Annotated in this window: 51 protein-coding genes and 12 tRNA genes (1 of these 63 cut by a window edge); 51 read left to right on the forward strand and 12 right to left on the reverse strand. The window is 66.7% G+C overall.

The features are described from left to right. The 4 genes in view from surE to B1991_RS12350 are tightly spaced (at most 41 nt apart) and all read left to right on the forward strand, a layout consistent with a single transcriptional unit that may run on beyond the window. Window positions 1-747, forward strand: the 3' portion of a protein-coding gene (surE, locus tag B1991_RS12335) for a 5'/3'-nucleotidase SurE (RefSeq protein ID WP_136258988.1). It extends 48 nt beyond the left edge of the window; the window shows 747 of its 795 coding nt (coding positions 49-795); its start codon lies off the left edge, out of view; its stop codon occupies window positions 745-747. 3 nt (window positions 748-750) lie between these two features. Continuing rightward, entirely contained in the window at window positions 751-1,446 is a 696-nt protein-coding gene (locus B1991_RS12340) for a protein-L-isoaspartate(D-aspartate) O-methyltransferase (RefSeq protein WP_136258989.1), read from the forward strand. After that, window positions 1,446-2,051 carry a YqaA family protein gene (locus B1991_RS12345; RefSeq protein WP_136258990.1) on the forward strand — a complete coding sequence of 202 codons (606 nt, stop codon included), beginning with the start codon at window positions 1,446-1,448 and terminating at the stop codon, window positions 2,049-2,051. The genes B1991_RS12340 and B1991_RS12345 overlap by 1 nt, the downstream gene beginning before the upstream one ends. A gap of 41 nt (window positions 2,052-2,092) precedes the next feature. Continuing rightward, complete coding sequence (locus tag B1991_RS12350; protein WP_136259044.1) at window positions 2,093-3,055, forward strand: peptidoglycan DD-metalloendopeptidase family protein; 963 nt, start codon at window positions 2,093-2,095, stop codon at window positions 3,053-3,055. Between the two features lie 25 nt (window positions 3,056-3,080). Here the strand turns inward: B1991_RS12350 and B1991_RS12355 are convergent, their stop codons facing one another. Then, window positions 3,081-3,458, reverse strand: a complete 378-nt coding sequence (locus tag B1991_RS12355) for an Mth938-like domain-containing protein (RefSeq protein WP_136258991.1) — start codon at window positions 3,456-3,458, stop codon at window positions 3,081-3,083. After that, the gene (locus tag B1991_RS12360) at window positions 3,458-3,754 is read right to left on the reverse strand and encodes a YhbY family RNA-binding protein (protein ID WP_136258992.1); all 297 of its coding nucleotides are present in this window, start codon (window positions 3,752-3,754) and stop codon (window positions 3,458-3,460) included. Before B1991_RS12360 ends, B1991_RS12355 begins: the two co-directional genes overlap by 1 nt. Window positions 3,755-3,833: 79 nt before the next feature. Between B1991_RS12360 and rlmE the strand changes: the two genes are divergently transcribed. From rlmE to B1991_RS12440, 17 genes are all read left to right on the forward strand, one after another. After that, on the forward strand, window positions 3,834-4,487 hold the full coding sequence (rlmE, locus tag B1991_RS12365; protein ID WP_136258993.1) for a 23S rRNA (uridine(2552)-2'-O)-methyltransferase RlmE: 654 nt from the start codon (window positions 3,834-3,836) through the stop codon (window positions 4,485-4,487). Beyond that, window positions 4,480-6,438: an ATP-dependent zinc metalloprotease FtsH gene (ftsH, locus tag B1991_RS12370; RefSeq protein WP_210772126.1), complete on the forward strand. Its 1,959-nt coding sequence runs from the start codon at window positions 4,480-4,482 to the stop codon at window positions 6,436-6,438. Before rlmE ends, ftsH begins: the two co-directional genes overlap by 8 nt. Window positions 6,439-6,642: 204 nt before the next feature. Then, window positions 6,643-6,719, forward strand: a tRNA-Arg gene (locus B1991_RS12375). Between the two features lie 176 nt (window positions 6,720-6,895). Continuing rightward, window positions 6,896-6,972: transfer RNA gene (locus B1991_RS12380), tRNA-Pro, on the forward strand. Between the two features lie 25 nt (window positions 6,973-6,997). Continuing rightward, window positions 6,998-7,074, forward strand: a tRNA-Arg gene (locus B1991_RS12385). A gap of 13 nt (window positions 7,075-7,087) precedes the next feature. After that, window positions 7,088-7,164, forward strand: a tRNA-His gene (locus tag B1991_RS12390). A gap of 35 nt (window positions 7,165-7,199) precedes the next feature. Further along, window positions 7,200-7,275 (forward strand) — tRNA-Lys (locus B1991_RS12395). Between the two features lie 228 nt (window positions 7,276-7,503). Continuing rightward, window positions 7,504-7,588, forward strand: a tRNA-Leu gene (locus B1991_RS12400). An 84-nt stretch (window positions 7,589-7,672) separates the two neighbouring features. Continuing rightward, the gene (gene tig / locus B1991_RS12405; protein WP_136258994.1) at window positions 7,673-8,965 is read left to right on the forward strand and encodes a trigger factor; all 1,293 of its coding nucleotides are present in this window, start codon (window positions 7,673-7,675) and stop codon (window positions 8,963-8,965) included. A gap of 38 nt (window positions 8,966-9,003) precedes the next feature. Further along, window positions 9,004-9,633, forward strand: a complete 630-nt coding sequence (gene clpP / locus B1991_RS12410) for an ATP-dependent Clp endopeptidase proteolytic subunit ClpP (protein ID WP_136258995.1) — start codon at window positions 9,004-9,006, stop codon at window positions 9,631-9,633. Window positions 9,634-9,741: 108 nt separating this feature from the next. Further along, window positions 9,742-11,037: an ATP-dependent Clp protease ATP-binding subunit ClpX gene (clpX, locus tag B1991_RS12415; RefSeq protein ID WP_136258996.1), complete on the forward strand. Its 1,296-nt coding sequence runs from the start codon at window positions 9,742-9,744 to the stop codon at window positions 11,035-11,037. Between the two features lie 170 nt (window positions 11,038-11,207). Continuing rightward, a complete protein-coding gene (gene lon / locus B1991_RS12420) occupies window positions 11,208-13,694 on the forward strand; it encodes an endopeptidase La (RefSeq protein WP_136258997.1) in 2,487 nt (828 codons plus the stop codon). Window positions 13,695-13,752: 58 nt separating this feature from the next. Further along, window positions 13,753-13,914 carry a hypothetical protein gene (locus B1991_RS18670; RefSeq protein WP_168709636.1) on the forward strand — a complete coding sequence of 54 codons (162 nt, stop codon included), beginning with the start codon at window positions 13,753-13,755 and terminating at the stop codon, window positions 13,912-13,914. Window positions 13,915-14,028: 114 nt separating this feature from the next. Beyond that, a complete protein-coding gene (locus B1991_RS12425; protein ID WP_136258998.1) occupies window positions 14,029-14,301 on the forward strand; it encodes an HU family DNA-binding protein in 273 nt (90 codons plus the stop codon). Window positions 14,302-14,321: 20 nt separating this feature from the next. Further along, window positions 14,322-14,396, forward strand: a tRNA-Val gene (locus tag B1991_RS12430). Between the two features lie 8 nt (window positions 14,397-14,404). Further along, window positions 14,405-14,481: transfer RNA gene (locus B1991_RS12435), tRNA-Asp, on the forward strand. Window positions 14,482-14,637: 156 nt separating this feature from the next. Then, on the forward strand, window positions 14,638-16,548 hold the full coding sequence (locus B1991_RS12440; RefSeq protein WP_136258999.1) for a SurA N-terminal domain-containing protein: 1,911 nt from the start codon (window positions 14,638-14,640) through the stop codon (window positions 16,546-16,548). A 122-nt stretch (window positions 16,549-16,670) separates the two neighbouring features. On the opposite strand, the gene B1991_RS12445 is transcribed toward B1991_RS12440, so the two are convergent. Together B1991_RS12445 and gloB are read right to left on the reverse strand one after the other, a co-directional pair. Beyond that, entirely contained in the window at window positions 16,671-17,837 is a 1,167-nt protein-coding gene (locus B1991_RS12445; protein WP_342773775.1) for a transglycosylase SLT domain-containing protein, read from the reverse strand. Continuing rightward, complete coding sequence (gloB, locus tag B1991_RS12450; RefSeq protein WP_136259000.1) at window positions 17,834-18,598, reverse strand: hydroxyacylglutathione hydrolase; 765 nt, start codon at window positions 18,596-18,598, stop codon at window positions 17,834-17,836. The genes B1991_RS12445 and gloB overlap by 4 nt, the downstream gene beginning before the upstream one ends. A gap of 238 nt (window positions 18,599-18,836) precedes the next feature. Between gloB and B1991_RS12455 the strand changes: the two genes are divergently transcribed. Genes B1991_RS12455 through dnaQ form a run of 3 tightly spaced genes read left to right on the forward strand, consistent with a single transcriptional unit; the run spans window position 18,837 to window position 20,692 of the window. After that, entirely contained in the window at window positions 18,837-19,541 is a 705-nt protein-coding gene (locus tag B1991_RS12455; protein WP_136259001.1) for a methyltransferase domain-containing protein, read from the forward strand. Between the two features lie 6 nt (window positions 19,542-19,547). Next, window positions 19,548-19,991, forward strand: coding sequence for a ribonuclease HI (gene rnhA / locus B1991_RS12460; RefSeq protein WP_136259002.1), 444 nt, complete (start codon window positions 19,548-19,550; stop codon window positions 19,989-19,991). Then, window positions 19,988-20,692, forward strand: a complete 705-nt coding sequence (gene dnaQ, locus B1991_RS12465; protein ID WP_136259003.1) for a DNA polymerase III subunit epsilon — start codon at window positions 19,988-19,990, stop codon at window positions 20,690-20,692. The genes rnhA and dnaQ overlap by 4 nt, the downstream gene beginning before the upstream one ends. A gap of 15 nt (window positions 20,693-20,707) precedes the next feature. Here dnaQ and B1991_RS12470 read toward each other — a convergent pair whose 3' ends face one another. Continuing rightward, window positions 20,708-21,409, reverse strand: coding sequence for a PP2C family protein-serine/threonine phosphatase (locus B1991_RS12470; RefSeq protein WP_136259047.1), 702 nt, complete (start codon window positions 21,407-21,409; stop codon window positions 20,708-20,710). Between the two features lie 109 nt (window positions 21,410-21,518). Here B1991_RS12470 and B1991_RS12475 point away from each other — a divergent pair. After that, a tRNA-Ser gene (locus B1991_RS12475) sits at window positions 21,519-21,608 on the forward strand. Between the two features lie 176 nt (window positions 21,609-21,784). Here the strand turns inward: B1991_RS12475 and B1991_RS12480 are convergent. Together B1991_RS12480 and ppsA are read right to left on the reverse strand one after the other, a co-directional pair. Beyond that, window positions 21,785-22,591, reverse strand: coding sequence for a TetR/AcrR family transcriptional regulator (locus tag B1991_RS12480; protein ID WP_136259004.1), 807 nt, complete (start codon window positions 22,589-22,591; stop codon window positions 21,785-21,787). A 237-nt stretch (window positions 22,592-22,828) separates the two neighbouring features. Beyond that, window positions 22,829-25,201 carry a phosphoenolpyruvate synthase gene (ppsA, locus tag B1991_RS12485; protein WP_136259005.1) on the reverse strand — a complete coding sequence of 791 codons (2,373 nt, stop codon included), beginning with the start codon at window positions 25,199-25,201 and terminating at the stop codon, window positions 22,829-22,831. Window positions 25,202-25,429: 228 nt separating this feature from the next. On the opposite strand from ppsA, the gene ppsR reads away from it, so the two are divergent. After that, window positions 25,430-26,245, forward strand: coding sequence for a posphoenolpyruvate synthetase regulatory kinase/phosphorylase PpsR (gene ppsR, locus B1991_RS12490; protein WP_136259006.1), 816 nt, complete (start codon window positions 25,430-25,432; stop codon window positions 26,243-26,245). Between the two features lie 26 nt (window positions 26,246-26,271). Continuing rightward, on the forward strand, window positions 26,272-26,757 hold the full coding sequence (locus tag B1991_RS12495; protein WP_136259007.1) for a DUF1249 domain-containing protein: 486 nt from the start codon (window positions 26,272-26,274) through the stop codon (window positions 26,755-26,757). Window positions 26,758-26,844: 87 nt separating this feature from the next. On the opposite strand, the gene B1991_RS12500 is transcribed toward B1991_RS12495, so the two are convergent. From B1991_RS12500 to B1991_RS12510, 3 genes are all read right to left on the reverse strand, one after another. Continuing rightward, window positions 26,845-26,921: transfer RNA gene (locus B1991_RS12500), tRNA-Asp, on the reverse strand. A gap of 36 nt (window positions 26,922-26,957) precedes the next feature. Beyond that, window positions 26,958-27,033: transfer RNA gene (locus tag B1991_RS12505), tRNA-Glu, on the reverse strand. Window positions 27,034-27,101: 68 nt separating this feature from the next. Continuing rightward, window positions 27,102-27,177, reverse strand: a tRNA-Ala gene (locus B1991_RS12510). A 170-nt stretch (window positions 27,178-27,347) separates the two neighbouring features. Between B1991_RS12510 and B1991_RS12515 the strand changes: the two genes are divergently transcribed. The 5 genes from B1991_RS12515 (at window position 27,348) to B1991_RS12535 (ending at window position 32,326) form a co-directional block, all read left to right on the forward strand. After that, complete coding sequence (locus B1991_RS12515; RefSeq protein ID WP_136259008.1) at window positions 27,348-29,114, forward strand: cation:proton antiporter; 1,767 nt, start codon at window positions 27,348-27,350, stop codon at window positions 29,112-29,114. A gap of 174 nt (window positions 29,115-29,288) precedes the next feature. Further along, entirely contained in the window at window positions 29,289-30,047 is a 759-nt protein-coding gene (locus B1991_RS12520) for an FKBP-type peptidyl-prolyl cis-trans isomerase (RefSeq protein ID WP_136259009.1), read from the forward strand. Window positions 30,048-30,186: 139 nt separating this feature from the next. Further along, window positions 30,187-31,530: a UDP-glucose dehydrogenase family protein gene (locus B1991_RS12525; protein WP_136259048.1), complete on the forward strand. Its 1,344-nt coding sequence runs from the start codon at window positions 30,187-30,189 to the stop codon at window positions 31,528-31,530. A 20-nt stretch (window positions 31,531-31,550) separates the two neighbouring features. Continuing rightward, entirely contained in the window at window positions 31,551-31,751 is a 201-nt protein-coding gene (locus B1991_RS12530; RefSeq protein WP_425466686.1) for a SlyX family protein, read from the forward strand. Between the two features lie 38 nt (window positions 31,752-31,789). Further along, window positions 31,790-32,326 carry a DUF2058 domain-containing protein gene (locus B1991_RS12535; protein WP_136259011.1) on the forward strand — a complete coding sequence of 179 codons (537 nt, stop codon included), beginning with the start codon at window positions 31,790-31,792 and terminating at the stop codon, window positions 32,324-32,326. A 67-nt stretch (window positions 32,327-32,393) separates the two neighbouring features. Here the strand turns inward: B1991_RS12535 and B1991_RS12540 are convergent, their stop codons facing one another. Then, window positions 32,394-34,451 (reverse strand): 3-hydroxyacyl-CoA dehydrogenase NAD-binding domain-containing protein, encoded by a 2,058-nt coding sequence (locus tag B1991_RS12540; RefSeq protein ID WP_136259012.1) that lies wholly within the window; start codon window positions 34,449-34,451, stop codon window positions 32,394-32,396. Window positions 34,452-34,736: 285 nt separating this feature from the next. Here B1991_RS12540 and B1991_RS12545 point away from each other — a divergent pair, with 285 nt between their 5' ends. The 11 genes from B1991_RS12545 to recO all read left to right on the forward strand — a co-directional run bounded on the left by B1991_RS12545 (window position 34,737) and on the right by recO (window position 46,998). Continuing rightward, window positions 34,737-35,231, forward strand: a complete 495-nt coding sequence (locus B1991_RS12545; RefSeq protein WP_136259013.1) for a hypothetical protein — start codon at window positions 34,737-34,739, stop codon at window positions 35,229-35,231. A 10-nt stretch (window positions 35,232-35,241) separates the two neighbouring features. Continuing rightward, a complete protein-coding gene (locus B1991_RS12550; protein ID WP_136259014.1) occupies window positions 35,242-37,797 on the forward strand; it encodes a putative bifunctional diguanylate cyclase/phosphodiesterase in 2,556 nt (851 codons plus the stop codon). A 296-nt stretch (window positions 37,798-38,093) separates the two neighbouring features. Then, entirely contained in the window at window positions 38,094-38,687 is a 594-nt protein-coding gene (rpoE, locus tag B1991_RS12555; protein ID WP_210772127.1) for an RNA polymerase sigma factor RpoE, read from the forward strand. After that, on the forward strand, window positions 38,684-39,352 hold the full coding sequence (locus B1991_RS12560) for a sigma-E factor negative regulatory protein (RefSeq protein WP_136259015.1): 669 nt from the start codon (window positions 38,684-38,686) through the stop codon (window positions 39,350-39,352). Before rpoE ends, B1991_RS12560 begins: the two co-directional genes overlap by 4 nt. A 165-nt stretch (window positions 39,353-39,517) precedes the next feature. Then, the gene (locus B1991_RS12565) at window positions 39,518-40,981 is read left to right on the forward strand and encodes a Do family serine endopeptidase (RefSeq protein WP_136259016.1); all 1,464 of its coding nucleotides are present in this window, start codon (window positions 39,518-39,520) and stop codon (window positions 40,979-40,981) included. Between the two features lie 176 nt (window positions 40,982-41,157). Beyond that, window positions 41,158-42,951, forward strand: coding sequence for a translation elongation factor 4 (gene lepA / locus B1991_RS12570; protein WP_136259017.1), 1,794 nt, complete (start codon window positions 41,158-41,160; stop codon window positions 42,949-42,951). A 102-nt stretch (window positions 42,952-43,053) separates the two neighbouring features. Next, window positions 43,054-43,944: a signal peptidase I gene (lepB, locus tag B1991_RS12575; protein ID WP_136259018.1), complete on the forward strand. Its 891-nt coding sequence runs from the start codon at window positions 43,054-43,056 to the stop codon at window positions 43,942-43,944. 171 nt (window positions 43,945-44,115) lie between these two features. After that, on the forward strand, window positions 44,116-44,499 hold the full coding sequence (locus B1991_RS12580; protein WP_136259019.1) for a DUF4845 domain-containing protein: 384 nt from the start codon (window positions 44,116-44,118) through the stop codon (window positions 44,497-44,499). Between the two features lie 3 nt (window positions 44,500-44,502). Continuing rightward, window positions 44,503-45,162, forward strand: coding sequence for a ribonuclease III (rnc, locus tag B1991_RS12585; protein WP_136259020.1), 660 nt, complete (start codon window positions 44,503-44,505; stop codon window positions 45,160-45,162). Window positions 45,163-45,243: 81 nt separating this feature from the next. Further along, window positions 45,244-46,176 carry a GTPase Era gene (gene era / locus B1991_RS12590; RefSeq protein WP_136259021.1) on the forward strand — a complete coding sequence of 311 codons (933 nt, stop codon included), beginning with the start codon at window positions 45,244-45,246 and terminating at the stop codon, window positions 46,174-46,176. A gap of 87 nt (window positions 46,177-46,263) precedes the next feature. After that, on the forward strand, window positions 46,264-46,998 hold the full coding sequence (gene recO / locus B1991_RS12595; protein ID WP_136259022.1) for a DNA repair protein RecO: 735 nt from the start codon (window positions 46,264-46,266) through the stop codon (window positions 46,996-46,998). Between the two features lie 6 nt (window positions 46,999-47,004). Here the strand turns inward: recO and B1991_RS12600 are convergent, their stop codons facing one another. Further along, complete coding sequence (locus B1991_RS12600) at window positions 47,005-47,739, reverse strand: response regulator (RefSeq protein ID WP_246031158.1); 735 nt, start codon at window positions 47,737-47,739, stop codon at window positions 47,005-47,007. Window positions 47,740-47,784: 45 nt separating this feature from the next. On the opposite strand from B1991_RS12600, the gene B1991_RS12605 reads away from it, so the two are divergent. The 8 genes from B1991_RS12605 (at window position 47,785) to B1991_RS12640 (ending at window position 55,449) form a co-directional block, all read left to right on the forward strand. Then, window positions 47,785-49,818 (forward strand): hypothetical protein, encoded by a 2,034-nt coding sequence (locus tag B1991_RS12605; RefSeq protein WP_136259024.1) that lies wholly within the window; start codon window positions 47,785-47,787, stop codon window positions 49,816-49,818. A gap of 29 nt (window positions 49,819-49,847) precedes the next feature. Continuing rightward, window positions 49,848-50,456, forward strand: a complete 609-nt coding sequence (locus B1991_RS12610) for a YdbL family probable chaperone protein (protein ID WP_136259025.1) — start codon at window positions 49,848-49,850, stop codon at window positions 50,454-50,456. A 156-nt stretch (window positions 50,457-50,612) separates the two neighbouring features. Further along, a complete protein-coding gene (rlmD, locus tag B1991_RS12615; RefSeq protein ID WP_136259026.1) occupies window positions 50,613-51,956 on the forward strand; it encodes a 23S rRNA (uracil(1939)-C(5))-methyltransferase RlmD in 1,344 nt (447 codons plus the stop codon). A gap of 94 nt (window positions 51,957-52,050) precedes the next feature. After that, window positions 52,051-52,572 carry a CYTH domain-containing protein gene (locus tag B1991_RS12620; RefSeq protein WP_136259027.1) on the forward strand — a complete coding sequence of 174 codons (522 nt, stop codon included), beginning with the start codon at window positions 52,051-52,053 and terminating at the stop codon, window positions 52,570-52,572. Next, on the forward strand, window positions 52,566-53,579 hold the full coding sequence (gene nagZ, locus B1991_RS12625; protein WP_136259028.1) for a beta-N-acetylhexosaminidase: 1,014 nt from the start codon (window positions 52,566-52,568) through the stop codon (window positions 53,577-53,579). Before B1991_RS12620 ends, nagZ begins: the two co-directional genes overlap by 7 nt. Then, window positions 53,576-54,139, forward strand: a complete 564-nt coding sequence (locus tag B1991_RS12630) for a hypoxanthine-guanine phosphoribosyltransferase (protein WP_136259029.1) — start codon at window positions 53,576-53,578, stop codon at window positions 54,137-54,139. The genes nagZ and B1991_RS12630 overlap by 4 nt, the downstream gene beginning before the upstream one ends. Window positions 54,140-54,332: 193 nt before the next feature. After that, on the forward strand, window positions 54,333-55,094 hold the full coding sequence (locus B1991_RS12635) for an S-methyl-5'-thioinosine phosphorylase (protein WP_136259030.1): 762 nt from the start codon (window positions 54,333-54,335) through the stop codon (window positions 55,092-55,094). A gap of 151 nt (window positions 55,095-55,245) precedes the next feature. Continuing rightward, the gene (locus B1991_RS12640) at window positions 55,246-55,449 is read left to right on the forward strand and encodes a cold-shock protein (RefSeq protein WP_136259031.1); all 204 of its coding nucleotides are present in this window, start codon (window positions 55,246-55,248) and stop codon (window positions 55,447-55,449) included. The last annotated feature ends 37 nt before the right edge of the window (window positions 55,450-55,486 follow it).

The raw sequence follows: 55,486 nt of genomic DNA on the forward strand, positions 1-55,486 counted from the left end.
CGCGTGTTGGCAGAGCGCCTGCAGGCGGTGGGCGAGGTCACCGTGGTGGCGCCGGATCGCGACCGCTCCGGGGCGAGCAATTCGCTGACGCTGGACGCACCGATCCGCGTGCTGCCGATGGGCAATGGCTACTACCGCGTGGCGGGCACGCCCACCGACTGCGTGCACCTGGCGCTGGCCGGCCTGCTCGACGACGAACCCGACATGGTGGTGTCCGGCATCAACAACTCGGCCAACCTGGGCGACGACGTGATCTATTCGGGCACGGTCTCGGCGGCGATGGAAGGGCGTTTCCTGGGGCTGCCGGCGATCGCCGTGTCGCTGGTCAGCCATGACCACAAGGGCGTGCATTACGACTCGGCGGCAAAAGCCGTGCTGCTGCTGATGCAGAGGCTGCTGGTCGATCCGCTGCCGGCCGACACCATCCTCAATGTCAACGTGCCCGATCGGCCGTGGGCGGAAATCGAGGGCTTCGAGGTCACCCGCCTCGGTCGTCGCCATCGCGCCGCGCCGTGCATCGCACAGACCGATCCGCGCGGACGGCCGATGTGGTGGATCGGCCCGGCCGGTGAGGTGGACGATGCCGGCCCCGGCACCGATTTCAACGCGGTACATCGCGGCTTCGTCTCGGTCACGCCGATCCACGTCGACCTGACCCGGTTCCAGGCACTGGACAAGGTCAGCAGCTGGATGAAGACGCTGAGCGACGGCATGACCGGTCGCCGCAGCAAGGGCGAGGCGGCCTGACCGATGACCACCTACCCGTTGCCGGCAGCCCAGCTCAAGGGCGAGGGAGTGACCTCGCAGCGTGCCCGTAACCGGCTCGTCGCGACCTTGCAGGACGCGGGCATCCGCGACCCGCGCGTGATCGAGGTGATCCGCACCGTGCCGCGCCATCATTTCATCGACCAGGCATTGCAGTTGCATGCCTACGAAAACGACGCGCTGCCGATCGGCCACGGCCAGACCATCTCGCAGCCATGGGTGGTGGCGCGCATGACCGAGGCCCTGCTGGAGCATTTCGAAGGCCAGAAAGACATGCCGCGCAAGGTGCTGGAGATCGGCACCGGCTCGGGTTACCAGGCGGCGGTGCTGTCGGCGCTGGTGGGCGAGGTGTATACGGTCGAGCGCATCGAGGCGCTGCTGCGCCAGGCCCGGCGCCGCTTCCGCCAGCTCGGCCTGACCAACCTGCGCTCGCGCTATGACGATGGCAAGCTGGGCTGGCCGGACGAGGCACCGTTCGACGCGATCATCCTCACCGCCGCGGGCGACACCATTCCGAACCGCATCCTCGAACAGCTCAACCCCACCGGCGTGCTGGTGGCGCCGGTCGGCTCGCCCAGCCGGCAGAACCTGATCCGCATGCGCGGTGACGGCAAGGGCGATTTCGCGCTGGAGGAACTGGGTGCGGTGAGTTTCGTGCCGCTGCTGGGTGGCATCGGCTGATGCGCCTGTTCGAACCGCTTTACGCCCGCGCACTGGTCTGGGCTCGCGCGCCGCGCGCGTTGTATTACCTGTGCGCGCTGAGCTTCTTCGAGGCGTTCATCTTTCCGATCATGCCGGAAGTGATGCTGGCGCCGATGATGCTCGGCAAGCGGCTCAAGGCGTTCTTCTACGCCAACATGTCGCTGCTGTTCTCCCTGCTTGGCTCGGTGGTGGGCTACGCGCTGGGCCACTGGGCCTACGAGTCGGTGAAGCCGCTGCTCAGCCTGCACATGCAGGAGGTCATCACCACGTGGGTAGGCAACCTGCGCACGGACATGAACGAGCATTGGCTGACCATGTTGGGCGCGTTGATGCTGGCCGCGCTGCAGCCGGTGATCCCGATGAAGTTCGTGACCTGGGCGGCCGGCATCGTGGGCGTGCCGATCCTGCCGTTCCTGGCTTGCATGGCGGTCGGCCGCGGCAAGCGCGTTTGGCTGCTGGCGTTGTTGATCCGCCTGTTCGGCGAACGCGCCGAACGCACGCTGCACAGGAACATCGAGTGGATCGGCCGGGGTGCGCTGGTGCTGCTGGCCGTGCTGCTGGCGTGGTGGCTGTGGCCACGCTGATTCGCGGCGCGGCGCGCATGAAAATGGCGGCGCGCCTCGGTATGCTGGACCGCATGGATCATTCAGTTCGTTTTCTGTGCCTGGTCATGATGGCGGCGTTGCTGGTCGGCTGCGGCACCATGCGCAGCTCGGTCGTGATCGAACCCGCTGCGGGCAGCTACTCGTCGACCACTGCGGTGCCGTCCTCGCGCGCGGCGCGCACGCCGATTCCCGGCGGCAGCTACGTGGTGGAGAAGGGCGATACGCTTTATTCCATCGCCTTCCGCAAGGGTGTGGATTTCCGCGATCTTGCCCAGTGGAACGCCATCGCGGCGCCGTACACGATCTGGCCGGGGCAGCGCCTGACGTTGTCGCCGCCGGCGACGACGACATCGGCGGTGGCGCGTACGCCGAGCACTGCCGCCGGTTCCCCCCGGGCGTCCGGCGTGGCCGCCACGGCTCCGGTATTCGAGCCGGTCACCGAAGCCTCGCCGGCTGCGGCGGCAACACGTCCCGCCATTCCTTCCGCCGCACCCGTGGCGCATGCGCCGGCGGCAGACACGGTGCCGGTGGCCGGCGTTTCCGTCACGCCGCCAGCGAAGGCGCCACCGGTCGCCAAACCGGTGGCCGCAGGCCCGGCGCGTGACGTCGGCGGGGTGAGTTGGCGCTGGCCGGTGGAAGGCGGGTCGGTGGTCGGCCGCTTCAACAGCAGCGATGCAATTCCCGGCATCGAGATCGCCGGCGATTCAGGCGATCCCGTGCGTGCCGCCGCCAACGGCGTGGTGGTCTACAGCGGCAACGGCCTGGTTGGCTATGGCGAACTGGTCATCATCAAGCACAGCGACAGTTTCCTGTCGGCCTACGGGCACAACCGCAAGCGCCTGGTGAAGGAAGGCCAGCAGGTGACGGCGGGGCAGCAGATCGCCGAGATGGGTTCCACCGGCACGACCCGCAACGAGCTGGAATTCCAGATCCGCAAGAACGGCAATCCGGTGGACCCGCTGAGTTACCTGCCGCCACGCTGATTGCGGCGGTGCGGAATGTGCTCGATCAGGCGGGCGGCAGGATGAAGCCGGCCACGACCTGCCGATCCTCGCCGGCCAGCAGGTTGTAGGTACGGGCGGCGGCCGCGTTGTCCATCACCTCGATGCCGATGCCCTTGCGCAGGAAGCCGGCCATGAATGCCGCGGTCGGGAACACCTGGCGCTCGCCGGTGCCCACGATCACCACCTCGGGCTTCAGTGCCAGCAGCGCCGGGACGTCGTCGACGCCCAGGTTGCTCGCGGCCGCCACCGGCCATGCTTCGGTGACGCCGGCGGGGGTGAGCAGGAAGCTGTGTTCGACGACCCGGTCGAGCAGGGTGACGCTGCGTGCGTCAACCCGACGCACCAGCAGATAGCCCTCGGCCTGGTCCAGTGACAGGTCCATCAGCGGGGCAGCGCAATCCGTGGTTCGTCGGCATTGCGCCGGAACAGCACCACGATATGGCCAATCTGGTGGATGGTTTCGGCGCCGGTACCGCCGGTGAGCACGTCGATCTGCGCCTGCCGCTCCTGCTTGTCGCCGCCGGAGAGCTTCACCTTCACCAGTTCGTGGATGTCCAGGGCCTGGCCCAGTTCCTTCACGACGGCCTCGGTGGCGCCCTTGTTGCCCAGCAGCACGACGGGTTTCACGTCATGGGCGAGGCCGCGCAGGTAGCGGATCTGCGAGGGGGTAAGCGGCATGGGCGGGCCAGGTTCACGATCGAGGGACTGCACAGGGTATCATGCAACGGCCCTTTCCCGATCAGATATTCCCTTAGACATGGCCCGCAGCAAGAGCAGCGCAGTCTGGCTGCGTGAACATTTCAACGACGAATACGTCAAGAAGGCACAGGCCGAAGGGCTGCGTTCACGCGCGGTCTACAAGCTGGAGGAGCTGATCGAGCGCGACAAGCTGCTGAAGCCGGGCATCAACGTGGTGGATCTGGGCGCGGCGCCGGGCAGCTGGTCGCAGCTGGTGCGCAACCGGCTGGGCGACAGCGGCAAGGTGTTCGCGCTGGACATCCTGCCGATGCAGAGCATCGCCGGGGTGGATTTCCTGCAGGGCGATTTCCGCGAGGAAGCGGTGCTGCGCCAGCTGGAGGCCCGCCTGGAGGGGCACCGGCTGGATCTTGTACTGTGCGATATAGCCCCCAACATGAGTGGTGTGGCGCTTGCCGACCAGATTCGGGCGATGGCACTGGCGGAGTTGGCGCTGGATTTCAGCAGGCAGTGGCTCAAGCCGGGCGGCTCGTTCCTGGTCAAGCTGTTCCAGGGAGTCGGTTTTGACGATTACTTGCGTTGCTTGCGCGCGGACTTCAGTCGCGTGACGATGCGTAAACCCAAGGCCTCGCGCGCGCGTTCGCGTGAGGTGTATGCACTGGCGACCGGGCGCAAACCCGCTGCGATGCCACTGGCGAGTACTGTTCATGAATGAAACGGCAAAAAACGTGTTGCTCTGGGTGATCATCGCGGTGGTCTTGTTCACCGTGTTTGAAAGCTTCAACCCCCGCAGCAGCCGTTCATCCGACCTGGCCTACAGCGCGTTCGTGCAGAACGTGAGCAGCGGCAATGTCTCCAGCGCCACCATCAGCGCCGATCAGCCGGCCACCATCAGCGGCAAGCTGAAGGACGGCAGCCCGTTCCGGACGGTCGCGCCGATGCTGGGCTTCTCCACCAATGCGGTGGTCAAGCAGATGCAGGACCAGGGCGTGGAAGTGCGCCAGGACCCCTCCGAGGGCTTCTCGCTGATCGGCCTGCTGATCAGCTGGCTGCCGGTGCTGCTGATCGTCGGCGTGTTCATCTGGTTCATGCGCCAGATGCAGTCCGGTGGCGGCGGTCGCGGTGCCATGAGCTTCGGGCGCTCGCGCGCCAAGCTGCAGGGCGAGGACCAGATCAAGGTCAATTTCAGCGATGTTGCCGGTTGCGACGAGGCGAAGGAGGAGGTCGGCGAGCTGGTCGAGTTCCTGCGCGACCCGGGTCGTTTCCAGAAACTGGGCGGCAAGATCCCGCGCGGCGTGCTGATGGTGGGCCCGCCCGGCACCGGCAAGACGCTGTTGGCCAAGGCGATTGCCGGCGAGGCGAAGGTGCCGTTCTTCTCGATCTCCGGGTCCGACTTCGTCGAGATGTTCGTCGGCGTGGGTGCCAGCCGCGTGCGCGACATGTTCGAGCAGGCCAAGAAGCACGCGCCGTGCATCATCTTCATCGACGAGATCGACGCGGTCGGCCGCCATCGCGGCGCCGGTCTGGGCGGCGGTCACGACGAGCGCGAGCAGACCCTGAACCAGCTGCTGGTCGAGATGGACGGTTTCGAGGGTACCGAGGGCGTCATCGTGATCGCCGCGACCAACCGCCCCGACGTGCTCGATCCGGCGCTGCTGCGGCCGGGCCGTTTCGATCGCCAGGTGGTGGTCGGCCTGCCGGACGTGCGCGGGCGCGAGCAGATCCTCAAGGTGCACATGCGCAAGGTGCCGATCGCCAGCGACGTCAATGCGATGACGATCGCGCGCGGCACGCCGGGCTTCTCCGGTGCCGACCTGGCCAACCTGGTGAACGAGGCGGCCCTGTTCGCCGCGCGCGAGAACGCCCGCGAGGTTCGCATGAGCCACCTGGACAAGGCGCGCGACAAGATCCTGATGGGCAGCGAGCGTCGGTCGATGGCGATGAGCGAGGACGAGAAGAAGCTCACCGCCTATCACGAGGCGGGCCATGCCATCGTGGGTCGCCTGGTACCGGAGCACGACCCGGTCTACAAGGTGACCATCATTCCGCGCGGGCGCGCGCTCGGCGTCACCATGTACCTGCCCGAGGGCGACAAGTACAGCATCAACCGGGTGGCGATCGAATCGCAGTTGTGTTCGCTGTACGGCGGACGCGTGGCCGAGGAGTTGATCTTCGGCAACGACAAGGTCACCACCGGTGCGTCCAACGACATCGAGCGCGCCACCAAGATGGCGCGCAACATGGCGACCAAGTGGGGCCTGTCCGACGAACTGGGCCCGATCACCTACGGCGAGGACGAGGACGAGGTGTTCCTCGGTCGCTCGGTGACCCAGCACAAGAGCATCTCCAACGAGACGGCGAGCAAGATCGACGAAGTCGTGCGTGGCATCCTCGACCGCGCCTACGCGCGCAGCAAGGAGCTGCTCACGGCGAACCTCGACAAGCTGCACGTCATGGCCGATGCGCTGCTGCAATACGAGACGATCGACGCCCACCAGATCGACGACATCATGGCCGGGCGTCAACCCGGTCCGCCGGCGGACTGGAGCAAGAACGCTTCGGGTGGGTCGACACCACCGCCACCGCCGCCGAAGAGTGACGCGGGAGCACCGGTGGGCAAGGTCGGCGACCCTGCCGCGCAGAGTCGCGCTTCGCTGGGCGAGTGACGGGAAACCGCGGGCAGGGTGCGAACTCCTGCCTGCGGCCTTCTGCAAACGACCACGACGAGTGGTGGCGTCCCCCAATTGGAGATGAAGAAATTTCGCGAAAAGGGTTGACGCATGCGCGCGGAGTCTGAATAATTCCGCTTCTTGCTTCAGCGCCTCGATGCCAAGGCATCGCTGCACTGGACGACAAAGTTTTTTTTCAGTGCGCCCGTAGCTCAGTTGGATAGAGTACCTGGCTACGAACTAGGTGGTCGGGAGTTCGAATCTCTCCGGGCGCACCATTTTTATTCGGTGAAGCGGGGTGCTTGCACCCCGTTTCGTTTTCATCGCGACATGGCTTCGCGGCGATGGAAACGACAGTTTCAAGTGGATGGTGCGGCTTGTACGGATTGACTGGGCCAGGCGTCACCCGTAACATTTCAAGGCTTCGATGGTGCGTGTATCGAGGGCTCGAAACCGGGGTATAGCTCAGTCTGGTAGAGCGTTGCGTTTGGGACGCAAAAGTCGGGGGTTCGAATCCCTCTACCCCGACCAGCAACATGTTCTACTGGTGATGACTGCGCTTGTAGCTCAACCGGATAGAGCATCGGCCTTCTAAGCCGAGGGTTGCAGGTTCGAATCCTGTCGGGCGCACCAGTATCAAACGATGGTGGATGTAGCTCAGCTGGTTAGAGTCCCGGATTGTGATTCCGGTTGTCGTGGGTTCGAATCCCATCATCCACCCCAGTTCCACCCCGGAGTTCCGGGTTGACCCAGTCTCTGGGCCGTTAGCTCAGTTGGTAGAGCAGTTGACTCTTAATCAATTGGTCGAAGGTTCGAATCCTTCACGGCCCACCACTAACGACAGGCGCCCGGCAAACCGGGCGCCTGTCTGCTTTTGGACGGTCGCGATCGTTCATGCTCCGGCTTGTGCTGCAAGGCCGCGCAACCGTAAAATGATCTGATTTCGTACAAGGGAATCCTCGACTTGGGCGAGCGTGCCGCAGGGTTCCCGCGGCGGTGAGCGGCGACGGCTGACGGTCGTCCGGCGCCGTGACCGGACCCGTGGTCAATGGCGGCGGCATCGCGAAAGTGGCGGAATTGGTAGACGCACTGGATTTAGGTTCCAGCGGGTAACCCCGTGGGGGTTCGAGTCCCCCCTTTCGCACCATGGTCCATTCGGTTTTGCAGGCGGGGCATCCCGCCATGGCGCCTGTGGCAGGCCACAACACAAAGAGTAGTACCAGGAGACGTCATGCAGGTTTCGGTTGAGAATGTCGGTTCGCTGGAGCGCAAGCTCACGGTGAAGTTTCCCGCGGAGCGGTTCGAGACGCAGGTCAGCGCGCGGATTGCGGAAATGGGCCGCACGGTTCGTTTGAAGGGCTTCCGTCCCGGCAAGGTGCCGGTGACGGTGATCAAGCAGCGCTTCGGTGAGCAGGTGCGGGGCGAGGTGCTTTCCGACCTGATCGGCAGCACCCTGCGCGAAGCGGTGGAGCAGGAGAAGCTGCAGCCGATCGCGAACCCGGCGATCAACACCACCGGCCGTCCCGAGAATGGCGAGATCGCCTACACCGCGACCTTCGAGATCATGCCGGAGTTTCCCGAGATCGACGTCTCCGCACTGGAAGTGCATCGTGCCGTCGCGGAAGTCACCGACGCCGACATCGACCGGATGCTGGAAACCCTGCGTCTGCAGCGGCGCAGCTTCGAGGAGGTCGAGCGCACCTCGGCTGCCGACGATTTCGTGATGTTCGAGTACGCTGCCACGGCAGGCGATTACCGCTTCCCCGCCGAGGGGCTGGAGCGTGCCGGCAGCGTGCTGGGCTCGGGCACCCTGTTTGCAGCGCTGGACGAGGCGCTCACCGGGCGCGTGGCCGGCGACGAGTTCGAGGCGGCGATCGAGTTCCCCGCCGACTTTCGCAACGACCAGCTTGCCGGCAAGGGCGCCCAGGTCAATTTCCACATCATCAAGGTGCAGGAGCCGAAGCTGCCGGAAGTCGACGGTGACTTCGCCAAGCTGTTCGGCATCGAGGATGGCGACCTGGAGACCTTCCGCAAGGAGGTCCGCGCCAATCTGGAGCGCGAACTCAAGGCGGCGCTGATGGCCCGCCTGAAGTCGGAAGTGGCCAGCAAGCTGGCCGAGACGCACGGCGATCTGGACGTGCCGAAGATGCTGGTGCAGTCCGAGGCACGTACCTTGGCCGCGGGCAACGTGCCCGAAGGCCAGCAGCCGCCGCAGCAGTTGATCGAGGCCGCCTTGCCGATCGCCCGCAAGCGGGTGATTGCCGGCCTGCTGATGGGTGAAATTGCCCGCAAGCAGGGGCTCAAGATCGACCGCAAGCGGGTTGCCGAGCAGTTGGCTGCGATTGCCTCGACCTACGAGGAACCGGAGAAGGTCATTGAACTCTACAATGGCGACCCCCAGTTGATGTCCGGGCTGCAGAATCGCGTGATGGAAGACCAGGTGGCCGAGTGGGTGGCCGAGCACGCCACCACCACCAGGCAGGAACTGAGTTTCGACGACGTGATGCGCCCAGCCAACGCCTGACCATTGCCAGGCCCGTCCAACCCCCAGTCGCGAGCATGATGACCATGGATCCCATCAAGAATCTCAACCTGGTGCCGATGGTCGTCGAGCAGACCGCTCGCGGCGAGCGCTCCTATGACATCTACTCGCGCCTGTTGAAGGAGCGGGTGATTTTCCTGGTGGGTGAGGTCAACGACCAGGTGGCCAACCTGATCGTGGCGCAGATGCTGTTCCTGGAGTCGGAGAACCCGGACAAGGACATCAACTTCTACATCAACAGCCCCGGCGGCGCGGTTACCGCCGGGCTGGCGATCTACGACACGATGCAGTTCATCAAACCGGCGGTCAGCACCATGTGCATCGGCCAGGCTTGCAGCATGGGCTCGTTCCTGCTGATGGCGGGCGCCAAGGGCAAGCGCTTTGCCTTGCCGAACTCCCGCATCATGATCCACCAGCCTTCCGGCGGTGCGCAGGGCCAGGCCACGGACATCGAGATCCAGGCGCGCGAGATCCTTTATATCCGCGAGCGCTTGAACAACCTCTACGTGGAGCATACCGGCCAGCCGCTGCAGAAGATCGAGGCGGACATGGAACGCGACCGCTTCATGAACGCGCAGGATGCCAAGGCCTACGGACTGATCGACGAAGTGCTCGACAAGCGCGCCGTGGAATCCGTGAAATCCGCCTGATTCGACGACTTTACCCGGTGTCCCGCGATGGGCTCTGCGTCTGCAGGCAGACGCGGGGCCCTGTGGTATTCTCGCGACGCACCCGGATTTACCAGCAGGATCGAGAGTATGAGTGACGACCGGCAGGGGCGTTCCAGCGACAGCGGCAAGATTCTCTATTGCTCGTTCTGTGGCAAGAGCCAGCATGAAGTACGCAAGCTGATTGCGGGCCCGTCCGTGTTCATCTGCGACGAGTGCGTGGAGCTGTGCAACGACATCATCCGCGAGGAGCTGGAAGAGAAGGCCGCCGCCGGCCATACCCAGCTGCCCAAGCCGCGCGAGATCCGCGAATCGCTGGACCAGTACGTGGTCGGCCAGGCGCGCGCCAAGAAGGCCTTGGCGGTTGCCGTGTACAACCACTACAAGCGGATGGAGTCGCGCCAGAAGAGCGACGACATCGAGCTGGGCAAATCCAACATCCTGTTGATCGGCCCGACCGGCTCGGGCAAGACGCTGCTGGCCGAAACGCTGGCGCGGCTGCTCAACGTGCCGTTCACGATCGCCGATGCCACCACGCTGACCGAAGCCGGTTACGTGGGCGAGGATGTCGAGAACATCATCCAGAAGTTGCTGCAGAAGTGCGACTACGATGTCGAGAAGGCGCAGTCGGGCATCGTCTACATCGACGAGATCGACAAGATCTCGCGCAAGAGCGAGAACCCGTCGATCACCCGCGACGTTTCCGGTGAAGGCGTGCAGCAGGCGCTGCTGAAGCTGATCGAGGGTACCCTCGCCTCGGTGCCGCCGCAGGGCGGGCGCAAGCATCCGCAGCAGGAGTTCCTGCAGGTCGACACCAAGAACATCCTGTTCATCTGTGGCGGTGCGTTCGCCGGCCTGGAAAAGGTCATCCAGCAGCGCTCCGAGAGCACCGGCATCGGCTTCGGTGCCGAGGTGCGCAGCAAGGAGCGCACGCAGAATCTGGGCAAGGTGCTGGCGGATGTGGAGCCGGCGGACCTGGTGCGCTTCGGCCTGATCCCCGAGTTCGTCGGGCGCCTGCCGGTCGTCGCGACACTGGACGAGCTGGACCAGGCTGCTCTGGTGAAAATCCTCACCGAGCCGAAGAACGCGGTCACCAAGCAGTTCAAGAAGCTGTTCGAGATGGAAGACGTGGAGCTGGAGTTCCGCCCCGAGGCGCTGGAGGCGATCGCGCAGAAGGCGCTCAAGCGCAAGACCGGCGCGCGCGGCCTGCGTACCATCCTGGAACAGGTGCTGCTGGACACGATGTACGAGCTGCCGTCGCTGGAGCACGTAAGCAAGGTGGTGGTCGACGATGCGGTGATCGAAGGGCAGGCCGAGCCATACCTGATCTATCGTGGCAATCTGCAGCAGCGCGTGGCGGGCGATGGCGGCGACGCCGCGGCCTGATCGAATCCGCTGTACCCATTGCGCGGCCCCGGTGGTTCCACCGGGGCCGCGTTCGTTTTGCGGACCACCGCAAGCCTTGCACTGCCCGGGATCGCCTCCACTTGACGTGTTGAGAGGCCCGGTGCAGTGTCGGGACGAAACCCCAATTGAATTCGAGGAATCTCTTTTCCATGGCCAAGCAAGCCCCCGCCCCCGTTGCGCTGGACGCCCTGCCGGTATTGCCTTTGCGCGATGTGGTGGTCTATCCGCACATGGTGATCCCGCTGTTCGTCGGCCGCGACAAGTCGATGCGGGCGCTGGAGCGTGCGATGGAAGGCGAACGGCAGATCCTGCTGGTGGCGCAGACCAGCCCGGATATCGACGACCCCGAGGTTGCCGACCTGCATCGGGTCGGCACGCTGGCTGGCGTGCTGCAGTTGCTGAAACTGCCTGACGGCACGGTGAAGGTGCTGGTGGAAGGGCAGTCGCGCGTCGCGCTGGAGGATTTCAGCGAGAACGACGGCATGCTCACCGCGCGGTCGCGGGTCATCGAGCCCGCCTACAACGCGAAAGAGCGCGAGCTGGATGTCGTTTCGCGCACACTGATTTCGCTGTTCGAACAGCTGGTCAAGCAGAGCCGCAAGCTGCCGCCGGAAGTGCTGGCCAGCCTGTCGGGCATCGACGACCCTTCGCGCGTGGCGGATTCCATCGCCGCGCATCTTTCCGTGCGCATGGCCGACAAGCAGAAGGTGCTTGAGACGGCCGACGTGGGCAAGCGGCTGGAGCTGCTGATCGGGCTGGTCGACGGCGAGATGGACCTGCAGCAGGTCGAGAAGCGCATCCGCGGCCGGGTCAAGTCGCAGATGGAGAAGAGCCAGCGCGAGTACTACCTCAACGAGCAGATGAAGGCGATCCAGAAGGAGCTGGGCGACGGCGAGGACGGCCCCAACGAGGTCGAGGAACTGCAGAAGAAGATCGAAGCCGCCGGCATGCCCAAGCCGGTGCTGGCCAAGGCGCGGCAGGAGTTCGGCAAGCTGCGGCAGATGTCGCCGATGTCGGCCGAGGCCACCGTCGTGCGCAACTACCTCGACTGGCTGGTCGGCGTGCCGTGGAAAAAGCGCAGCAAGGTGCGCAAGGACCTGCAGATGGCGCAGGAAGTGCTCGACGCCGATCATTTCGGCCTGGAGAAGGTGAAGGAACGCATCCTCGAGTACCTCGCCGTGCAGCAGCGCGTGTCGGTGATGAAGGGTCCGATCCTGTGCCTGGTCGGTCCCCCCGGCGTGGGCAAGACCTCGCTGGGGCAGTCGATCGCCAAGGCGACCAACCGCAAGTTCGTTCGCATGAGCCTGGGTGGCGTGCGCGACGAGGCCGAGATTCGCGGCCATCGGCGCACTTACATCGGCTCGATGCCCGGACGCATCGTGCAGAACATCAACAAGGCCGGCGCGCGGAACCCGCTGTTCGTGCTGGACGAGATCGACAAGATGTCGATGGACTTCCGCGGCGATCCCTCGTCGGCGCTGCTTGAGGTGCTCGATCCGGAGCAGAACCACGCGTTCAACGATCACTACCTGGAGGTCGACCTGGACCTGTCCGAGGTGATGTGGATCGCCACCGCCAATTCGCTGAACATCCCCGGCCCGCTGCTCGACCGCATGGAGGTCATCCGCATTCCGGGTTACACCGAGGACGAGAAGCTCGGCATCGCGCGCAGGTATCTGCTGCCGAAACAGCTCAAGGCGAACGGCCTCAAGCCGGAGGAGCTCGACGTCGCCGAAGAGGCGTTGCGCGACATCGTGCGCTACTACACGCGCGAATCCGGCGTGCGCAATCTCGAGCGCGAGATTTCCAAGATCTGCCGCAAGGTGGTCAAGGAGTTGACCCTTGGCCAGGTGAAGAAAGCCAAGGCCAAGGCCAAGGTCGGAGCGTCGCGGGCGAAAGCTGCTGCAGGCAAGTCGAAGGTCGCGGCGGGCAGCATCAAGGTGGACGCAGCGAACCTGGGTGACTACCTCGGTGTGCGTCGTTTCGACTTCGGTCGCAAGGAGCTGCAGAACGAAGTGGGCCTGGTCACCGGCCTGGCGTGGACCCAGGTCGGCGGCGAGTTGCTCAGCATCGAGGGCTCGGTGGTGCCGGGCAAGGGTCGACTGGTGCACACCGGCCAGTTGGGCGACGTGATGAAGGAGTCGATCCAGGCCGCGCTTTCGGTGGTACGCGCGCGCGCCGACCGGCTCGGCATCGATCCCGAGTTCCATCAGAAGCTCGATGTGCACATTCACGTGCCCGAAGGCGCCACGCCCAAGGACGGTCCCAGTGCCGGCATCGCCATGTGCACCGCGCTGGTGTCGGTGCTGACCAAGGTGCCGGTGCGTTCGGAGGTGGCCATGACCGGCGAGATCACCCTGCGTGGTCGCGTGCTGCCGATCGGCGGTCTCAAGGAAAAACTGCTCGCGGCGCATCGCGGCGGCATCACCACGGTGATCATTCCCGAGGACAACAAGAAGGATCTGGTGGACATGCCGGCCAACATCACCGAGTCGCTGGAGATCCATCCGGTGCGCTGGATCGATGAGGTGCTCGACATCGCACTGGAGCATCCGGTGCAGCCCAAACCGGCGAGCGAGACGCCGCCGGCAGCCGTGGCCGGGGAGTCGGCGGAAGGACACTCGCTGACGCATTGACCGTGCGGGGTGGCCGCGCGGGCCGGACGCGCCCGCGCGATAGGCTCGTGATGCAGCCGTGTCGACGTTGATCGGCGAAGTTCCGGGCTGTGCCTGGAGCCGGCTCGCGCATGCGATTTTTGACCATGTCGAACCGGCGGAAACGTTGCTGCGCCTTGTGTTGCGGATAGCGGCGGGGCACTGGTATAAAGGCGATGCCGCAGCCCCCGCGCTTGCTTGACGACGAGGCGATGCGGAGTTGCTCCACGGCTCTGGCACCAGCCAACCATCCATGCCCGCGTCATCCGTCTCGCGACGGATCGCGCGGGCGAAATCCGAACGAGGGAGTTTTTCAATGAACAAAACCGATCTGATCAATGCCATTGCCGAGAAGGCCGAGCTGACCAAGGCAGACGCTGGTCGTGCGCTGGAGGCCTACCTGGAAGCCATCCAGAAGTCGTTGAAGAAGGGTGAGGATGTCTCGGTGGTGGGCTTCGGCACGTTCACCGTGCGCAAGCGTGCCGCGCGCACCGGGCGCAACCCGCGGACCAACGAAACGATCAAGATCAAGGCGTCGAAAGTGCCCGCGTTCAAGGCTGGCAAGACCCTGAAGGATGCCCTAAACTAAGCGGCTTGCGCTTGGTTTCGGGGTGCTTAGCTCAGCGGTAGAGCGTCGCCCTTACAAGGCGGTGGTCGTAGGTTCGATCCCTACAGCACCCACCAGATTGTGCGGAGTGGTAGTTCAGTTGGTTAGAATGCTGGCCTGTCACGCCGGAGGTCGCGGGTTCGAGTCCCGTCCACTCCGCCACGTTTAGCAAGGGCGCCCGTGGGGCGCCCTTGTCGTTTGAGACCTGCGTGTTCGGCGATGCCATGGCGCACCGGCATGCAGCGATGAGGCGTCCGGTGCCTCGTGTGGATCATGCGCCTCGCGCGCGCTTCCAAATCACGTTGCGGGAAGATTTCTATGCTGCAGGCAATGCGTAACAAGATGCACGGATGGCCGTCCATCATCGTTCTCGGCCTCGCCGTGCTGGCGATGTCGCTGTTTGGCATGGAGAGCTACTTCACTTCGCAGAACGACACGTTCGTGGCCAAGGTGGGCAAGCGCGAGATCAGCCAGAACGCATTCCAGAACCGCATGAACCAGTTGCGGCAGCAGTTCAGCACGCAGCAGGGCGACAAGTTCGACCCGGCCATGTTCGAGAAGCCGGAAACCAAGCTGCGCGTGCTGGACGCGATGATCGACGAGCAGCTCCTGCTGCAGGCCAACGCAGACTGGGGCATGCGCGTCTCCGATCAGTCCCTGCGCGACGCCATCGCGGACATTCCCGCCTTCCAGGTCAGCGGCAAGTTCGATCCGACCAGCTACCGCTCCTATCTTGCCAACAGCGGCAAGACCTCGGCCATGTTCGAGGACGAGATCCGTTCGTCCTTGGCAACGCAGCTGCTGCCGCAGGCAATCGACGACAGTGCGATCATCAGCGACCAGCGCGTCGACGATTACCTCAGCTTGGCCACCCAGCGGCGCGATCTGCGTTACTTCGTGCTGGCGAAGCCTGACCCGGCCGATAAGCAGGTGACCGATGCGCAGATCGAAGCCTGGTACAAGGCCCACCAGGCCGACTACATGAATCCCGAACAGGTTTCGGTGGAGTACGTCGAGGTGGATGGCGCCAAGCTCAAGCCGAAGGCGGCCCCCAGCGACGAGGAGCTGAAGGCGCGCTACGAGGAGGAGAAGCAGCGCTTCGTGCAGCCGGAGCAGCGGCTGGTCTCGCACATCCTGATCAACGTGCCCACCAATGCCACGCCGGAGCAGCAGAAGGCCGCGCTGGCCACGGCAGACAAGCTCGCGGCCGAGGCGACGCCGGCGAATTTTGCCGCGCTGGCCGAAAAGGACTCGCAGGATCTGGGTTCACGGCGTCAGGGCGGCGACCTCGGCTGGCTCGAGAAGGGCGTGACCAACGCCGCGTTCGATTCGGCGATGTTCGCGCTGCAGAAAGGGCAGATCTCCAAGCCTGTGCTGTCGTCGGACGGTTATCACATCATCTGGTTGCGCGACGTGCGCAGCGGCGAATCCAAGCCGTTCGCCGAGGTGCGCGATCAATTGTTGCAGGAGGCGACCAGCGCCGAACGCGACCGCCAGTACAACGAGCTGGCCGGCAAGATGGCGGACCAGACCTACTCGAACCCGGGCTCGCTCGAACCGGCGTCCGCCGCGCTTGATCTGCCGATCCAGACCACGCCGCTGTTCTCGCGCAACGGTGGCGAAGGTCTGGCGGCCAACCCCAAGGTGGTTGCCGCCGCGTTCAGTGACGACGTGCTGGTCCAGGGCAACAACTCGAGCCTGATCGACCTGGGCAACAACCATTCGGTGGTGATCCACGTCAGCAAGCACGTGCCGGCCGCGGCCAAGCCGCTGGAGGAGGTTCGCGCCAGCGTGCAGCAGAGCATCCTGCAGGAACGTATTGCGGTGGCGGCCCGGAAACAGGCCGACGACGTGCTGGCACGTTTGCAGAAGGGCGAGGACATGGCGGCGGTAGCCAAGTCGATCGACGCCAAAGTCGTCACCGTGCCCGAGGCGGTGCGCGGCCAGTCGTTCCAGGTACCGCCGCCGGTACTGAAGGAAGCTTTCCTGCTGCCGCATCCGGCCGCGCCCGAGAAACCCCGGTTCGCCGAGGTGGACATGGGTGACGGCGGCTTCGCGATGGTCGCGGTGGACAAGGTGCAGCCCGGGGACCTGACCAAGATGTCGGCCGAAGATCGCGGGCTGTTGCATCGCCAGATGGCCCAGGCCTACGCCGGCGAAGCGACGCGCGAGCTGCTCCAGGTCCTGCGCGCCAAGACCAAGATCAAGATCAACAACAACCTGCTGTAACCGGTCCGCCCGGTTGCCATGCCCCCGCCCCGGCGGGGTGCGTGGAGGTTGTGCCGCGCATGCCGCCGATGTCCGGCCGGAAATCCGGGTGCCACGGGTCCGATCCGGGGCGAAGCAGGGTTTCAGTCGATGTCGTCCAGCTTCAGTACCTGGCCGGGCTGGATCGCCTGGCCCTGGCGCAGGTCGTTCAGCTCCTGCAATCGCGTGACGCTGGTCGAGTACTCCCGCGCAATCTGCCACAGGCTTTCGCCCGAACTGACCACGTGGGTGCCACCCCCGCCAGCGGGTTTGCCGCCGTCGTGTTCCGTAGTCGCGGGGGAAGCGGCATCGGCGAGCATGGCGTCTTCGAACTCGCTGGCGTGTTTGGCTGGCAACATCAGGTACGGCACCGACCGCGCATCCAGCCTGTTGCCACGGAACGCCGGGTTGAGCTGCCGCAGGGCCGTCTCGGACATGCCTGCCAGCTTGGCGGCATGCGCCACCGTGATGGAGTGAGTGACGGCTGCCTGCGCCAGATGCTCTGCTTCCGGCAGGCGGGGCAGGCTGACCTGGAAGCGTGCCGGTTCGCGTATCACGCATGCGATAGCCAGCAACTGGGTCAGATGTTCGCGCGTGACGCTGCGTACCGGCAGGTCGGGAATCGCCGGCTTGTCCGCCGGCGTGCCGTGGTGCCGGATCAACCTGCGTATCTTGAACTCGCCGGCGTTGTAGGCGTAGTCAGCCACGCGCCAGTCATGGAAGCGGTCGTGGTATTGCTGCAGCAACTTCATCACCGCGTGCGTCGCGGCAGGGATGTCCAGGCGGCCGTCGTAATGGCGGTCCACCCGCAGACCCATCGCGCGCGCGGTTACCGGCATGATCTGCCACATGCCTGCGGCGTCGTGCTTGCGTCCCCGGGCTGGCCGGTAACGGCTCTCCACCCACGGCAACAGCACGAACTCGCCCGGAACATCGTACTGCTCCGCGACCTGCTGGATGTAGGTCAGGCGTGGTAGTGCCCGGCGCAGGGATTTTTCGAACAGTCCGGGGTTGCGCGTATAGCGTGCGGCCCACGCCAGCACCGAGGGATCGGCGTCGCAGCCGGGCATGGAAAAGCTGCTGCGCAGCTGGTCCCACGGGTCGGTCACCGGAGCGGGTGCCGCCTCGGCGGCGCTCGCGGGGATTGCCGGCTCCGGTGCGGGGGCGGAGGCGGCAACGGGCGCAGGTGCGCGGGTCGGTTGCGTGGTACAGGCCGCCAGTGCGGCCGACAGCGCCAGCGGCAGCAACAGCTGTCGGAAGGCACCGTTCATGCGCGGAAGACGTCCTTGGCTGCCCGCAAGGCGGCAAAGCGGGCTACCCGATCGCCTCCGGTCCCGCGCCGAGCGCACCATTCGACCACGGCCTGGGCATCCACCCGAAGGAAGGGGTTGGTGGTGCGTTCCACTTCCAGCGTGACCGGCAGGCTGGGCTGACCGGCGGCGCGCAATCGGGCTACCTCGTCTCGACGCTGCCGCAGCTTCGGGTTGTCTGGCTCCACTTCGTTCGCGAAGAGGCCGTTGGCATGGGTGTACTCGTGCCCGGCGCAGACCCGGGTCGAGCCGGGCAGCGCTGCGAGGCGTTCCAGCGAGGCGAGCATCTGGGCCGGCGTGCCTTCGAACAGGCGGCCACAGCCCAGGCTGAACAGGGTGTCGCCACACAGCAGCAACCCGGCGCCCACGTAGCCGATGTGGGTAAGAGTGTGACCGGGGATCGCCAACACCTCGAAAGTCAGCCTCGGCGCGGACAACTCCACCGTGTCGCCATCGCCGACGACGTGCGTCAGGCAATCGATGCGCGGATCGAGCGGCCCGTGCACCGTCGCGCCGTGACGCTTCCGCAGTTCGGCGGCGCCGCCGATGTGGTCGTTGTGGTGATGCGTCAGCAGTACGCTGCGCAAGCGCAAGTGGTGCTGCTCCAGGGCCTGCTCGACCACGCCCGCCTCGCCGGGATCGACGACCACTGCCTGGCCTTCATCGTCATGAAGCAGCCAGATGTAGTTGTCGGTCAGGGCCGGGAGTGGCAGGAGATGCAAGGCGGTTCCGGATAGTCGGGGCGACAGCGGCTGCGCGTCGGTGCCGGTGCTTCCCGGCAGACGCGGCCGCCGGGCCGCCTGGAGCGCCCGACTATAGAGGGGCGGGGACAGCCGCTCGTTAGCAAGGCGTTAATAGGTGGGTCGGGCATTCAGATGCGTGAGGCAGGTCCGCGGCGACTGCGATCGGTTACCCACTGCAGCTAAACTGCGGGTTTGCGAAAGCACCCGGGCCCGCTGCATGCGCCGACAGGACAACGACATCTACGCCAGTGCACCGCTGCGCCGATTGCGCGATGCCCAGGCGAGGGTGCTCGCGCCAGAGTTGCAGCGCTGTTTCGGCACGCACGCGCTGCTCCTGGGGGTCGCAGCCGACGAAGTACCGCCTGCGCTGCCCATGCTGGGCAACTGGGTTCGTCTCCATCTCGACGGCGACCGGTACGCGGGTGATCTGCGTGCCGCCGTGGACCAGCCGTTGCCGTTCATGGCCGATGCGTTCGACCTGGTGTTGCTGCGTCACGCGCTGGAGGTCTCGCCGGTGTCTTCGGCGCTGCTGGGGGACGTGCTGCGGGTGCTGGCACCGGGCGGCGTGCTCGCCTTGACCGGCGTGCATCCGGTCAGCGGCTGGTCGCCGTGGTTGCGTTGGCATGCGCGCGGCCGGACGCTCAAGCTGCAGCTTCCCCTGCAGCTGGAACGCGTTCTGCGCCATGCCGGCATGGACATCGAACTGGCCCGGCGCGTGGGACGCGGTTGGCCGGGGTTGCCGGCGACGTCGACGGCATCGGGCAACGCACTCGGAGGTGGCTATGTGCTGCTGGCGCGCAAGCGCCGACGACTGGCCACGCCACTGCGCATCAAGCCGGTGACGCTGCCGGTACCGGCACCGGGCAGGCTTTCGCCGGGAACACGACCCAACCCGGCCTTGCAGACGACAGGGGACACCTGAACACACATGAGTGAAGTGGAAGCATTTACCGATGGCGCCTGCCTCGGCAATCCCGGGCCCGGTGGCTGGGCCGCGTTGCTGCGGGCGCCCGGTGGCGAGCGGATGCTGGCCGGCCGGGAAGCCGCCACCACCAACAACCGCATGGAGCTGATGGCGGCCATCGCCGCCCTCGAGGCGCTGAAGCGACCGTGTGCGGTCACCCTCACCACCGATTCGCGCTACGTCATGCAGGGCATCGAGCAGTGGCTGCCGAAATGGCGCGCCAACGGATGGCGCACGGCCGACCGCAAACCGGTCAAGAACCAGGATCTGTGGCAACGCCTGTCCGACGCGGTCGGCACGCACCGGGTTCGCTGGCAGTGGGTCAAGGGCCACAATGGCCACGTCGAGAACGATCGCGTCGACCGTGCCGCGCGTGAGCAGGCCGAGTCGATCAGGAGTGGCGCATGAGGCAGATCGTTCTCGACACCGAAACCACCGGCCTGGAAGTGCGCCAGGGCCATCGCCTGGTGGAGATCGCCTGCGTCGAGATGGTCGAGCGCAGGCTCACCGGGCGGCACTACCAGACGTACCTGAACCCCGATCGCGCGATCGACGAAGGTGCGCGCCAGGTCACCGGCATCGAGGACGAATTCCTGCTCGACAAGCCACGGTTTGCCGATGTGGCGGACGAGTTCCTGGCCTTCATCGCGGGCGCCGAACTGATCATCCACAACGCGGCGTTCGACATCGGCTTTCTCGATGCCGAGCTGGCCCGCCTGGGTGCCGAGCGAGGCAGCATCGGGGACCGTTGCAGCGTGCTGGATACGCTGGCGATGGCGCGCGAACGCTATCCCGGCCAGCGCAACAGCCTCGATGCGTTGTGCAAGCGGCTGGGCGTGGACAACTCGCGCCGCGACCTGCACGGCGGCCTGATCGACGCGCAGCTGCTGGCCGACGTCTATCTGGCCATGACCTCGGGCCAGGTCGGGCTGGATCTGGAATTTGACGCGGCGGCCCCGCAACACGCGGAGGTGCTGCTGCCGGCAACATTGCAGGTGCGTCCGCGCGTGCTGCGTGCATCGACGGACGAGTTGCTCGAGCATGAGCGGCGACTCGATGCGCTGGACAAGAGCGCGGGTGGCCAGAGTGTGTGGCGCCGGCTGCAGTAAGCGCCGCCGCCGGCCTCAGCTGCAGCGCACGAGGACGACGGTGACATTGTCGTCGCCGCCTCCATCGAGCGCACTCAGCAGTAATTGATCGGCGCATTCCTGCGCGGCGAGGTCGTTGCGCGCGACGGTGCGGGCGATCGCGGCGTCGTCGACGCACTCTGTGAGACCGTCGCTGCACAGCAGGAAGGTCATGCCCGGTTCGAGCACGCCCCTGGCCATGCCGATGCGCAATTGCTCAGTGGCGGTGATGCCGAGCGCCTGGGTGAGCAGGTTGCGTTGCGGATGTTGCGCCGCCTGAGCCGGGTCGAGCTGGCCGGCCTCGACCAGGGCCTGGACCAGCGAATGATCATGACTGACCCGATGCAAGCAGTGCTGCCACAGATAGATGCGGCTGTCGCCGACCCAGGCAACTTCATAGTTGTCCCCGATGATCCGCAACGAGGCGATCGTGGTACCCATCGGCAGCAGGTCGAATCTGGGTCGCGTATGCGCCAGCAGCCGTTCGCCCGCTTCGTTCACCGCCTCGACGAGGTTCGCGCCGGCACCGATCCGCTCGACCATGGTGTCGCGCACCAGCGCCGCGGCCACTTCGCCGTGCTGATGCCCGCCCATGCCGTCGGCGACCAGGAACAGGCCGAGCGTGGCGTCTGCATGGTAGGTATCCTCGTTGCGCGTGCGGCGCAGGCCGACGTGAGTTCCGTGTCCGAGTTCGATCATGAGGCTTTGGTCAGGGCAAGCTCCCGCAGCATGCCGCAAGCCGGGGTTGTTGTCACGAGTCCCCCGCTCGCGTATGATTCGCGGCTCGCATGCGCCCATGCACCCGACCGGAGAGGTGGCAGAGTGGTCGAATGTACCTGACTCGAAATCAGGCGTACGTGCAAGCGTACCGTGGGTTCGAATCCCACCCTCTCCGCCAGATACGCAAAACGCCCCGACCGGGGCGTTTTGCGTATCTGGCGGAGAGGGTGGTGTAGACGAACCCACCGGTTCGACAAAATTGTCAGGAACAATTCTGGACAGCCGCAGGCTGGCCCTGGAGCGCGAAGCGCGGAAGGGTGAGGCCCAGGATGGGCCGAACAATCCCCACGGACGTCACGTTGCCTCGCCGCCTGTCAGAGCGGCGTTTTGCGCATCCGGCGTGGAGTGATGTGCCGGCACGTCCCCGGTCGCGGCGCGGGTCTCCGCGTCGCCCGGCGCGGCAGCCCGGTCCAGTTCCAGCACTCGCTCGATCGTCTCGGTCTGCTCCGGCGTACCGAATGGCGCGGTGAGGATGGGAGCCAGCAGGGAGACCAGCCTCGCCAGCAATTCGGTATCGTTGAACTTCTCGCCCTGGCTCAGGCTGGCGATGAGCTCCTGCATGTCTTCGCCGGCCAGCATGCCGGACAGCGCCTTCAACGCAAAATGCAGACGCAAGCCGAGTTCGCGGCGCGGCAGGGCCGGCAACGCACGCGAGAAAGCCTCGAAGAAGCGCCCGGAGATCGGCCGGTAATGCGCCTCGAGATAGCTGCGGATGAACGGTGACGGGTCGCTGTAGACACGCCCGAGCAGCCGCATGAAGGCCGGTCCGGATGCGTCCCCGCGGCTGAGCCGGAATGCCGGAATGAACAGCATGGCCAGCACGGCGGCGGCATCCATGGCGAACGGCTGCTCCTGTTCGCAGGTGCTGAGCAATTGCAGCCGCTCGCGGTTGAGCCGATCCAGGCGCAGCGAAAGCACCTCCTGCATCAAGGCCTCCTTGCTGCCGAAGTGGTAATTCACGGCGGCCAGGTTGGCATCGGCGCGCGCCGTGACGTGGCGCAGCGACATGGCTTCGTAGCCACACTCGATGAACAGCCACTCGGTGGCCTCCAGCAGCCGCTTGCGGGTGTCGCCGTGGCTGTTGCGCTGGTTCCTGCTCAAGATCCGCTGCTCCGCGCCGCGTCACGGGCACCATGCCTGCGGCGCTTCAAATGCAAAGTGGAAACAAACGCATGGAAGCTAACGTTGGCGCCCGCATCGGGCAAGCTGCGGCGCAAGAAGCCCGGCGCCGATGCCGGGCCGGCTCTGGATCTGGGGGACACGGAAATGAAAGGGCCGGGTGATCCCGGCCCTTTCCCGAAGCAGGCACCGACGTGCTGCCGGTGCGGCGCGATGGCGTCAGCCGGCCTTCTTTTTCGCCAGCCGCAGCCAGGTATCGACCACGGTGTCCGGGTTCAACGAGACCGATTCGATGCCCTGTTCCATCAGCCACTCGGCCAGGTCCGGGTGATCGCTGGGACCCTGGCCACAAATGCCGACGTACTTGCCGCGCGCGCGTGCGGTCTGGATGGCCATGGCCAGCAGCTTCTTCACCGCCGCGTTGCGTTCGTCGAACAGGCTGGCGACGATGGACGAGTCGCGGTCCAGGCCCAGGGTGAGCTGGGTGAGGTCGTTGGAGCCGATCGAGAAGCCGTCGAAGATGTCGAGGAACTCGTCGGCGAGCAGGGCGTTGGACGGCACCTCGCACATCATGATGACCTTCAGGTCGTGCTCGCCCTGGCGCAGGTCGTTCTTCGCCAGTACGTCGATCACCTTGCGGCCTTCCTCCAGCGTGCGCACGAACGGGATCATCACCCACACGTTGTCCAGCCCCATCACCTCGCGCACGCGCTTGACCGCGCGGCACTCCAGGCCGAACGCCTCGGCGAAGCTGGCATCGACGTAGCGGCTGGCGCCGCGGAAGCCGATCATCGGGTTCTCTTCGTGCGGCTCGTAACGCGAGCCGCCGAGCAGGTTGGCGTACTCGTTGGACTTGAAATCGCTCATGCGCACGATCACCGGCTTCGGGTAGACCGAGGCGGCGATGGTGGCGATGCCTTCGGCGAGGCGATCGACGTAGAACTCGACCGGGCCGGCGTAGCCGGCGATGCGCTCGTCGATCTTCGCCCTGGTCTCGGCGTCCTGCCTGGCGTATTCCAGCAGCGCCTTCGGATGCACGCCGATGTGGCTGGCGATGATCATTTCCAGGCGGGCCAGGCCGATGCCGGCGTTCGGCAGCTGGCCGAAGTCGAAGGCGCGTTCCGGGTTGGCCACGTTCATCATGATCTTCAGCGGTGCCTCGGGCATGTCGCCCAGATCCGCGGTGATCCGCTCGAACTTCAGGATGCCCTCGTAGATCGTGCCGGTATCGCCTTCGGCGCAGGACACGGTGACGTCGACGCCATCGGGGATCAGCTCCAGCGCGTTGCCGGTCCCGACCACCGCCGGCACACCGAGCTCGCGCGCGATGATCGCCGCATGGCAGGTGCGGCCGCCGCGGTTGGTGACGATGGCCGAGGCGCGCTTCATCACCGGCTCCCAGTCGGGGTCGGTCATGTCGGCGATGAGCACGTCGCCGGGCTGCACCTTGTTCATGTCGGCCAGCGAGCGCACCACGCGCGCCTTGCCTGCACCGATCTTCTGGCCGATCGAGCGCCCTTCGGCCAGCACCTTGCCTTTCTCGCCGAGATGGAAGCGTTCGAGCTGGGTGGCGTGCGAGCGCGACTTCACGGTCTCCGGGCGGGCCTGCACGATGTACAGCTTGCCGGTGTTGCCGTCCTTCGCCCACTCGATGTCCATCGGGCGGTCGTAGTGCTTCTCGATGATCAGTGCCTGGCGGGCGAGCTCCTGCACGTCGTCGTCGCTGATGCAGAACCTGTGGCGCAGTTCGGCCGGCGTGTCCTCGGTTTTCACGCGTTCGCCCGGCGCACTGGAATAGACCATGCGCAACTGCTTGGCGCCCAGGTTGCGACGAAGCACGGCTGGCTTGCCCGCGCGCAGGGTCGGCTTGAACACGTAGAACTCGTCCGGGTTCACTGCACCCTGCACGACCATCTCGCCGAGGCCGTACGAACCGGTGACGAACACCACGTCGCGGAAGCCCGACTCGGTATCCAGCGTGAACAGCACGCCGGAGGCGCCCACGTCCGAGCGCACCATCAGCTGCACGCCGGCGGACAGGAACACGTCCTCGTGCTTGAAGCCCTGGTGCACGCGGTAGGCGATGGCGCGGTCGTTGTACAGCGAGGCGAAGACTTCCTTCACCTTGTGCAGCACGTCGTCGATGCCGACCACGTTGAGGAAGGTTTCCTGCTGGCCGGCGAAGCTGGCATCGGGCAGATCCTCGGCGGTGGCCGACGAACGCACGGCAACGGCAATGTCGTCGGCGCCGGCGTCCTTGCACAGCTTGATGTAGGCCTCGCGGATCGCCTGCTCCAGCTCGGCGGGCAGGGCGGTGTCGACGATCCAGCCGCGGATTTCCCGGCCGGCCGCAACCAGGGCATCCACGTTGTCGACGTCGAGCGGGGCCAGGCGATCCTGGATGCGCCGGGCCAGCCCGCTCTTTTCCAGATACTGCTGGAATGCGGCGGCTGTCGTGGCGAAACCGCCCGGCACGGAGACACCGAGCTTGGCCAGGTTGCCGATCATCTCGCCCAGCGAGGCATTCTTGCCGCCGACCTTGCCCAGGTCGGTCATGCGCAGTTGGTCGAGCCAAAGCACCAAGTCGTTCAAGAGTGTCTCCTCGGAAGGCGGAACGTGGGCAGCCGGTGCCACGGAGTTGCGGCGGGCGCGCTGCAAAGAACTGGTATTGTCCGCTGTCGATGGTGCGCAGCACAAGAAGACCAGTGCCGCGCGAAGTCATTCCAACCGGATACCAGTCAACGCGCGTTCAACGCGGGACAGCGTTTTTCCCTTGCGCTAAGGTGCGAGTCAGTGCCCCCAGGACGGCGGAAGCCCCCCATGCAGCGAACCGTGTTTTTCATTTCCGATTCCACTGGTATTACCGCCGAGACGATCGGCAACAGCATCCTGGCGCAGTTCGAGGGCGTCCAGTTCGACAAGCATCGGCTGCCGTTCACCGACAACCCGCACAAGGCCGAAGTGGCTGCATTGCGCATCAAGACCAATTACGCGCAAACCGGGCTGCGTCCGGTGGTGGTCAACACCATGGCCGACCGCGCGTTGTGCGACATCGTGGCCACCAGCGGCGCGCTGATGCTGGACGTGTTCGCGCCATTCATCGGCCCGCTGGAGGACGAACTCCAGACGCGGCGTTCCGGTGCGGTGAATCGTTCCCATGGCATGGTCGACTTCGACAAGTACGAGGCGCGCATCAATGCCACCAACTACGCGTTGTCGCATGACGACGGTATCGACGTGAATTACGACGATGCCGACCTGATCCTTGTCGGCGTGTCGCGCTCGGGCAAGACGCCGACCTGCCTGTACATGGCCTTGCATTACGGCGTCCGCGCCGCCAACTATCCGCTGACCGACGAGGATCTGGAGAAGCTTGAGTTGCCAGCGCGCCTGCGACCGTTCAGGGACCGGCTCTACGGGCTGACCATCGACGCGGTTCGCCTCGCGCAGATTCGCGAACAGCGCCGCTCCGGCAGCCGCTATGCCACCCTCGCGCAGTGTCGCTGGGAACTGGAGCAGGCCGAACGACTGATGCGCCAGACCGGGATACCGAGCCTCAACACCACTCACGTGTCGATCGAGGAGATCGCCAGCAAGATCTTCGACCGCTTCGGCATCGAGCGGACCATGTTCTGACCCTGACCGGAGTTTGTGCGCAGCCCATGAGTGCCGTATTGGACAATCGAAACAGCCTGCTGCCCGGAAGGTTCGAGACCCTGATGGGCCTGTACGCGGAGAACTACCATCGCCTCGCGCGGCTGTTCGCGCCACAGGAGCTCGCCGCCGGCCACTACGTGTCCAGCGTCGACGACGGCCTGGACGTGCACCTGCAAGTGCAGGAACACCACCCGTACACCATCGAACTGGAACTCACCTACGGTTTCGTCGATGCGCACACCGGCCACCGGGCGCCTTCGGCCCAGTTGCGCATGTACACCGACGCGCATGTCGCCGAGGCCTTGCACTGCCATCCCGGCCGGCACCTGTGGCAGGTGCTGGGGCCGTTTTCGCCCGTGCATTCGGTATTCCAGCATCGCCTGCGCATGAACCGCTTCCTGACCCGATGGCTGGAGTACCTGGCCGAACAGGGACACTCCATCGGCACGCTGGAGCCGCAACCGGAGTCGTGCGAGCGCGGTCCGGAGTAGCGGTCCCATTGCAGGGTGCGGCCATGGCGGGCGCACGGACCCGCACAACAAAAAACCCGCGCGAGGCGGGTTTCGTGTCTTGAATGATGGCGGAGTGGACGGGACTCGAACCCGCGACCTCCGGCGTGACAGGCCAGCATTCTAACCAACTGAACTACCACTCCGCAGTTGCAACAGCTTCCAGCTTGCGTGGTCCAACTTGGCGTCCCCACGGGGATTCGAACCCCGGTCGTCACCGTGAAAGGGTGATGTCCTAGGCCTCTAGACGATGGGGACGTTGCTTTTTCGAAAAACCCGCAGTGGAAGTGCGGGCTCTCGCAAAGGACTTGCCTTGGGTCAAACGTTGGTGGAGCCAGGCGGGATCGAACCGCCGACCTCCTGCATGCCATGCAGGCGCTCTCCCAGCTGAGCTATGGCCCCGCCGCTGGAAGCCGAGAAGAATAGGGTGGGGCCGCTGGTCCGTCAAGCTTTTTTTCGACGGAGCGACGTGTGCGCGTCGTCACGCGCCGTCGGGTTCGTGGTGGTGCGGACGCGATCTTTGCCGACGCTCCTTTATGCTGCGGTGACGAAGACCACAACAAAGGCAGTCGATGCACGAAATCGGTTTCATCCGAGATCTGGCCGTGGTGATGCTGGTGGCCGGGGCTACCACGATCCTGTTCCAGCGCATGCGCCAGCCGGTGCTGCTCGGTTACATCCTGGCGGGCGTGCTGATCGGCCCGCACACTCCCGGCGTGCTGGTCGGCGACGCGCGCACGATCGACGACATATCCAACCTCGGCGTGGTGCTGCTGATGTTCACGCTGGGTCTGGAGTTCAGCGTGCGCAAGCTGCGCGACGTGGGCATCGGCATGCTGCTGGTGGCCGTGGGCGAGGTGGGCCTGATGCTGTGGATCGGCTACGGCATCGGCAGCCTGTTTGGCTGGAAGGGCATGGACGCGCTGTTTCTCGGTGCGATCATCTCGTTGTCCTCGACCATGGTGGCGACGCGTACCTTGTCCGAGCTGGGCCAGCGCCGGCAGCCGTTCGCGCAATTGGTGGTGGGCCTGCTGGTGGCCGAAGACATGCTGGCCATCGTCATGCTGACTTTGCTCACCGCCGTGGCCATCGGTGGTTCGGTGCAGGCGGAAGCGGCGTTTACGTTGATCGGCCACCTGGGTCTGTTCGTGGTGGTCGGCATGATCCTGGGCCTGCTGCTGTTGCCGCGGCTGGTGGACTACGTGGCCGGCTTCGGGCGCGACGAAACCCTGCTGGTCAGTGCGCTGGGCATCTGTTTCGGCGCCAGCCTGGTCGCGGTATGGATGGGCTTCAGTGTGGCGCTGGGTGCTTTCCTGGCGGGCGCGGTGGTGGCCGAGTCGCGCAGCTCCGGCCGGGTGGTGCATCTGGTCGAGCCCTTGCGCGACATGTTCGCCGCGCTGTTCTTCGTGGCGATCGGGCTGAAGATCGACCCGGCCATGCTGTGGCAGTACGCGGTGCCTGCCTTGCTGATTGCCGGGGTGGTGATCATCGGCAAGACCCTGGCCTGCAGCCTCGGCGTGCTGGTGGTCGGGCATGAGCCGCGCACTGCGTTGCGGGCCGGGCTGGGCATGGCGCAGATCGGCGAGTTCTCGTTCGTGATCGCCACGCTCGGCCTTTCGCTGGGCGTGATCAGCGACTTCATCTATCCGGTGGCGGTCGCGGTATCGGTATTGTGCATGGCGTTGTCACCTTATCTCTCGCGCTCGGGCGATCGCGTGGCCAGCGGGTTGCGCCGGGTCACGCCGCGCTCGGTGCAATTGCTGGCCACCAGTTACAGCGGCTGGCTGGAACATCTCAAGCCGGTGAACGAAAACGCCACGCTGGCGGCGATCCTGCGGCGCCTGCTGTGGCACATCGCGGTGAACATCCTGCTGGTGGTGACCTTGTTCATGGTCGGCGCCTATGTCAACGCGCATGGCTGGACCTGGTTCTCCACCGTGGGCATCGGACGCGAGATGCGGCACACGATGATCTGGGCGTGCGCGCTGTTCCTCTCCCTGCCGATGCTGATTGCGGTCTATCGCAAGGCCGGCGCGCTGGGCATGCTGCTCGCCGAGATCGGCATACGCGAGAGCTTTGCCAGGTCCTATACGCACGCCATCCGCAACATCCTGGCGAGGGTGATCCCGCTGGCCACGCTGTTGCTGCTGGGCATCCTGTTGAGCGCGCTGGGCTCGGCGATCCTGCCACCGCGCGGCATCGCCATTTTTCTGCTGGTGGTGGGTGCGGTACTGTCCGTGGTGCTGTGGCGGGGCCTGGTGCACATGCATGCGCGCCTGCAGGCGGCCTTGAAGGAAACCCTGGACAAGCCGGAGCCGCCGGTGGATGGCGCCGGCTGAAGGCGGGGCCGGCGGGCGCCGATGTCCCGGGCGGCGCTGAACCTTTATGCCGTCTGACGGTCACAAGCGCCGATCGTTGCCAAGAACACCCCGGCACCGCACAATGCGTCGCCTGCCTCCAATGCGGGGTCCAGCCGGACTTGCCGGCATTTCCATTTCATGAGGGAGTTACAAATGAAGCACTTTCTGCGTCCCACGTTGACGGCGGTTGCGATGGCCGTCGCGCTGGGCATGACGACGGGCGCATTCGCCCAGGCCGCCAAGACTGGCGCCGCCGCCCCCGTCGACAAGGCCAAGGCCAGCTACGTGTTCGGCTACTACAAGATGGGCGAGAGCGTGCCGCCCATCCTGCGCGAGGAGATGGATCCCGCCGCCGTGGCCCGTGGCGTGCAGGCAGCCTTGTCCGGCCAGAAGTCGACGGTCAGCGAGGCGGAAGCCAAGCAGGTCTATGAGGCCTTCATGACCAAGGTGCAGGCCAAGTTCGAGGCCGAGCGCGCCCAGGAAGCGGCCAAGAACAAGGCTGAGGGCGATGCGTTCTTTGCCAAGAACAAGAACGCTCCGGGCGTGAAGACCACGGCCTCCGGCCTGCAGTACCAGGTGATCACTCCGGGTACCGGCGCTCGCCCGGGCCCGAACGACACGGTGGAGATCAACTACACCGGTTCGTTCCTGGATGGCCAGGTGTTCGATGCCTCCGCCAAGCATGGTCCGAAGCCGGCCTCGATCCCGGTCGCCAACGTGATCCCCGGTTTCCGCGAGGGCCTGCAGCTGATGCAGGTGGGCGGCCACTACAAACTGTTCATTCCGGCGTCGCTCGCCTATGGTGCCGAGCCGCAGCCGCCGATGCCGCCCAATGCCACGCTGATTTTCGACGTGACCTTGGTCAAGACGGCTGCAACGCCGGCCGGGTCCAGCGGTTCCGACGGCCAGTAATCGGCCGGTCGCAGCAGCTCATCGAAGGGCGCGAAGCGATTCGCGCCCTTTCTTTTTGCGCCGCGTTCCGCCATCGCGATGGCGAGGTTGGAACGAGGTTAGAATATGCGGTTCGCTTTCCGGGAAACTCATTGCGATGATGAAGGTAACGATCTTCGGTACCGGCTATGTCGGACTGGTTACTGGCGCCTGCCTGGCGGAAATGGGCAATCACGTCGTCTGCGTCGACATCGACGAGGCGAAGGTGGAACGTCTCAAGCAGGGCGTGATCCCGATCTTCGAACCGGGCCTGGACGCCATCGTACGGCGCAATCATGCCGAAGGTCGGCTCGACTTCACCACCGACGCGGCCACCGCGATCGCCCACGGCGAGTTGATCTTCATCGCGGTGGGTACGCCACCTGACGAGGACGGCAGCGCGGATCTCAGCTATGTATTGGCGGTGGCGCGCAGTGTGGGCCAGCACCTGGATCGCTACGTGGTGGTGGTCAACAAGTCGACGGTACCGGTGGGCACGGCCGATCGCGTGCGCGAAACGGTGGCGGCGGAACTGGCCGCGCGCAAGGCCTCGGTCGAGTTCGACGTGGTCTCCAATCCGGAATTCCTCAAGGAAGGCGCGGCGGTGGAGGATTGCCTGCGTCCGGACCGCATCATCGTGGGCTCGTCGAGTCCGCGCGCGGTGGCGGTGCTGCGCCGTCTGTATGCGCCGTTCAATCGCAATCACGAACGCCTGGTGGTGATGGACGAGCGCTCGGCCGAACTGACCAAATACGCCGCCAACGCGATGCTGGCGACCAAGATCAGTTTCATGAACGAGATCGCGAATATTGCCGAGCGGGTCGGTGCCGACGTGGAACTGGTACGCCGGGGCATCGGCGCCGATCCGCGCATCGGCTACCACTTCATCTACCCCGGTGCGGGTTACGGCGGCTCGTGCTTCCCCAAGGACGTGCAGGCGCTGGAACGCACGGCCAGCAGCCACGGTTACCAGGCCCAGCTGCTTGACGCGGTTGAGGCGGTCAACCGTCGGCAGAAGGGCAAGCTGTTCGAATTGATCTCGCGTCATTTCGGCGGCGAGTTGCGCGGCAAGACGATCGCGGTGTGGGGCCTGGCCTTCAAGCCCAACACCGACGACATGCGCGAGGCGCCCAGCCGGCCGTTGCTGGAGGCCTTGTGGCAGGCCGGCGCCAGGGTGCGAGCGTTCGACCCGGAGGCGCAGGCGGAAACCCGGCGTCTGTATGGCGAGCGCGACGACCTGTTGCTGTGCGAGGACGCGACCACGGCGGCCCAGGGTGCTGACGCACTGGTCGTGGTGACCGAATGGAAGGCATTCCGCAGCCCGGACTTCGTGCGTCTTCGCGACACCCTGGCTGGCGCGGTGATCTTCGATGGTCGCAACCTGTACGATCCGGCCGCAGTGGAAGAGGCGGGTCTGGCGTACTACGGCATCGGCCGCGGCCGCAGCCTGCAGGTGACGCGGTGAGCGCGACGGACGAGGCGGTCATGCGGCGGCTGGACGAGATGGAAGTCAAGCTGACCTTCGTCGACGATGCCGTGCAGGCGTTGACCACGGCGGACGCCGATCAGTCGCAGCGCCTCGCCGCCCTGGAACGCGCCCTGCGCGACCTGCGTGGCGAGATCGCCTCCATGCGCGTGGCGCAGGGCAGCGATCCCCACGATGAACCGCCACCGCCGCATTACTGAGACCGGCCCGCCCGGGCCCACAGCCACGGAACACTCGCATGGCCGAATCCCTGCGCGACCAGCTGCTCAAGAGCGGCATCGTCAAGAAGGTGCAACCTGACCGCGGCCGCGAACCGAAGCGTCCCGCCGGCAAACCGCCGGCAGCACCGGCGCGGTCGCGAACCGCACAGGAGATCGACCTGGCCAAGGCCTACGCGTTGCGCGGCCAGGCCGAAGCGCGCGAGCGCAAGCAGGCCGAGCGGGAGGCCGCCGAACAGGCCCGATTGCGGCGCGAGCGCAAGCTGCGCATCCAGCAACTGCTGGACGGCAAGGCGTTGAACAAGGCCGATGCCGACCTGGTGCGCAACTTCGAGTACGCCGGCAAGATTCGCCGCATCCATGTCGATGCGGCGCAGCTGGCGGCGCTCAACGCCGGCGAACTGGGTGTGGTGCAGCATGCCGGTCGCTACCTGCTGGTGGGCCGCGACACGGCCGAGCAGCTGCGCGAGCTGGACGCCAATCACGTCGCCTTGCTGGTGGCGCCGGGCGGCGCCGGCATGGATGACGATGGCGTACCCCACGACCTGATGTGGTAGTCCCGGGGCAGGGCGGGCATCGCCCGCCTCACTGCGGAAGCAGGGCGGACATTGCCCGCCGCGTGATTCAGCGATCCGTCGTCTGCGTCAACGCTGGATGGTCCCAGCCATGCCTGGGCTTGAAACGCTCGCCGTAGCGACGGGCCAGTTGCTCCAGCTTCGCCTTCAGCGTGTCGACGCCTTCGCTGCGCACGTACTGGACCGGGCCGCCGCGGAAAGGTGCGAAGCCGGTACCGAAGATCACGCCGGCATCCAGCAGGTCCGCGTCGTCGACCACGCCGTCGGCCAGGCAGGCCACCGCCTCGTTGACCATCGACAGGATCATCCGATCCTGCAGATCCGGCGGCGTCACGTAGTCGTTGTCCACCTCGGGTTTCTGCGGCTTGCCGTCCTGCCACACATACAGGCCCTGGCCGTCCTTCTTGCCGCGCTTGCCCGCGGCCACGTGTTCGTCCACGCCGGGCGGCAGCTCCAGGCCGAGGAAGGGCGCGAGCTCCTTGCCCACCGAAGCGCAGACGTCGAGGCCAACCGTGTCGGCCAGCTCGATCGGCCCCATCGGCATGCCGAACTTCTTCGCTTCGCGATCGAGCACCGTGCCGGGTACGCCCTCGCTGTACAGCCGCATGGCCTCGAGCAGGTACGGCATCAGGATGCGGTTGACCAGGAAGCCCGGCGTACCCTTGACCGCGACCGGCAGCTTGCCGATCGCCTTGCAGAACGCCAATGCGCGTTTCTCGATGGCCGGATCGAGCCGGTCGTGGCGCACGACTTCCACCAGCGGCATTTGCGCCACCGGGTTGAAGAAATGCAGGCCGACGAAATGCGCCGGACGGGTAAGCTTGCCGCGCAGTTCGTCCAGCGGAATGCTGGAGGTGTTGCTGGCCAGGATCGCCCCCTCCTTGAGCTGCGGTTCGACGGTGGCGTACAGCGCCTCCTTCGCCTCGGCGTTCTCGTAGATCGCCTCGATCGCCAGATCCGCCTGGGCGACACCCTTGCCGTCGACGTCCGCGCGCAGCCGCTGCACCGTCGCGTCGATCTTCTCCGGGGTCTTGAGCTTCTTCTCGTACAGCTTGCGGGCACGATCCAGCGCCGGCTGGATGTACTTCATCTCGCGGTCCTGCAGGGTCACGTCCATGCCTTTCAGCGCTGCCCAGGCGGCGATGTCGCCACCCATCACGCCGGCGCCCACCACGTGCACGCGGTTGATGGCCGCGTCGACGCCGCCGCCCTGGCCCTTCAGCCGCTCCTGCAGGAAGAAGATGCGGATCAGGTTCTGCGCGGTCGCCGTCTGCGCCAGCCGCGCCACCGAGTCGGCCTCGATTTTCAGGCGCTGGCCGATGTCGCTGCCGCCGCGCTTCCACACGTCGATCAGGGCAAAAGGTGCCGGGTAGTGCTCACGCCGAACCTTGGCTGCCGTCTGCTTGACCATGATCGGCGCCAGGATCTGTCGCCCCAGCCAGCTGTTGCTGGCCCATGCCTTGGCGCGGTGCATGAACGGCCGCGACGGTGCACGCCGCAGCAGCAGGCGCGCCTCGGCCAGCAGCTCCTGCGGGCGCGCCAGGTGGTCAACCACGCCCAGCGCGAGCGCGCGCCGTGCCGAGAGCGGCTTGCCGGTGAGCATCACCGGCATCGCCTCCGCGGCGCCGATCAGGCGCGGCAGGCGGGCCGTGCCGCCCCAGCCGGGATGGATGCCGAGCATCACCTCGGGCAGGGCGATGCGGGTGGTGTCGTCGTCGGCCGCCACGCGCAGGCGGCAGGCCAGGATCAACTCGGTGCCGCCGCCCATGCAGGCGCCGTGCACCGCGGCGACGGTGGGGCAGGCCAGCCGGGCGAGCGCTTCATACACGCGCTGGCCGTGCTCGATGTTTTCGCGCACGGTATCCTGTTGCGCATACTCCACGAATTCGCGGATGTCCGCGCCCACCGCAAAACCCGCGGGCTTGCCCGAATGGATGATGACGCCGGCGGGCATGTCGATCATCAGCCGCTCGACGATCTGCTCCAGTTCGTCCAGCACGGCACGATTGATCGCATTGACGCTGCTGCCGGCGCGGTCGAGCGTCAGCGTCACCAAACCGTCGTCCTCGCGGGTCTGCCAGTGGTTGAATCGCAATCCTTCGAACATGGGGATCGGCACATGGTGGAGGAGGCCTGAACCATACCGTTCCGTGGTCGCGATTGCGAGATGTGACGCGTGCGCTTGACCCGCCGGTGACACCGGTGTGAAATCGGGCCGTTGCGGACGGTATCCGCCGAACCAGTCGCGTGCGCGGGCGCTCCCGAGCGGGTCTCGCGGGTGCGATTGGCTACCTGGACCGGGTCGACGAGGGTCGATCGGTTCCCGGCTACTCGAACGGTATCCGCGTCGGCCGCGGATCCGGATTCAGCACCTGCCGCAGGACAAAACCAGATGACCATCGCCATGGCCTCCGCCGTACCCCAGCCTGGCGCCGAGATCTTCGAGCGTATCCTGACCGCGCCCAGCGGTCTGGTAGTGCTGCAGAGCAAGGATGCCGAGGCCCTGATCGAGCAGGTGCGCGTGCTGGCCCGTCACAGTGGGCAGGCGGTATACCTGTGGCAGCCCGACACCGGACTGGGCAGCCTGCGCGAGGCTCATGCCCGCGTACCGGACTGCGAGCGGCTCGGCAATGCGCTGCGCTACATGCAGCAAAGCATGCATTTCGGCGTTTACTTCGTGCGTGGCGTGGAACTGCCTTTGTCGGCGGTGGACGCGGCGCTGCTGCGGCAGCTGGCGCGCGCTCCCAAGGGACACCTGCGGCGGGTCGTCCTGGTCGACGCACCACCGGCATTGGCCGCCCACCTCGGCGACCTGGCCGCGCAGGTCAGCACCGAAGACGGCAAGCCGCGCCAGCTGCGCCTGCGCGATGGTCGCTGGCTCGCATGAGGCCGTCCGCATGAATGCCGGCATCCTGCTGGTGGCCGCCCAGCGCGACCTGCGCCGGTCGCTGTTCGACGCGCTCGACCGTGCCGGCTACGCGCGGCTTCATTCCGCGCGCGACATCTCACACGCGGCGATCCTGCTGGAGGGCAACGCCGCGCAGGAACCCCTGCAACTGATGGTGATCGTGCTGGAGGGTGACGAGGCCGAGGCCTGCGCCGCCTGCGAGCAAGTGCGCCGGCTGCCGGGTGCCGCCGAAGCGCCGTTGATCGCGGTGCTGGCCGATGGCGCATCGTGCAGCCCGGCGGACCTGCCGCCGGGGATCGCCGACTGGCTCTGCGCCGGCCAGATTGCCACCGAACTGGTGGCGCGTTGGCAGCGGCTGCCGGTCGCGGCGGGCACCGGCGCCGTGCCGGCGGCGTGGGGGGCGGCAAGCGATTGGCGCTGTGCCTTCGAGGAGGGCGGCGGCGAATGGCTGATGGCCGACGTGCAGAGCGGGCGTCTGCTCGAAGTCAGCCCCGGAGTGATCCGGCACAGTCGTCTGCCGGCCAGCGAATGGGCCGGGCTGACCCTGGCCGAGGCGGTGCAGTTCAGCGGCGACAGCTCCACCGACATCTTCGCCGAGGCGGATCGGCTCTGGCATCCGGCCCGGCGCAAGTCCTCGCTGGGTTACGACACCGGCCAGGTCAACGTGCGACGCGTCGAGCACGGCGGCAGCGATGCCCTGGCCCTGCAGTTTCGCAGCGACCGCGCCGATCTTCGGCCGGAGGCGGCGCTGTCGTTGCTGTCGCGGCTGTTCGCCTCCGGCAGTGGCGTGGATGCGCAATCCGCCGGCGCGCAGTTGCTGTTCGACGAGCTGGCGCTGGATTACCTCGCGGTGTGGTCGGTGCGGCCGGAGACGGCCGATGCGCCCACCCAGATCCTGCAGCTGTGCCGCGAGGAACACGCGCAGTGGCCGGCCGGTTACCTGCAGAGTTCGCTGCAACTGGTGCTGGGCGGGCAGGCGATGCGCTACCAGTCCGACGCCGGCAAACTGGCCGCGGTCGATCCGTTGCTGCAGCAACTGGACCTGGCCGGCTTCGTGGGCCTGCCACTGTACGACGAGCGGCACAGCGTGCTGGGCGCCTTGCTGGCCGGCAGCCGGCGCGGCTTTGCCGAGATGGCGGTGGTCGAGCCGGTGCTGCGCTGCGCGGCGGCGCGTTTCGCCCGCACGCTGGAACTGCAGCGAACCCGCGAACAGGGCCGCGCCGAGGGCCTGGTCGATGCCCTGACCGGCCTGCCGAACCGGCTGCTGTTCAACGACCGGCTGGAGGCGATCCTGCGCGAGGCGGTTCGCAATGGCGAGTGTTTTGCCCTGCTGTTCGTCGACCTGGACCGGTTCAAGGCCATCAACGACACCTACGGCCACGCCACCGGTGACCAGGTGCTGCGCACGGTCACCCAGCGATTGCGCGGCAGCATTCGAGCCTCCGACACGGTGGCGCGCTATGCCGGCGACGAGTTCACCATCGTGCTGCGTCACATCGTCAAGAACGACGACGTGTTGCGCGTGGCCGAGAAGATCGTGCAGGTGATGGAGTCGCCGATCTTCCTGGAAGACGACATCGAGTTGCAGGTCACCGTGTCGATGGGCGTGAGCTTCTTCCCTGACGACGCCAACGACGCCGAGACCCTGCTCAAGCACGCGGACGAGGCGATGTATTCGGCCAAGCACCTGGGTCGCAACAACTTCCAGATCTACGAGGTCAGCCCCGAATACGCCCGCGAACACGGCATGGCGTTGAAGACGCGCTTGCGCCATGCCGAAGGCAACGGCGAGTTGCGCGTGGTCTACCAGCCCCAGGTCAATGCCGAGACCGAGGATATCGTGGGCATGGAGGCGCTGGTGCGCTGGGAGCACCCCGAGCTGGGCATGATCAGCCCCGCCGTGTTCATTCCGCTGGCCGAGGAGACCGGACTGATCGTGTCGATCGGCGAATGGGTGATGCACACCGCCTGCCGGCAGGCGCGCGAGTGGGAGCAGCGCTACGGCCTGCGCCTGCGCCTGGGTGTCAACCTGTCGGCCGTGCAACTGATGGAGCCGCAGTTGCTGGAGATGGTGGCGCGTGCGCTGCGCGAGACCGGGCTCGATCCCACCCTGCTGGAAATGGAGATCACCGAGAGCATCAGCATCAAGGCGGCGCCTAACCTGGTGGAGAACCTCAACGCGCTGCACCGGCTCGGCTGCCACATCGCGATCGACGATTTCGGCACCGGTGCCGCCTCGCTGGACTACCTGCGCCGGCTGCCCGCCGATCGCATCAAGGTGGACCAGAGCTTCGTGCGAAACATCGGCGTGGACCCGGACGACGAGGCGATCGTGCGGGCCACCATCGAGATGGCCCACCGGCTGAACCGTGCGGTGGTGGCCGAGGGCGTGGAGACGGAGCAGCACCTGCAGTTCCTGCGTGACCACCATTGCGACGAGCTGCAGGGCTACCTGTTCTGCCGGCCGTTGCAGCCGATCAGTTTCGAGAAGATGCTGGCCGAGCGCCAGCGCCTGCTCGAGGTACGGCAGGCCGAACCGGCTTGAGCGGGGCCCGGGCGGCCCCATAACGAATCACGAAGCCACCCTTCAATAAACTGAACTTGAATCGGCGCTCGCGGTCTCAGAGGCTGCAAAAAAGCAGCCTCCGGGGCCGGCCATGGACGGCCGGACGCAAATCCGGCGCGCAAGTGCCGGATTTGCATGGGTGGGCACCGCCCTGCCGGGCCCGCGACGGGGAGAAACCGCAGGAAGCGCCTTCTTCACCCCGGACATGCAGCGCCGGCTCAGCTCACCCCAGGCACCCTCAGCGGATGACAGCATTGACGATGGACACGGCCCGCATGGGCGAAAACGAACTGGACCGTGCGCTGGTCGAGCGGGTCCAGCAGGGGGACAAGCGCGCGTTCGACCTGCTCGTGCGCAAGTACCAGCACAAGCTGATCGGGCTGATCTCCCGCTACGTGCGCAGCCACGCCGAGTGCGAGGACATCGCGCAGGAGTCCTTCATCCGCGCCTGGCGCGCGATCGGCTCGTTCCGCGGCGACAGCGCGTTCTATACCTGGCTGTACAAGATCGCGGTCAACACGGCCAAGAACCACCTGGTCGCAATGGGCCGGCGTCCGCCATCCGGCGACGTCGACGCGGACGATGCCGAGTTCATGGCCGGCGCCGAGCGCATGCACGACAGCGCCACCCCCGAGCACGAGCTGATGCGTCAGGAAATTGAACAATCGGTGTTTTCCACTGTCCAAGCCCTGCCCGAGGAACTGCGGACCGCCATCACCCTGCGTGAAGTGGACGGCCTCAGTTACGATGAAATCGCCGAAGCGATGGGCTGTCCGATCGGTACGGTGCGTTCGCGTATCTTCCGGGCGCGCGAGGCAATCGATGAAAAGCTGCGGCCGCTGCTGTCTGGCCGCGAGGATCCGACATGAACCAGGCACAGACCCACCAGGACGCTCGCGAGAATCTCTCGGCCAGCATGGACGGCGAGCTTCCGGTCGAGCAGTTGCGTTTCCTGCTGCGCCGACTCGATCACGACGATGCGTTGCGCCAGGCCTGGTCGGGCTACCACTTCGCCCGAGACGGCCTGCGCCGCGAGATCTCCGTGCGCGCCTCCGCCGGATTCGCCGCGCGGGTGATGCAGGCGATCGAGCAGGAGACGGTCGCCGCCACCACGCCGTCGCGACGCCACGCCTGGCTGCGCTGGTCGGGCGGCGGCATGATCGCCGCCAGCGTTGCGGCGGCGGCGTTGATGATCAGTCAGCCCGCGGGCGACCCCGGGCGCCTGAATTCCGCTTCCGTCACGGGAAGCGGCGAGGTAGCCCTTTCCACGCCGGCGAGCACGCCGGTGGCGCCGCCTTCGGTGCCGCCGTGGCTCAGCGGCAATGCGGCGGGTCTGCTCAGCCAGCAGGCTTCGGCCACCCTGGGTGCCCTGGACGATGGCCAGTCGCGCGACGCGCGACGGTTGTCGGCGTACCCGGCGATGCACCGTTACCGCACCCTGGACAACAACGACGGCAGCTACCTGCTGCTGCTCGATCCCGCGCCGCCCGGTACGCCGGATGCCGCGCGCCAGGCCGGTGCCGGCCGGCGCTGAGATTCGCGGGTCGGTGAAGCTGGGCGGCAAACCCTGTTGATCGGATGTCCGACGGCGCCATGCGCCGGGGACGTCGCGCGGCCGTCCGGCCGCAACGAGACAGCGTTGCCGCGCCATGAGTGATGGCCGGTTCGCGCCGGTTGCAGTTCAACCCAAGGAGGAGCCATGAATCCATCCATCTTGCGCACCTTGGCCTGTTGCGCCCTGCTGGGCCTGGCCGGGGTCGGCACCGTGCAGGCCCAGCCGGCCACTGTTGCGGCGCTGCCGGATTTCACCGGCATCGTGCAGCAGAACGCACCCGCCGTGGTGCACGTGGAGGCGAAGTACACCGGTGAGCCGGATCGTTCGATGCGCATGCAGGGCCGGATGGCGCCGGGCATGCCCAACGATCCGGGCGCCGAGATGCTGCGACGCTTCTTCGGCATGCCGATGATGCCTTCGCCCGAGGAGCAGCGGCATACCTCGCTGGGTTCGGGCTTCATCATTTCCAGCGACGGCTACATCCTCACCAACAACCACGTGGTCGACCATGCCGACAAGGTCACCGTGCGGCTGCAGGATCGCCGCACGCTGACCGCCAAGGTGGTCGGCACCGATCCGACGTATGACATCGCCCTGCTCAAGGTCGATGCCGGCGGCGCGCTGCCGGCGGTGATCATCGGCAATTCGCGCAGCCTGAAGCCGGGTCAGTGGGTGCTGGCGATCGGTTCGCCGTTCGGCTTCGACTACACCGTGACCCAGGGCATCGTCAGCGCGGTGGGCCGCAACCTGGGCCAGCGCGACCAGCCGTACACCTCCTTCATCCAGACCGACGTGCCGATCAACCGCGGCAACTCCGGCGGTCCGCTGTTCGACCTGCAGGGCCGGGTGGTCGGCATCAATTCGCAGATCTATTCCAATACCGGCGACTATCTCGGCGTGTCGTTCTCGATCCCGATCGACGTGGCGATGAACGCGGTGCAGCAGCTCAAGACCAAGGGCTACGTCTCGCGCGGCCTGCTCGGCGTGACCGTGCAGCCGGTCAGCGACGACATCGTCAAGGCGTTCAAGCTGGACAACGGCGTCGGCGCGGCCGTGGTCGACGTGGACCCCGACAGCGGCGCGGGCAAGGCCGGCATCCAGGCCGGCGACATCATCCTGGCCTACGACAACCACGACCTGCACCAGGCCGCCGATCTGCCGCCGCTGGTCGGCATGACCAAGCCCGGCAGCAAGGTGCCGGTGGAAATCCTGCGCAACGGCAAGAAGCAGACCGTGCAGGTGACCATCGGCGAGGCCAAGCGTGACGGCAACGCGGTGGACAACCGCAGCGCCGGTTCGCCCGCGGCGCGCAGCGGTTCGGCCGCGCTGGGGCTGAGCGTGCAATCGCTGGACAACGACACCCGCAAGCAGCTCGGACTGAAGGACGGGCAGGGTGTGGTGATCGATGACATCACCGGTCCGGTGGCGGCGCAGTCGGGGCTGCGCGCCGGCGACGTGATCCTGATGGTCAACCAGCGCAAGATCGGCAGCGTGGCCGAGTTCGAGGCGGCGACCAAGGACGTCAAGGCGGGCAGCACGGTCTTGCTGCTGGTACGCCGTGGCGACCAGAGTCAGTTCATCGGCCTGACCGTTCCGGACGGGAAGTAGCCGGACCCCGCCCAGCAAGGGTGCCGCCCGTCGCGGGGCGGCACCGATCCCCTCGCGGATGCCTGCCGGACGGGTGTTCCATGCGATAATGCGGGGTTGGCGTCGCCTCGGGGCGGCGCGTCGTCATGCATGGTGCGTGGCGGCGGACCCCACGACCGAAAGGCCGCTCGCGCTCCATGGAATTGATCCGCAACTTCTCCATCATTGCCCACATCGATCACGGCAAGTCCACGCTGGCCGACCGCATCATCCAGATCTGCGGCGGTCTGGCTGACCGCGAGATGGAAGCCCAGGTGCTGGACAACAATCCGATCGAGCGCGAGCGCGGCATCACCATCAAGGCACAGTCGGTGTCGCTGCCGTACACCGCGCGCGACGGCAAGACCTACCAGCTCAACTTCATCGACACGCCAGGCCACGTGGATTTCTCCTACGAGGTGAGCCGCTCGCTGGCTGCGTGCGAAGGCGCGTTGCTGGTAGTAGACGCGGCGCAGGGCGTGGAAGCCCAGTCCGTGGCCAACTGCTACACCGCGGTCGAGATGGGCCTGGAAGTGGTGCCGGTACTCAACAAGATCGACCTGCCTACCGCCGACGTCGAGAAGGTGAAAGGCGAGATCGAGGCGGTGATCGGCATCGATGCCACCGACGCGGTGGCGATCAGCGCCAAGACCGGACTCAACGTGGTCGAGGTGCTGGAAGCCATCGTGGCGCGCATCCCGCCGCCCAGGCCACGCGACACCGACCGCCTGCAGGCGCTGATCATCGACTCGTGGTTCGACAACTACCTGGGCGTGATCTCGCTGGTGCGCGTCATGCAGGGCGAGATCAAGCCCGGCGACAAGTTGCTGGTGATGTCGACCGGGCGTAGCCACGAGGTCGACGACGTTGGCGTCTTCACGCCCAAGCGCAAGAAGCTGGACAAGCTCTCCGCCGGTGAAGTGGGCTGGATCAACGCCTCGATCAAGGACGTGCACGGCGCGCCGGTGGGCGACACGCTGACCCACGCGGGCAAGCCGGCCGCGGCGCCGCTGCCCGGCTTCCAGACCATGCAGCCGCGCGTGTTCGCCGGCCTGTTCCCGGTGTCGTCGGACGACTTTCCGGCGATGCGCGAGGCGCTGGACAAGCTGCGCCTCAATGATGCCGCGCTGTTCTTCGAGCCGGAATCCTCCGAGGCGATGGGCTTCGGCTTCCGCTGCGGCTTCCTCGGCATGCTGCACATGGAAATCGTGCAGGAGCGGCTGGAGCGCGAATACGACCTGAACCTGATCACCACCGCGCCCACGGTGGTCTACGAGGTGCTGCTCAGCGACGGTTCCATCCTGCAACTGGACAACCCGGCCAAGCTGCCGACCAACTCCAGCCTGATCCAGGAAATCCGCGAGCCGATCATCGTGGCCAACATCCTCACCCCGCCGGACTACATCGGCAGCGTGATCAAGCTGTGCGAGGAGAAGCGCGGCGTGCAGCGCTCGATCCAGTACCTGGCCACCCAGGTGCAGATCAGCTACGAGATGCCGCTGGCCGAGGTGGTGATGGATTTCTTCGACCGGCTGAAGTCCGTTTCGCGCGGCTACGCCTCGATGGATTACCACTTCGACCGCTTCGAGGCCGGCCCGTTCGTGCGCACCGACGTGCTGATCAACGGCGAGCGCGTCGACGCGCTGAGCCTGATCGTGCATCGCAGCCATGCCGACCGCCGCGGTCGCGAACTGGTCGAGCGCATGAAGGACCTGATCCCGCGCCAGCAGTTCGACGTGGCCATCCAGGCCGCGATTGGCGCGCAGATCATCGCCCGCTCGACGGTGAAGGCGCTGCGCAAGAATGTGCTGGCCAAGTGTTACGGTGGCGACGTCAGCCGCAAGAAGAAGCTGCTGGAGAAACAGAAGGAAGGCAAGAAGCGCATGAAGCAGGTCGGGCGGGTCGAGATCCCCCAGGAAGCCTTCCTCGCCGTGTTGAAAGTGGACAAATAGCCGGGGTGGGGCATTGGGGATTCGGGATACGGAGCAACGGCGCGCCTGCCGTCCGGATCACGGATCCCGAATCCCGAATCCCGAATCCCGTAAGGAGCTCCCATGGAATTTGATTTTGCCGCGATCCTGCTTGGCCTCACCGTGCTGTTCGGCGTGGTGTGGGGGCTGGATCGTCTGTTCCTGTACAAGAAGCGCAAGGCGCGGCTGGACGCGGCCGGCGAGGAGTACCGCGACCCGATGCCGGTGGACTGGGCGCGCTCGTTGTTCCCGGTGGTGCTGGTGGTGCTGCTGCTGCGCTCGTTCGTGGCCGAGCCGTTCCGCATCCCGTCCGGTTCGATGATGCCGACGCTGGACGTGGGCGATTTCATCCTGGTCAACAAGTTCGCCTACGGCCTGCGCCTGCCGGCGTTCAACAACAAGATCCTCGATCTGGGCGAACCGCAGCGCGGCGACGTGGTGGTGTTCCGCTGGCCCGGGTTCACCTGCCATCGCGACGACGGCACGGTGGTGCACGGCGGCAATGCGGACTGCAGCGTGCCGGTGCCGAACCAGAACTGGATCAAGCGCGTGATCGGCCTGCCGGGCGACACCATCCAGGTCCGCGACAGCGAGATCGTGATCAACGGCAAGCCGGTGCCGGCCGAGAAGATCGGTCCGTTCACCGGCAACCACGCCCGCCCGGCGGACGAGGAACTGCTCGCCTACGGCGCCACCATCTGGAAGGAGCACCTGGGCAAGGTGACCCATCTGATCGCGCGCATGCCCGACCGCATGCCCACGCCGCCAGTGCCCAACGCGAACATGCCCGCGGTGGTGCCCGACAACTGCTACCTGGTGATGGGCGACGACCGCGAGAACAGCGAGGACAGCCGCTGGTGGGGCTGCATGCCGGAGCAGAACCTGGCCGGCAAGGCGTTCCTGATCTGGATGAGCTGGAAAGGCTGGGGCACCGGCGGCGTGGATTTCTCGCGCATCGGCACGGTCATCCACTGAGCGCCATGTCTGGTGGCCAAAACGTGACGCGGTCGCGTGCGGCCGCTCCCGCCTGTGACCAACTAGTGCGAGAATCCGCAGGCATGAGCGGCGTGCCGGTTTCCGGTCGCGCTGCGCTGGCTGGCTTGTCATCCACAGATCGACCGCCCACGGCGGCATAGCGAGGGGACTATGAAATCGAAACAGTCGGGCATCACCCTGATCGGCTTCCTGCTCATCATCGTGGTGGTGGGTTTCTTCGCCTACATGGCAATGAAGTTGCTGCCGTCGTACTCCGAGTACATGGGTGTGACCAAGGCGATGAACCAGATCGCCACCGAGGGCACCAACGGCAAGTCGCTGGACGAGATCCGCCGCAACCTGATGTTCAAGCTCGGCTTCCAGTATGTCGATGACTCCACCATCAAGCCGTCCAACATCACCATCAAGCGCGACGCCGGCGGCGCCAGCCAGCTGCAGGTGGTCTACGACAAGCAGATCCCGTTCATGTACAACATCGACTTCCTGCTGCACTTCAGCAAGAGCGTGCAGTTGCAGGGCAATGTCGGCCAGTAAGCCTTGAAATTCCCTCATCGTTTTCGCGATCCGGCCTGGGCACAGCTGGCGCTGACCCACCGCAGCGCCGGCAAACCGAACAACGAGCGGCTGGAATTTCTCGGTGATGCGTTGCTGGGCGCAATCATCGCCGAACTGCTTTACGAGGTGCATCCCAAGGCCAGTGAAGGCGAGCTGTCGCGGCTGCGCGCGCAACTGGTCAACGGCAACGCGCTGGCTGTGGTGGCGCGCGAGCTGGAGCTGGGCGACGAGCTGAAGCTCGGCCCCGGCGAACTGAAGAGCGGCGGCTTCCGTCGCGATTCGATCCTCGCCGACGCGTTCGAGGCACTGGTGGCGGCGGTGTACGAGGATGCCGGTTTCGACCCCTGCCGCAGCCTCGTGCGGGACCTGTTCGGCGAGCGTGTCGCCGCGCTGCGGCGCTCGTCCAAGGACGCCAAGACCCGGTTGCAGGAACACCTGCAGTCCGGCGGCTGGCCGTTGCCGCAGTACGAACTGGTCGCCAGCCACGGCGAGGACCACGCCAAGACCTTCGACGTGACCTGCCGCATCACCGAACCGGTCGAGCTGGTGGCGGAAGCCACCGCCGGCAGCCGCCGCGCCGCCGAGCAGGACGCCGCCGAGACCGTGCTCGGCCAGTTGCTGGAACTGGCGCGCGAATCCTGAGCCGGCGCTGCGTCGCCGGTTCACCGTCCGCGCGCCTTCCACGCACTACACTTGCCCTCCGACTTGCCGAACCCCGCCCCCATGAACGACCCCCTCGATTTTGCCGATGGCAGCCTGCCGCATGAGGACTTCCGCTGCGGCACGGTGGCGCTGGCCGGCCGCCCGAACGTGGGCAAGTCCACCTTGCTCAATGCGCTGATCGGTTTTCGCCTTTCCATCATCAGCCCGCGCCCGCAGACCACGCGCCATCGCATTCTGGGCATCCATACCAGCGATGCCGGTCAGATCCTGTATGTCGACACGCCGGGCCTGCACCGCGGCGCCAAGCGCGCGATGAACCGCAGCCTCAATCGTGCCGCCCGCTCGGCGATCAGCGACGTGGACCTGGTGGTGCAGGTGATCGAAGCAGGGCGCTTCACCGACGAGGACGAGGCGCTGTACACCGCCCTGGTCGAGCAGTCGGCTCCGCGGCTGCTGGTGATCAACAAGGTCGACCTGAACAAGGACAAGACCGTGATGCTGCCGTTCGTCGCCGAGCTGACGCAGCACCATCATTACGATGAGATCCACTACGTCAGTGCGCTGAAGGGGCAGGGCCTGCAGGCGCTGGAGCAGGCCATCATCAAGCGCCTGCCGGTACGCGCGCCGCTCTACGGTGACGACGAGGTCACCGACCGCAGCGAACGCTTCCTGGCCGCCGAGATGGTGCGCGAACAGCTGATGCTGCGGCTGGACCAGGAGCTGCCGTACGCCACCACGGTGGAGATCGAGCAGTTCGAGGATCGCCCGGACGGTGTCGCCGAGGTCCACGCGGTGATCTGGGTCGAGCGCGCCGGCCAGAAAGCCATCGTGATCGGCCAGGGTGGCGCCCAGCTCAAGGCCATCGGCTCCGCCGCCCGTCGCCACATGGAGCGCATGTTCGAGCGCAAGGTGTTCCTGCGCCTGTGGGTCAAGGTGCGCGAAGGCTGGGCCGACGACGAGAACATGCTGAAGAAGTTCGGCTATACCGACTAGAGCGAGGAGCGAGAAACGAGGAGTGAGAAGTGAGAGGGATGGCAGCTGCCGCTCGCTTTCCGCCTTCTCCCACTCCTGATTTCCCCCATGCGCATCGACCAGCAACCTGCCTACGTCCTGCACGCGCGACCGTATCGCGAGACGTCCCTGCTGCTGGAGTGCCTGACCCGCGAGCATGGGCGGCTGGGCGTGGTGGCGCGGGGCGTGCGCGGGGAACGCGCGCGGTTGCGGCGCGCCCAGCTCGAACCGTTCCAGCCGCTGGCGCTGGGCCTGTTGCTGCGTGGCGAAATGGCCACGCTCACCGCCGTCGAAACGGTGGGCGCGCCGCAGCGGCTGGAAGGTGATGCAGCCCTGGCCGGCCTGTATCTCAACGAACTGGTGGTGCGCCTGACCGGGCGGCAGGATCCGCTGGGCACGCTGTTCGATGCCTATGCCACGGCGCTGGCCCGGCTGGCCACGGGCGGGTCGATCAGTTGGAGCCTGCGCCGCTTCGAACGCGACCTGCTGCAGGCCACCGGGTATGGCCTGCAGTTGCTGCACGAAGCCGACACCGGCGAGGCGGTCGAAGCGGACGCCTGGTACCGCTACGGGGCCGAGGAGGGCGCGCGGCGTTGTGGCGCCGACACGGCCCGCGCCCTGCGTGGTGACGATCTGCTGGCGCTGGCACACGACCGCATGCCCGACGCGCGCGGGCTCAAGGCACTGCGCGACCTGATGCGCGAAGTCATCCGCTTCCACCTGGGCGGCGGCGAGTTGCGCGCGTGGCGGGTGCTGTCGATGGCGGGATCGCGGCGCGCGGGACCGCATACGCCGTCGGCGTGAGCCGCGTCAGCCGTCCAGCGCCTGCAGCGTCGCACGCAACACGGCGTTGAAGCTCGCCAGCGCGGCGGGGGCGGGGCCCCGGGGCGAGAGTTGCTGTTGCAGTTGCATGGTCTGTTCGGCCAGGGCCGTGGCGCCGCAGAATCCGCACGAGGAGCGCAGCCGGTGCAGCCGCTCGGCGAACGCGACCGGATCGCCACGGAGTTGCTCCAGCTCGTGCTGCAACAGCGCGAGCTCCTCGCGCAGCAGCAGGCGCAGTGCGCGCATCGTGGTGGCATCGCCGCTGCTGGACAGCGCCGCGCCGTCATCCAGGACGGACGCCGACGGTTCGACCTGGACCAGCGCCAGCACATGGCGCAGATCGGTCAGCGTGCAGGGCTTGAGCAGGATGTCGCTGAAGCCCGCCGCCAGCAGGTCGCCGCGGTCGCTCGCGGCCAGCTCCGCGCTGGTCGCCACCGCCATGCTGTGCGCGGAGGCGGCATCGCCTTCGCCGCGCAACTGCTCCAGGACGTGCAGGGCGCCGCCGCCGGGCATGCGGCAATCGAGCAGCAACAGGTCGAACTTCCCGCCGCGGGCACGCTCCAGGGCATCCTCGCCGGAGCTCGCGGTCTCCACCGTGGCGCCCAGCGAGCGCAGCCCGTCGCCGAGGAAGCGGCAACTGCCGGGGTCGTCATCGGCGACCAGAACGTGAGGGCGGGGTGCCTGGCGGAGGGACGAACTGCAAGATTCCTGGCGCTCGCTCAAGACGAAATCCTTGTCGTTCATCTGGATTTGGCAGAATGGCCCGAGATGCGCCCGACTTCAAGCCACCTATCGAGCCGCTTCGCGCTGTGTTGCGGCCTCCTGCTGGGTCTGTTCTGGCTCGCGCCGGCACGGGCCGACGTGCTGCTGTCGGCCAGGTCGATCAGCTTGCCGGGACTGCAACTGCAGGCGGTGACGCTGCGCCTGGGCGAGGATGGCGTCGGTGCGCTCACCGTGTCGCTGCATGCGGACAAGGCCGATCTGCCAGCCATGGGCTGGCGGCGCCTGCCGCTGGATCTTGCCGGCAGCCTGCGTCGCAACGAGCGCCTGGGCTGGGTGCTGGACGGCAACCTCAAGCTGGCCCGCGCGCCCGGCGGTGCGCTCGCCGATGCGCAGGTGCAGGTGCAGGTGAGCCCGGCTGCCAACACCTTGCAGATCGACGTGCTGCAAGGCCAGGCCACGCTCAGCGGCGCCTTGCCGCTGGACCAGCCCACGCATGCGCAGATCCGCGTGACAAACCTGCCGGCAGGCTGGCTGCAAGGCCTGCTCGGCACGGTCTGGTCCGGCCGCACCACCGCCGGCCGGCTGGATGCCGAGCTGGCACTGGACCTGCGTGACCCGGGCCTGCGCTCCTCCGGCCAGTTCAATCTGCGCGAGGTGGGTTTCGACACGCCCAGCGGCACGCTGGCCGGGCAGGGCGTCAGCGGCAATGGCCGCTTCAGCCTCGACTCGGGCGATGGCCCGACACAGATCGACCTCGATGCCGGCCTGCGCGGTGGCGAGCTGCTGCTGGGCCCGTTCTACGCCAGGCTGCCCGACCATTCCGTGCAATTGAGCCTGCATGCCAATGCCGCGAACGGTGCGGTCGAGCTGAGCCGCCTGCGCTTCGCCGATGCCGATGCATTGCAGCTCTCCGGTGCGCTGGCGTTCGATGCCAAAGGCGCGCCCAAGGCCCTGCGGCTGGACCGCCTGCACGCCAGCTTCCCCGCGGCGTACGAACGTTACGGACGCTCCTGGCTCGACACGATGGGCCTGCAGGACCTCACCGTGGCCGGCGACATCGACGCCAGCCTCGACTGGCGCGAGGATTCCCTGCGCAGCTTCGCGTTCAAGACCGACGGCTTCGACGTGACCGACGCCGCCGGACGCCTGGCGATCGACGGCCTGCACGGCGCGCTGGACTGGTCGGCCAAGGGTGATCGGCCCGCCACCACGCTGGGCTGGCGCAGCCTGGGCTTCTACCGCATCGAGAACGGCGCGGCCCGGTCCAGTTGGCGCAGCCACGACGGCATGCTGAGCCTGCAGCAGCCGCTGGCGATGCCGGTGCTGGGCGGCCAGCTGCAGATCGGCCAGTTCGACTGGTCGCCCGCCGCGGCTGCCGGCCAGCGGCTGGCGACCTCGCTGGTGCTGACCGGCGTGGACATGAAGGCATTCAGCCAGGCGATGGGCTGGCCCGCGTTCCCCGGCACGCTGGCCGGCGCGGTGCCCTCGCTGCGCTGGGTGGACGACCGGCTGGAACTCGCCGGCGGGCTCAGCGCCCACGTGTTCGACGGCTTCGTCGACATCACCCGGCTGTCCTTGCAGCAACCGTTCGGGACCAGTCCGGTGCTCAGCGCCGACATCGACCTGAAACAGCTCGATCTCGGCGCGATCACCAGCGTGTTCGATTTCGGCAGCATCACCGGGCGGCTGGACGGCAGCATCCAGGGCCTGCGCCTGGTCGACTGGAGCCCGGTGGCGTTCAAGGCCAGCCTGCTGGCCGGCAGCGGTGGACGGATCAGCCAGCGCGCGGTGAACAACCTCACCTCGGTCGGCGGCGGCGGCATCGCCGCGGGCCTGCAGGGCGCGATGCTCAAACTGTTCAAGACGTTCGGCTACCAGCGCATCGGCCTCAATTGCACCTTGCAGGGCACCGTGTGCAAGATGAGCGGGCTGGAGCCGACCGACGGTGGCTACACTATCGTCGACGGCAGCGGCCTGCCACTGCTGCATGTGATCGGCCACCAGACCGAGGTCGACTGGCCCACCCTGGTCAAGCGCCTGCAGGACGCCGTCAGCGGCAGCGGACCCGAGATTCACTAAGTCACCCCTTCAAGCACCGGAGTCACGTCATGCGCAAGCTCGTCTACGTCATCCTGACCACCATGGCCGTGGCGCTGGTCGGCTGCGTCACGATCAACGTGTACTTCCCCGAGGCCGCGGCGCAGAAGGCCGCCGACCAGTTCATCGGCAGCGTGCTGGACAAGGCCGGCACTGCCGAAAAGCCGGCCGCAAAAGAGCCGCCGCCGGCGCCGAAGAGCGATGCCGGGCATCCCTCGGCCATGTTGCTCGACCTGCTGATTCCCGCCGCGCAGGCGGCCGAAACGCCGGACTTCCGCGTCCACACCAGCGCCACCGACGCCATCCATGCACGCATGAACCAGCGCATCGGCGGCATCCTCGGCCAGTTGCTGGACAGCGGCGCGGTCGGCTTCACCCACGACGGCATGGTGGCCATGCGCGACGCGGCGAAGGTGCCGCTGAGCCAGCGCGCCCAGGCCAACGCCGCCGTCGCCGACGAGAACCGCGACCGCGTCGCGCTGTACCGCGAGATCGCCGTCGCCAACAACCATCCGGAATGGGAGGCGCAGATCCGCGCCGCCTTCGCCAAGACCTGGATCGAGAAGGCGCACGCCGGCTGGTATTACCAGAACGCCGCCGGCGCCTGGCAGAAGAAGTAGCTTCCGATCCCTCGTCTCGCGGTGATCACCTCGTAGGGCGGGCACTGCCCGCCTGCTCTTGCGCGGCGAAAGCGGCGGGCGGTGCCCGCCCTACGGCCAAGGCGTCTGCTGCCCCGATCTGTGATAATCGGCGGCCAGTCCTTCTGTCCGCACCCCATGTCACGTTCCAACTCGGTTTCGCCCACACCCTTCGAAGCGCACATCACCGACCTCGGCCATGACGGCCGCGGCGTGGCCCGGATCGACGGCAAGACGGTGTTCGTCAGCGGCGCCTTGCTCGGCGAGCGGGTGATGGCCAAGCTGCGCAAGCGGCATCGGCATTTCGACGAGGCGGACACGGTCGAGGTGATCACCGCCTCGCCGCATCGGGTCGAGCCGAAGTGCCGGCATTTCGCGCAATGCAGCGGCTGCTCGCTGCAGCACCTCGATGCGCCTTCGCAGATCGCCGCCAAGCAGCGCGTGCTGGCCGAGAACTTCGAGCGCATCGGCAAGGTCACGCCGCAGGCCTGGCTGCCGCCGCTCACCGCCGAACCATGGGGTTATCGGCGCAAGGGCCGGCTGTCGGTGCGCAACGTGGCGAAGAAGGGCCGCGTGCTGGTCGGCTTCCGCGAGGAGCAGAACCCGCGCTTCGTCACCGAGATCCGGCAGTGCGAGGTGATGCATCCGGCGCTCGGCCCCAAGGTTGGGCTGCTGGCCGACCTGCTCGGCACGATGGACGCGGCCGACGAGATCCCGCAGATCGAATTCGCCGCCGGCGACGAGCTGATGGCGCTGGTGTTCCGCCACATGCAGCCGCTCAGCGAGCGCGACCAGGCCGCGTTGATCGCATTCGGCCAGCAGCACGGTTTCGCGATCTACCTGCAACCGGGCGGCACCAGCAGCGTGCATCCGTTGTGGCCGGAGAGCCCGCGACTGGCCTTCACGATTGCCAGCGACGACGCGCGCTACGCGGATGTGGAGCTGGAGTTCCAGCCGCTCGACTTCGTGCAGGTCAACGCCGGCATGAACCAGTTGATGATGGCTCGCGCGATGGAGCTGCTCGACCCGCAGCCGACCGATCGCGTGCTCGACCTGTTCTGCGGCCTCGGCAACTTCACCCTGCCGATCGCGCGGCGGGTGGCCGAGGTCGTCGGCGTGGAGGGCGAACACGGCCTGGTCGAACGCGCCGCGCAGAACGCCGCGCACAACGGCATCGCCAACGCGCGCTTCCACGTCGCCAACCTGTTCGAGGACCAGCGCGCCACCGAGTGGGCGCGCCAGCCGTGGGACAAGCTGCTGCTCGATCCGCCGCGCGCCGGTGCCGACAAGGTGCTCGAGTACCTGCCGCACAAGGCGACCCGGCGCATCGTGTACGTCTCCTGCCATCCCGCCTCGCTGGCGCGCGACGCCGGCATCCTGGTCAACCGTCACGGCTTCAGGCTGGTGTCCGCCGGCGTGATGGACATGTTTCCGCATACCTCCCATGTCGAGTCGATTGCCTTGTTCGAGCGTCATCCATGAACGCGAGAATCAGGAGCGGCCATCCATGGCCGCACTCTTCGATAAAGCCTCGTTTCGTTGCGGCTTTGCCGTAGACGGAAAGCAGCAGCCATCCATGCCGATCGAGATCGAACGCAAATTCCTGTTGGCCAGCGATGACTGGCGCGCCGCGATCGAGCGCAGCGAGCCGATCGCGCAGGGCTACCTGGTCGGCGCGCAGGCCTTGCGCGAGGGCCACGCGCGCGCCTCGGTGCGCGCGCGGCTGGCCGGTGAGCAGGCCTGGCTCAACATCAAGGCCGCCACCGCCGGCATTGCGCGGGCCGAGTTCGATTACCCGATCCCGCTGGTCGATGCGCGCGCCATGCTTGCGAGCCTCTGCGACGGCGTGCTGGAAAAGACCCGCCACCATGTCCGCGTCGATGGCGTACTGTTCGAGGTCGACGAGTTCGGCGGCGACAACGCTGGCCTGATCGTCGCCGAGGTCGAGTTGCCGGCGGTCGATGCACCATTTCCGCGGCCGGCGTGGCTGGGCCGCGAAGTGAGTGCGCTGACGCGCTACTACAACGTCAACCTGATCGCGCACCCGTACCGGCAGTGGTCGCCGGCCGAGCGCGCTGCCGAGGATGCCGCATGCTGATGATCGGCGTGGCCGCGCTTGAACTGGCCGAATCCGAGCAGCGCTGGCTGCGCGCTCCGGGCGTCGCCGGCGTGCTGCTGTTTGCGCGCAACTATCGTTCGCGCGAGCAGTTGATGGCCTTGTGCGAAGCGATCCGCGATGCCGGCGGCGAGCACCTGCTGATCGCGGTGGACCAGGAAGGCGGCCCGGTGCAGCGCTTCCGCGACGGCTTCATCCGGCTGCCGCCGCTGGCGGCGATCGGTGCGGTACATGACCGTGACCCCGACGAGGCGATCCGCCTGGCCGAGGAGCACGCCTGGGTGATGGCCAGCGAACTGCGCGCCAGCGGCGTCGACTTCAGCTTCGCGCCGGTAGTGGATCTGGCCCGCGGCAACGCGGCGATCGGCCTGCGCGCGTTCCATGCCGATCCCGCCGTGGCCGCCGAGCTGGGCCAGGCCTATGTGCGCGGCATGCACCTGGGCGGCATGGCGGCGGTGCTCAAGCATTTCCCGGGGCATGGCTCGGTCACCGGCGACACCCACAAGGTGGCAGCGATCGACCCGCGCGGCCTGGACGAGATTCGCCGCGACGACCTGCGTCCGTTCGCCGAGTGCATCGAGGCACGCGTCGAGGCGGTGATGATGGCGCACGTCACGTATCCGGCCGTGGACAGCCGTCCAGCCGGCTATTCGAACATCTGGATCGAACAGGTCCTGCGTGGCGAACTGGGCTTCACCGGGGCGGTGATCAGCGACGACATCAGCATGGCCGCCGCCGATGCGGCCGGCAGCGTGGGCGAGCGGGTGAGGGCGCACCTCGACGCCGGTTGCGACCTGGTGCTGGCCTGCTTCCCCGAGGTGGTCGAGGAAGCGCTGGCCGCGCTGCCCGCTGATACCGGCGCCATGCCCGCGTCGATCGCCGCGCTGCGCGGCGCCATCGGCCCGACCTGGGCCGGCCTCGCCGACAATCCACAGCGCGACCGTTTCGTCGCCCGCATCACGGCGCTGCACGCCGAAGGAAACGCATGAACACTCCACATCCCTCCCTGACCGACGCGCTGGCGCAGGCCGACCTGCTGTACGCGCGCCACGAGCTGGAACCGGTGATCGCCGCCATGGGTGCGCGCATCGACGCCGCGCTCGGCGGCGAGCGGGCGGTGTTCCTCACCGTGATGAACGGCGCGCTGATCTTCGCCGGCCAACTGGCCCTGGCGATCCGTACCGACCTGGAGTTCGACTACGTGCACGCCACCCGCTACCGGGGCGAAACCACCGGCAGCGAGCTGCACTGGTTGCGCGCACCTGCCGTGCCGCTGGCCGATCGCGTGGTGCTGCTGGTCGACGACATCCTCGACGAAGGCCACACACTGAAGGAAGTGCGCGAGGACTGCTACAAGCGCGGCGCGAAGAAAGTGCTGATCGCCAGCCTTTGCACCAAGCGCCACGATCGCCTGGTCGACGGCATCGCCTCCGATTTCAACGGCGTGGAACTGCCCGACCGCTTCGTGTTCGGCTACGGCATGGATTACTACGAGCAGGGGCGCAACCTGCCGGCGATCTATGCGTTGAAGGACGGGAATGGGGAATAGGGAATAGGTTGCCGAGTTCCGTGGGTGCAAAAGCCCCTCTCCCACCGGGAGAGGGGTGGGGGTGAGGGTTCGGGCGGAGCGGGGAATCCATCGCCGCCCGAACCCTCATCCGGCGCTTCGCGCCACCTTCTCCCGAGGGGAGAAGGGAGCTTGATTCGGCGAGTTTCTTGGCAGTCGCAACAGGAACATCACCATGCCACACCCCGATCATCACCCCATCGACCTCGCCGTCATCGGCGGCAGCGGCCTGTACAACTTCCCGGGCCTGGAAAACGCCGAGCGCCGCACGATGGATACGCCTTACGGCCCTGCCTCCGGCGACATCGTGGTCGGCGACTTCGCCGGCAGGCGCCTGGCCTTCCTGGCGCGCCACGGCGAGAGCCACACGTTGCCGCCGCACCGGGTCAACTACCGCGCGAACCTGTGGGCGCTGCACAGCCTGGGCGCGCGGCGGGTCGTCGGGGTCAACGCGGTCGGCGGCATCCGCGGCGACATGGGGCCGCGGGTGATCGTGGTGCCGGACCAGCTGATCGACTACACCCATGGCCGCTACACCAGCTACTGCGATGTCGAAGGCGCCGAGGTGAAACACATCGACTTCAGCGAGCCGTACACCGAATCGCTGCGCCGGCAGTTGCTGGCCGCGGCGCGCACGGCAGGCATCGCCGTGATCGACGGCGGCTGCTACGGCGCCACCCAGGGGCCGCGGCTGGAAACCCGCGCCGAGATCGCCCGCATGAAGCGCGACGGCTGCGACCTGGTCGGCATGACCGGCATGCCCGAGGCCGTACTGGCGCGCGAGCTGGAGATCGACTACGTCTGCCTGGCGCTGGTGGCCAACTTCGCCGCCGGCTGCGGCGACGAGGCGGAAATCAGCATCGAGGAGATCTTCGCCCACCTCGCCGCCGCGACCGCCGAGGTGCCGCGCATCCTGGCTGCCTTGCTGCGGGCTTGAGGGCATCCGGTGAATTTGTGCACGGACCGGACTTCTTCGTATTGCAATGCGGCTTCACCTCTTGCTACTTTCGCCGAGCCAGCGCGGCGAGCCGGGGGGAACAGCCGCACCAGTTCTGGCGCACCATTCCATGGATCCAGAGGTTCACGCAATGACTTTCGGTACGGTCAAATGGTTCAACGACGCCAAGGGTTTCGGTTTCATCGCGCCTGAGGACGGGGGGGCGGACGTGTTCGTCCATTTTTCGGCGATCGCCAGCAAGGGCTTCCGCAGCCTGCAGGAAGGTCAGCGGGTGAAGTTCGAAGTCACCCAGGGTCCCAAGGGCGCCCAGGCCTCGGCGGTCGAAGCCGCCTGATCGGTCGACCCCGCGTCGCTTGCAAGAACAAAACCCC

The sequence above is a fragment of the Rhodanobacter lindaniclasticus genome (genome assembly GCF_004799035.1).
Classification (GTDB): Bacteria; Pseudomonadota; Gammaproteobacteria; order Xanthomonadales; family Rhodanobacteraceae; genus Rhodanobacter; species Rhodanobacter lindaniclasticus.

Bases quoted from the DNA above. Each gene is read 5' to 3' on its own strand.
- rlmE (WP_136258993.1), top strand. From the start codon at position 3,834: ATGGCCCGCAGCAAGAGCAGCGCAGTCTGGCTGCGTGAACATTTCAAC.
- B1991_RS12565 (WP_136259016.1), top strand. From the start codon at position 39,518: ATGAATCCATCCATCTTGCGCACCTTGGCCTGTTGCGCCCTGCTGGGC.
- B1991_RS12340 (WP_136258989.1), top strand. From the start codon at position 751: ATGACCACCTACCCGTTGCCGGCAGCCCAGCTCAAGGGCGAGGGAGTG.
- B1991_RS12560 (WP_136259015.1), top strand. From the start codon at position 38,684: ATGAACCAGGCACAGACCCACCAGGACGCTCGCGAGAATCTCTCGGCC.
- recO (WP_136259022.1), top strand. From the start codon at position 46,264: ATGCGCATCGACCAGCAACCTGCCTACGTCCTGCACGCGCGACCGTAT.
- B1991_RS12425 (WP_136258998.1), top strand. From the start codon at position 14,029: ATGAACAAAACCGATCTGATCAATGCCATTGCCGAGAAGGCCGAGCTG.
- B1991_RS12355 (WP_136258991.1), bottom strand. From the start codon at position 3,458: ATGGACCTGTCACTGGACCAGGCCGAGGGCTATCTGCTGGTGCGTCGG.
- B1991_RS12620 (WP_136259027.1), top strand. From the start codon at position 52,051: ATGCCGATCGAGATCGAACGCAAATTCCTGTTGGCCAGCGATGACTGG.
- clpX (WP_136258996.1), top strand. From the start codon at position 9,742: ATGAGTGACGACCGGCAGGGGCGTTCCAGCGACAGCGGCAAGATTCTC.
- B1991_RS12535 (WP_136259011.1), top strand. From the start codon at position 31,790: ATGGCCGAATCCCTGCGCGACCAGCTGCTCAAGAGCGGCATCGTCAAG.
- B1991_RS12470 (WP_136259047.1), bottom strand. From the start codon at position 21,409: ATGATCGAACTCGGACACGGAACTCACGTCGGCCTGCGCCGCACGCGC.
- B1991_RS12360 (WP_136258992.1), bottom strand. From the start codon at position 3,754: ATGCCGCTTACCCCCTCGCAGATCCGCTACCTGCGCGGCCTCGCCCAT.
- B1991_RS12530 (WP_425466686.1), top strand. From the start codon at position 31,551: ATGCGGCGGCTGGACGAGATGGAAGTCAAGCTGACCTTCGTCGACGAT.
- B1991_RS12445 (WP_342773775.1), bottom strand. From the start codon at position 17,837: ATGAACGGTGCCTTCCGACAGCTGTTGCTGCCGCTGGCGCTGTCGGCC.
- B1991_RS12345 (WP_136258990.1), top strand. From the start codon at position 1,446: ATGCGCCTGTTCGAACCGCTTTACGCCCGCGCACTGGTCTGGGCTCGC.
- dnaQ (WP_136259003.1), top strand. From the start codon at position 19,988: ATGAGGCAGATCGTTCTCGACACCGAAACCACCGGCCTGGAAGTGCGC.
- B1991_RS12605 (WP_136259024.1), top strand. From the start codon at position 47,785: ATGCGCCCGACTTCAAGCCACCTATCGAGCCGCTTCGCGCTGTGTTGC.
- B1991_RS12540 (WP_136259012.1), bottom strand. From the start codon at position 34,451: ATGTTCGAAGGATTGCGATTCAACCACTGGCAGACCCGCGAGGACGAC.
- B1991_RS12550 (WP_136259014.1), top strand. From the start codon at position 35,242: ATGAATGCCGGCATCCTGCTGGTGGCCGCCCAGCGCGACCTGCGCCGG.
- B1991_RS12580 (WP_136259019.1), top strand. From the start codon at position 44,116: ATGAAATCGAAACAGTCGGGCATCACCCTGATCGGCTTCCTGCTCATC.
- nagZ (WP_136259028.1), top strand. From the start codon at position 52,566: ATGCTGATGATCGGCGTGGCCGCGCTTGAACTGGCCGAATCCGAGCAG.
- tig (WP_136258994.1), top strand. From the start codon at position 7,673: ATGCAGGTTTCGGTTGAGAATGTCGGTTCGCTGGAGCGCAAGCTCACG.
- B1991_RS12350 (WP_136259044.1), top strand. From the start codon at position 2,093: ATGCTGGACCGCATGGATCATTCAGTTCGTTTTCTGTGCCTGGTCATG.
- B1991_RS12610 (WP_136259025.1), top strand. From the start codon at position 49,848: ATGCGCAAGCTCGTCTACGTCATCCTGACCACCATGGCCGTGGCGCTG.
- B1991_RS12635 (WP_136259030.1), top strand. From the start codon at position 54,333: ATGCCACACCCCGATCATCACCCCATCGACCTCGCCGTCATCGGCGGC.
- ftsH (WP_210772126.1), top strand. From the start codon at position 4,480: ATGAATGAAACGGCAAAAAACGTGTTGCTCTGGGTGATCATCGCGGTG.
- rpoE (WP_210772127.1), top strand. From the start codon at position 38,094: ATGGGCGAAAACGAACTGGACCGTGCGCTGGTCGAGCGGGTCCAGCAG.
- rnhA (WP_136259002.1), top strand. From the start codon at position 19,548: ATGAGTGAAGTGGAAGCATTTACCGATGGCGCCTGCCTCGGCAATCCC.
- lepB (WP_136259018.1), top strand. From the start codon at position 43,054: ATGGAATTTGATTTTGCCGCGATCCTGCTTGGCCTCACCGTGCTGTTC.
- rlmD (WP_136259026.1), top strand. From the start codon at position 50,613: ATGTCACGTTCCAACTCGGTTTCGCCCACACCCTTCGAAGCGCACATC.
- lon (WP_136258997.1), top strand. From the start codon at position 11,208: ATGGCCAAGCAAGCCCCCGCCCCCGTTGCGCTGGACGCCCTGCCGGTA.
- ppsR (WP_136259006.1), top strand. From the start codon at position 25,430: ATGCAGCGAACCGTGTTTTTCATTTCCGATTCCACTGGTATTACCGCC.
- B1991_RS12440 (WP_136258999.1), top strand. From the start codon at position 14,638: ATGCTGCAGGCAATGCGTAACAAGATGCACGGATGGCCGTCCATCATC.
- B1991_RS12520 (WP_136259009.1), top strand. From the start codon at position 29,289: ATGAAGCACTTTCTGCGTCCCACGTTGACGGCGGTTGCGATGGCCGTC.
- era (WP_136259021.1), top strand. From the start codon at position 45,244: ATGAACGACCCCCTCGATTTTGCCGATGGCAGCCTGCCGCATGAGGAC.
- B1991_RS12630 (WP_136259029.1), top strand. From the start codon at position 53,576: ATGAACACTCCACATCCCTCCCTGACCGACGCGCTGGCGCAGGCCGAC.
- lepA (WP_136259017.1), top strand. From the start codon at position 41,158: ATGGAATTGATCCGCAACTTCTCCATCATTGCCCACATCGATCACGGC.
- B1991_RS12495 (WP_136259007.1), top strand. From the start codon at position 26,272: ATGAGTGCCGTATTGGACAATCGAAACAGCCTGCTGCCCGGAAGGTTC.
- clpP (WP_136258995.1), top strand. From the start codon at position 9,004: ATGACCATGGATCCCATCAAGAATCTCAACCTGGTGCCGATGGTCGTC.
- B1991_RS12455 (WP_136259001.1), top strand. From the start codon at position 18,837: ATGCGCCGACAGGACAACGACATCTACGCCAGTGCACCGCTGCGCCGA.
- B1991_RS12545 (WP_136259013.1), top strand. From the start codon at position 34,737: ATGACCATCGCCATGGCCTCCGCCGTACCCCAGCCTGGCGCCGAGATC.
- B1991_RS12515 (WP_136259008.1), top strand. From the start codon at position 27,348: ATGCACGAAATCGGTTTCATCCGAGATCTGGCCGTGGTGATGCTGGTG.
- B1991_RS12525 (WP_136259048.1), top strand. From the start codon at position 30,187: ATGAAGGTAACGATCTTCGGTACCGGCTATGTCGGACTGGTTACTGGC.
- B1991_RS12640 (WP_136259031.1), top strand. From the start codon at position 55,246: ATGACTTTCGGTACGGTCAAATGGTTCAACGACGCCAAGGGTTTCGGT.